Source organism: Haloferula chungangensis, assembly GCF_042664875.1.
Lineage (GTDB): Bacteria > Verrucomicrobiota > Verrucomicrobiia > Verrucomicrobiales > Akkermansiaceae > Haloferula > Haloferula chungangensis.
In genome coordinates, this window is the sequence record NZ_JBHTBS010000005.1 from 288,356 (window position 1) to 346,026 (window position 57,671).

Sequence of the window (57,671 nt, forward strand, 5' to 3'; positions counted from 1 at the left end):
AAAGGAATGCATTATCAATCAGGGAAGGACACAGCAAATGTGCAAGCGGCTCCGCAGAAGAGGGAGTTGTATGTTCTCTCTGAGGCATTTGATCTTGCTGTGGCAAAGACCCGAATCAATCTGCCCGACCTGGCCGCCGCACCCGCCAGTTGGGGCTTCGATGTGCATGGTGACTATGCGAACCGCCGGGAAGGTTTTCACGAAATCGGCAACTGGACCACGTCGTTTTTCACAGGGATGGGTGTTCTGTCCTATCTTCGCACAGGTGAGCGGAATTTTATTTCGGACGTTGAGGCGCTCGATGAAAGTTATTTACGGAAACTTGAGAATCATGCCGTGGAGACGATGCATGACTTGGGTTTTCTCTACACCCTTTACTCGGTCGCTTTGTTCAAGGTGACAGGTGAAGCGAGGCATCGTGAGTCAGGTCTGCGTGCCGCGGAGGCGCTGGCAAATCGTTTCGTTCCCAATGGCGAGTACCTTCGCGCCTGGGGCCGAGTCAATGAACACGATACCGATTACAGCGGCTTGGCGATCATCGATAGTCTGATGAATCTTCCGCTTCTTTATTGGGCTTCCAATGAGACGGGAGACAAGTGCCTCAGGGATCTGGCGATTCGGCACACGGATACGACCTTGGAGTATTTTTTGCGGGATGATGATTCGGTCTACCACGCCTTCCGCTTCGATCCCGCCACGGGAAATCCACTGGGCGGAGATAACTACTGCGGGCGCGATGTTTCATCTCACTGGGCGCGCGGAACTGCCTGGGGGATGTATGGGTTTTCGCTCGGATACCAACACACCGGCGATGAGCGGTATCTCGATGCTGCCAATGCTCTAACAGCAAAGTATGTTTCGTTGCTTGATGAGGAAAAGGTGCCGGTTTGGGATTTCAAGCTTGAGGATCATGAGCGGCTTATCCGTGATTCTTCCTCGTCTGCGGTGGCGATCTGCGCGATCCAGAACATGATCTCGCAAGGTGTGGGAACCTCCGAGTTTTCCGACTGCAAGGATCAGATGCTCGAGGCGCTCTGCTCGGATGCGTACCTTGATCGCTCAGCTCAGTGCCGGGGCCTGCTCAAGCAAGGGCAGGTGGGTGCCGGCCTTGGCAAGGCGATGAATGCCTACACAAGCTGGGGAGATTATTTTTTCATGCAGGCCCTGGCAAGCGAGCTGGGCCTGAAGGTGGATTGGTGGTAAACCGCCTGCCAATCTTACGGCAGGTCGTCCTCATCGCCGGGAACGGGCGGGATGAAATCCTCGCGCATCAGAAGGAGCTGAAGATCAAGATCGGGAAGGAGATCTTCAGGAGTGCGCACCACTGTGGTGGCGTAAGGCGCGATGCGATCGATCTCGGCGACCGTGCAGTGGACCATTGAAGTGACGATGTCGGCGTCATACTTCTCTCTCTCGAAAATGTTCGTGATGCGGAAGACGAGTCGGGAACGGTCGAGATCATACTCAAACCCGCCGAGGTTGAGGAACTTGTTCGCTCGGGCGAGGAGTTCGAGCACGGCGGGCTGGTGGTCGTCGTCGACCGGCAGGGGCATCTCACCGATGATGGCGAGCGCATTCATCGGAGTGTAGGCCTGGGCGAAGAGTTCGATGCGGGTGTGATGACCGGTGAAGACGGCCTGGAGCACGTCCTTGCCGTCGACGGCTTCGCAGTGCCAGTTGTTCTTACCGAAAGCTTCTTCGACGGAGAGGATTTGGAGTGAGGGTGGGCGCATGGTGTTTGAGAGAGTAGGTTACAGGGAAGTTTTGTTGACCCGGCCTGTGAGGGCTTTGGCGAGGAGCGGGCGTTTGGATTTCTCGATGGGAGAGAGGGAGAGATGGATGCCGCTGCTCTGATCTTCGGAGAAGTGGAGGGTGATGAGATGCGAGCCCTCCTCGACTTCGGTGATCTGTGTCCACGGAATCATCTGCATGCCGCTGGCTGGCTTGAAAAAGGGGAAAACCTCGACGCCGAGCGGTGATAGGATCAGGTAGGCGTGCTTGGTGCAGCGGATGGCAATCCGGACGCAGAGCCAGGTGAGAACCAGCGGAATGGCCGCCCAGAGCGGGTGGGGAAGGGCGGGATTGTCCGAGCGGTAGAAGCTGACTGTCAGCAGAATAATGGTCGCGATGCCGAAAATGGCTGCGCCGATCCAGAAGGGAACGGCTTGAGCGGAGCGGGTGAAGCGGAGCTCCTTGTGAGGTTCGGCGACGGCCATCAGGCCGGAGTATTTGCGGAGTGGCGGCGGATGGGAAGAGCGTTCTGATGGCATGTTCCTGAACTCGGTGACATCTGCCGGAGCTGCTAGGCTCGGCCGGGAGTTGGATCTTGGCCCTTGTTTTACGGGCACGATCGGCAAGGATTCCCGAATGCTGAAACAGACTTGGTGGGCTTTCGCTTTGGTCATGCCCTTGGCGGCGGATCCGAAGCTCGATTTCGCGCGAGGGGTGCTGGAGGAAGCTCGGGGCAATGAGGGCTTGGAGTGGTTCGAGAAGGCGCTGGCGGCGGATCCGGAGGCCATGAGTTTGGTGTCGCGTGTTGGCCAAGGTCGGTTTCAGGCAGGGGATCTTGAAGGGGCATCAAAAGTTTACCGGGAGTTGGCGATGGCGCGGCCGGATGCAGTCGCTGCTCAGGTGGCGTATTCGGACTTCCTTCGCATGGCGGCACCGAATGATGACTTCGCTGCCAAGCTGGCGACGGAGGCGCTTGAACGGGCGCTCGAAAGCTCCTCCGGAGATGCGGGGGTAATTCAGCGGCTATTTCGGGTTTATGAGCAGCGCGGCATGCGGGACGAGTCCCTGGCGCTGTTCGATCAGGTCAGGAAGGGTGAGGTGAGCGGAGGGCAATCGGCATTGCTGGCCGCGGACATGGCGCGGACGCTTTTTCCGGACGACGACGCGGCGGTGCAGACGAAGCTCGATGAGATTTTTCATCAGGCGATGGCGCGCGGGCCGACGGATCCAAGGTTGGCTCGGGCGGCGAGCGAGCATTTTCGCAAGACGGGCCGTCTCGACGAAGCGGTGGTGATGTTAGAAAAGCATGTGGAGGTGGCTCCCTCATCACTGGAGTTGCGGGTGCGTTTGGGGGTGTTGTTGCTGGCAGCAGAGCGGATGGATGAAGGAGAGGGGGTGCTGAAGGAGGTGCTGGAGATCGATCCCCGGCAGGCGCTTGCCCACCAGGCTCTGGCGAAGCTTTATCGAAAACAGGAGAGGCTCGATGAGGCACGGCCGCATGCGGCGGAAGTACTCAAGATCCGGGGTGGCGATGCGGACGAATTCGCGACTCTGGCGGAAGAGTTCCTGGAGGCAGGGATGGCGCGGGAAGCGCGGTTGTTGTTAGAGAAAGGGCTCTACGATTTTCCGGAGGTGGCCGAGATCGCCGTGCAGTTGGCGATTGCGACGCGTCGGGATCCGCAGACGCGGAATGAGGCATCGCGACTTTTCCGTGAGGCCGAGGCCTTGTCCGGAGTGGATGGCCCGGCGACGCAACCAGAATTCATGAGGGAGTTTGCCGAGTGTCTTTTGGAGGAGGGAAAAGTCACACCGGCCGAGGACCGCTTGCGAGCGGCGATCAAGGCGTATCCTCCGGAAGCTAAAGGAGAAATGGCCGCGGCGATGAGACGACTGGCGGAGATCTGGCTGGCGGAAGGGCGCAATGAAGCGGCGGCGAAGGCTCTGCAAAAACGAGCGGATTCCTTGGCGAAATAGGGGATTTGGCCCCCGGAGTGCTTCCGGATTCCCGGGGTTGCGCTGGGGAACTTCCTCGGTTATAGACCCCGGCCCCCGGGATTCTCTGATGAAACTGATATTCAATCTATTCGGCGTTTTTGCCTGTGCTGCTGCTGTGCTGCTTTCAAGCTGCGCGAACCAGAATAAGATCACGCTTGGTCCGGACGGAAAGCCGGTGAACAAGGATGGTGAGCACGTCAACCCGTTCGAACCGGGCACCTATGACCACTTCAAGGCGGAGAAGGATTATCCCAAGACAATGAAGGTGTGGAAGGACGAGTCTGTTCTGGCCCGTACCAATCCCGAGAACTCGAAGATTGTCGTTTCCCTTTCGATGCAGCGTGCCTTCCTGATGAATGGTGAAGAAGTGGCCATGGACTATCCGATCTCCAGCGGCACGAAGAGCCGACCGACACCTCCTGGGAATTATACGATTCTGGAGAAGATCGTGGACAAGGCATCCAATGCCTACGGCAAGGTTTATGATGCGGAAGGCAATCGTGTTTACGGCGAAGAAACACCTGCTGCCGTGCCGGAAGGTGGCAAGTTTGTCGGCGCACCGATGCCCTACTGGATGCGCATGACCTGGGACGGTGTGGGTCATCATATCGGGCCGATTCCAAGTGGGCGATATCCGGCTTCGCATGCCTGCATTCGTGGCATTCGCTCGGCGGTTCCCACCGTCTTCAGCAAGGTCAAGGTGGGCACTCCGGTGATCGTGGAGTGAGCCGGGGACAGAATGGGTGATTTACACCGGAGGCGGGTTCGTGTTCTTCTAGGAGAAACGGACCAATGGATCATAAGGAGGTAGAGGCAAGCAGGCGCGTCCTGGGCAACGAGCAGACCCTGAGGGTGGCACTCGCTTTCTCTGGGGTGCTGGGTGTCGTGTGGCTGGTGGTGATGGAGGCATCACCCATCGCGCGGGTGGCAGCAGGCGCCGTTTCCGGTCTGTCGATTGTTGCTTTGGCATGGAATCATCGCCGCAAGGCAGGCGATGCCAACCGCGAGTCGGAAATCCTCGCGGAACGGCTGGTGGAGCAGAACCGCAATATCACTGATGAGCTCTATCAGCTGAAGGATCGTCACAAGTTGCTCGATCACTATTTCGAGACCTTGATGGAGCACATTCCATCAAATATCTATTTCAAGGATCTCGACTCGAAATTCCTTCAGGTGAACCAGAGCATGGCGAAGAGCTTCGGGCTCGCCCATCCGGCCGATGTCGAAGGGAAAAGCGACCACGATTTTTTCGATCGGGAGCACGCGGACCCCGCGCTGGCGGATGAAAAAAAGATCATTAAAACAGGAAAGGGGATCACCGGATTCATCGAACATGAGACCTTCGCCGATGGTAAGGAAGGATGGGTGTTGACCACCAAGATGCCCTTCAGGGATCGCCATGGCACGATTATCGGCACCTTCGGGATGTCGAGCAACGTGACGGAGCTTGTCGAAACCCAGAACACCTTGGAGCGGGAACGGAATGTGTTGAGGTCGCTGATCGACAGCTTTCCGGACCGGATCTTTGTGCGGGATCCAGGTCGCCACTATCTGGTCGTCAACAAGGCGATGGCCGATTGGGTCGGCGCCGAGTCTCCGGAATCGATGATCGGCAAAACGCCCAAGGAATTTTTCCCGCAGGAAGTCGTGGATCGCGGTGCGGAAGAAGACCTGGAAATTCTCGCCAGCGGCAACCCGATTCTGAACCGGGATTGGACCTTCAAAACTCAGGAGGGTGAGATCCGGAACATGGTGACGACCAAGGTCCCGCTGCTCGACCAGGAAGGTCGTTCGTGGGGAATCGTCGGGATGGATCGGGATGTGACGGAGGCAAGACGCGCCCGTCAGGATCTCATTGAGACGGAGAAACGCCTCCAGGAGATGATGGATAACAGTCCGGCGGTTGTTTATCTGAAGGATCTGGATGGACGATACCTGATGGTCAATCGCGGCTACGAAGAGATGTTCGGAATCGGGCGCGAGGATGTGCTCGGTCGCACGGACCATGATTTCATCGGGGACCGGAGTGCTGCCGACAAGTTCCGGGAAAATGACCTGATGGTCATCCAGTCAGGCAGGTCGGTCCAGATGGATGAGGAACTCTACGTGGAGGGAGAGCCTCACTGGTATGTGACGGCGAGATTTCCGCTGCGTGATATCAACGGCAAGGTTCACGCTGTGGGTGGCATCTCGACAGACATTACGGATCGCAAGCGGGCCGAGGAAGAAACCCGGCAACTCAACGAAGACCTGGTCAGCGCCAACAATGATCTGCAGCAGGCCCAGGAGCAGTTGATTCAAGCGGAGAAAATGGAGTCGGTTGGGCGCCTGGCATCGGGCGTGGCACACGAGGTGAAGAATCCGCTGGCCATGATCGGAATGGGGCTCGAGTTGCTGGCCCGACGGATTCCGGAAGATGATGAGAAGGGCCGCGAAACGATCGAACGCATGAAGCGCGGCATCGAGCGGGCGAAGAAAATCGTCAAGGGCCTGGTGGACTTTTCATCCGCCCGTCAACTGGCACTGGAGCCAAAGGAGGTGAACGAGGTCGTTCGCGATTCGCTGGCACTTGTCGAGTATCAGCTGAAAAAGACAAACGTCATGGTGGCCGAGGAGTTGGCCGACGACATTCCTCAAGTGAACCTTGATGCGACCAAGGTGGAGCAGGTGATTGTGAATCTGATGATCAATGCCATGCATGCGATGCCTGAGGGCGGACAGCTGACCCTGCGGACATACATGACGAAGCTCAAGGGCGTGAAGCGTGACGAAGGAGTGCGGACCGCAGGCCACCTGCGGGCTGGAGATCGGGTGGTGCGTATCGAGATCGACGACACGGGCACCGGGATCAGTGAGGAGAATTCGGGAAAAATCTACGATCCGTTTTTTACCACCAAGCCGACCGGAGCTGGAACGGGCTTGGGGCTCTCGGTTTCACGTAAAATCATCGAGCTGCATCAGGGCACGCTGGACCTGGCCAATCGGCCGGAAGGCGGGGTGCGGGCGACGATTACCTTGAAAATCTGAGTTTGGCCCCGTGTGATGACAGCTGTGACGAAGCCTTAGCTTGCATGGAACCGAAGTTAGGGGTTATCTAGTAGCAAATGCGCACGACCCGAATCCTCATAGTTGACGACGAGCCTGACTTCACTGCCCTGCTCAAGGAGAACCTTGAGGAATCCGGAGATTTTCTGGTGCGCCAGGTCAATGATTCTTCATTGGCCTTGAAAGCCGCCCGCGAGTTCCACCCTCACCTGTGCATTGTGGATGTGGTCATGCCCGGAATGGATGGGGGAGACGTGGTGGCGCAGATCCGCGCCGAGCCCGGTCTCAGCAAGGTGCCGGTGATGATGCTGACAGCTCTGGTGGAGGAGAATCCTGATACGATTGATGGCGAAACTCAGACGGGCGGTCTGCCCTTCGTCAGTAAGACGTCCGGATTCGACACGATTCTCGCCTGCATTCAGAAGCACCTCGATGAGGGAGTATGATTGAGGCCGGAAGCCTGAGAGGTTTTTTGGTTCAAGGCGGATCCTGAGTGGCGGCTTCAGCGGTCGAGGTACTTTTTCGACTGTCTGACGTATTTCTCGGCCCAGTGTTTGACGCCCTGCTGTTCGTCGAGGGAGAGCGTCCGGACGACCTTGGCGGGGGTGCCAAGTACTAGGGATCCCGGAGGAATGACGGTGCCGCCGGTGACGACAGCGCCGGCCCCGATGATGGAGCGCTCTCCGATGACGGCTCCATCGAGAACAATGGCCCCCATGCCGACGAGGACTTCGTCTTTCAGGGTGCAGGCGTGGATGATGGCGGAGTGGCCGACGGTGACGAGTTCGCCGACGTAGCAACCGTAGTCATCGGCAAGATGAACGACGGCATTGTCCTGAATGTTGGAGCGGGGGCCAATGACGATCTCATTGATGTCGCCGCGCAGGGTGGTGTTGTACCACACGCTGGATTCTTCGTGAAGGGTGACGCGGCCGATGAGGTCTGCACTGGAAGCGACAAAGGCGCTGGGGTGGATCTCCGGAGAGTAGGATTCGTAAGATTCGATGGCCATCGGGAAAAATCTGGCATAGGAGGCCGGGGAGGGCCAGTGGAGAGTTGGGTTTTGAGCCGATGAATGGCTGGACAGTGGTCAAATCCCGGCCGATGAGTGCCCTTGCCAAAGTATACGGAATCCCACCCCTTGACGGATCGCTGTGATGCTCTTTGCTTGCGGTCTTTCCGACACCTATCTGACCTCCCTCCCTTTCTAAAATTCTTATGCGTGAAACCCTTGTCGTCGTTGGCCTCGCTGTCCTCGCGATGGGACTGCGTTCGTCGCGCCGAGCCATGCCGCGCAAGCTGGGGGCTTTGGGTTTTTTGGTGGCGGGGTTTGCGCTCTTCTATTTTCTGACGGATTGCTGGTGGTGCGGATTTTTCGGCATCATTCCGTGGTTCCTTCTGCCGTGGATCGAGCTGCTGACGCGGATTCGCCGCATGCGTTTGCCGATGGACAACAGTCTTCGGCACCGCACGCCACCCGACCCGGCATTTTTTCCCCATGCATCCGAAGCGGAGTCCGCGATGGAAGAGGCGGGCTTCGATCACGTGGATGACTGCGGGTGGGAGTGGTCCGGCATGCAGCAGTACTTCAAGTTGCACTGGAATCCCGAGGAGCGTGCGGAGTCGGCGATTTGTCTGTGCGAGCAGGAGGAGGTGGCCTTCGCTTTCATCACCGTGACCTCGCGCGATGCTGAGGGACGAATCTGGAGAACCACGAATTATCCCTTCTCGCCGACCTTGAAATGTTCGCCAGAGGTAAAGTGGAACCACGTCCCCTGTGAGCGAAACTGTTTTCACCAGATTCTGAAGGACCATCAGGACTTTCTAACGAAAATGAAGGTGGACCGGGAGAGCTTGCAGATTCCCGATCCTGAGGGAATGGAGGCAATGATCGAAGCGGAGATGAAAAGCCAGATCCGTCACAATCTCGAAGCGGGGGTGATCCGACCAAGCGGAGAACGCCATTTCGAATACTCGGTGCGCGGGCTGTTCTTCCTCTGGGGTCAGTTCATCAAGGACATGATCCGGCTTTGCTGAGGACTAGCCGAGCCGCGGATGGCGCAGTGTGGCGGCTTATTCGAAGCCGCTGTCTTCGAGAAGGTTCCTCGATTTTACGGCGGCCACGGCGAGCGCGTCACAGCGTTCGTTTTCCTTGTGTCCCACGTGGCCCCGGATCCATTTCCAGGTCATCTTGTGCGGGGATGCCGCCGTTTCGAGCTTCATCCACAGGTCCTTGTTTTTGACCGGTTGCTTGTTAGATGTGAGCCATCCGCGTGACTTCCATCCGCGCAGCCAGTTCTTGGTCATGGCATCCACGACGTAGCGTGAGTCGGAGACCAAGGTGACTTCGCATGGCGCTTTGAGAGCCTCGAGCGAAGCCACGCAGGCGAGGAGCTCCATGCGGTTGTTGGTGGTGCGGCGATAGCCCTGAGAGAGCTCGAGACGATGCCTTCCGCTGACCATTACCACCCCGTAGCCGCCTGGGCCCGGATTTCCGCTGCAGGCTCCGTCGGTGTGGATTTCTACTTTCTTCACGCGCGGGCTGCGAATGGAGGGATCTGCCATAATTAGCAAGCAAGTTCCTCCACCGATCCAGTGTTGAAGCGCCGAGTGCTCGTGGACACCCGTCATCCAAATTCACCTGCCCATTTCCTGCGATGGGGCAATTTCGAAGAATCCCGCCGGGTAGGCTTGCAGGAGGAATTCTGGTGAACAAGATGAGCTGGAGAGGACGGTCTCAGCGATAGTCGTGACGAGGAGATGAGAAAACCATTCACAGATCAAGCCGATGGGCCGACCGATTGACGTGTGCGTTGGAGCCATGCCGGCGTGGCTGGATTGGAGGCGCCTGTTGGGGCCTGGTTCCTGGCATGTCGTGGAGTCGGACGATGGCATGCTTGAAGCGCATTCCTCGCTCGACCGGAAGGCGGCGGCCGATTTGTCTGCCAGGCTTCGTGGCGTCGGCATCGGCGGGACCATGCTTTCGCTTTCCGTCAGGCCTCCATTGCAGCGCAAGGAATTGCGCAAGGCCTTGGCCGAAGAAGCTCGTCGTTACCGAAAGGGCAGCAAGGGCTTTACTCAAGCGGCGACCCGAGTCGATGCCGAGGGACGCTACTCTCTAACACCCGAAGCTCTCGCTTACGAAATGGGCAAACGTGCGCAGGGCCGGCGGGTGATTGACGCGTGTGCCGGGGTTGGCGGAAACGCCATCGGCTTCGCTCGGGCAGGCTGCGAAGTGACGGCCATCGAGATCGATTCGGGCCGGCTCGCAATGGCCCGACATAATGCAAAGGTTTATGGTGTCGCGGATCGCATTCGTTTCCATTGTGGAGATGCGTGCGAAGTGGTTTCGGATCTCGAGGCGGACCTTCTATTCGTGGATCCTCCGTGGGGCGAAAAGTATGACAAGCAGCGGGTCACGCTGGATGCTCTGCCGCCATGCGAACAGATTCTCAGTTCCGCCCACCACATTCAGGAGCACTGGATCAAGGTGCCGCCTTCGTTTGACCCCTCGAGCTTGCCCGGCTGCCGGCCCGAGGCTGTTTTTGGACGGGCCTCCGGGGATGAACGCCGGGTGAAGTTCTTGCTATTGAGGAAATCCGGAGATTCGAGCCCTGCGTGAATTCGGTCGTCGCCTGATGGGTCGGGCGCTTGCTAGAAGCCCATGAGCTTCGGCGTCCTCAATGCAGCGCATCATCATCGATCAACCCTATTCCTTCGTTCCGCCACGATTCAGTCCCTGCTTGTATCGGGTGTTGAGCTGGATTCTTCCTCGCCAACTGCGAAAGGATCACGGCATTCGCTCCATCGAGTGTGTCGGCACGGAAAAGCTCCGACGATCGCTGGAGGATGGGAATGGAGTCATCCTCGTGCCCAATCACCTCCGCCCCTGCGACCCATTGGTTCTCGATTCCCTAGCCAAGGAAGTGGGCCGTCCCTTCAGCGTCATGTCGAGTTGGCATGTTTTCATGGACAGCAAGTTTCAGCGCTTCGTCGCACCACGGATCGGCGCGTTCAGCATCTATCGGGAAGGAATGGATCGCGGTTCGTTGAAGTGTGCGATCAAAACAGTGATCAAAGGTCGATTCCCATTGGTCATCTTTGGCGAGGGCTTCATCACGCGAAGCAATGACCGCCTCCTGAACATCCGGGAAGGCCCGGCCTTCATGGCCCGTGCGGCGGCGAGGGCCCGCAAGGATGGCAAAGCCATCATTCACCCGGTATTCCTACGCTACTTCTTCGAAGGAGACCTCCGGAAGACCCTGCTCCCCGTGGTAGAGGAGATCGAGCACCGGCTTTCCTGGCAGCCGCAAATCCATCTGCCGCTCGGAGATCGGATCCTCAAGGCGGGAGCCGCATTGCTGGGTCTGAAGGAAATCGAGTATCTCGGCGAGACCCGTCAGGGTTCATTTCGTGAACGACTTCAGCACCTCATCGATCATCTTCTCATTCCGATGGAGGTGCGGTGGACGAACAGTCGCCATGACGGGGACTCGATGATCCGCGTAAAGCGGCTTCGCACGGCGATCCTGCGCGGGATGATCGGTGGGAATATCAGCAAGGTCGAACGCGAAGAGCGATGGCGCCAGCTCGCCGATCTGTATCTTGTGCAGCAGTTGCACTGCTACCCCGGCGACTACATCGAAGATGCGACGCCGGAGCGTATTCTGGAAACCGTCGAGCGCTATGAGGAGGACCTAACAGACGTGGCAAGACCTCACTATCCGCTCCGGGCGGTCATCACGGTGGGTGATGCGATTGAAGTCACCTGCAAGCTCAAGCGCCCCCGGGAGAACGATCCGATTACAGCAGAGATTCGCGAGTCCATGGAAATGATGCTCGAATCCAGCAAGTCCTGCCGAAAAATTGAGCCCACTGGGACCGATCTCAGATGAATTCAGCCCAAATGCGCGAGGTGTCGATTTCCTGCCTCTGGAGGGCCGAGCTCATTCCACCACTGCCTGTGTTCCCAGGAGATCGTTCACGGCCTTGTTCGCCACCCGGACGATGTATTTGTTAGGCTGATTCTTCAGTGCGGCCTGCAACGCCGGAAGTGCCGGTCGAGCGGTCTCGTCAAGTTCGTCTAACACGATCGCGGCCTCCAGACGCGCCCACTGGTTATCTGATGAAAGTTCGTCGATCAGAACGGGAAGGCCGGTTTCCGGCTTTCCACTTCGGCAGAGCGCGCGTGCCGCAGCGATTTTTACGGCAGGCACCTCATCCTCGACGGCCTTACCGAGAATTTGCTGTTCGGCTTTTCCGGCCTCGGTCGCGAAGTTTCCGATTCCGGTGGACACCCAGTAGCGGACTGTCGGATTGCTGGAGTCAACGAGCTGGATGAGTTCCGGAAATGCCTCCGGCCCTGTCGATGCCAGCACCGCTGCGCGTGTCATTTCCTCGAGCACCTCCGCCTCCCGCGATAAGACCTCATACGTCGACCCCCGTGTTTTCACCAGGCGCTCCAGCTCCGATTCGGGAATGAGCCCCATGTCGCCAATCTTTCTCTGCCACGCGGTCAGCGCTTCTAACATCCGCGCCTTGATCGCCCTGAATTTGGGATCCTCTGCGAGATTGTGAATTTCGTGAGGGTCGGTCTGAAGATCGTAGAGTTCCTCAGCCGGCTTGTGCGCTGCGGTGAAAAGGGCTGCAGCTTCAGGGAGTTGACCAGTTTTCTGTAGACGCCTGATCTCGCGCATCGTGGCTCCTTTTTCCGGAGTGTTCATGTACTGATAGTAAGGCTTTGTGGCCTCAAAATTGCGGATGTAGCGGTAGCGCTTGTCACGCACGGCGCGAATGATGTCGTAGCGCTCGTCCATCCGGTCCCTCGCGCCATAAACATATTCCCGAGCCGCCGGAAGACCCTCACCAAGAATTGCCTGACCATGCATATGCGCCGGTGTCGGCAGACCAGCGAGGTTCATTACCGTCGGGCCGAAGTCGGTTGAATTGATCAAGGCGTCGTTCACTGATCCCGGAGTGCCTTGCTCACCCACCCGGAACTTCTCCGGAATTCGCACGACCAGGGGGATCCGTGTTCCTGAGTCGTAGAGCCAGCGTTTCGCGCGAGGCAGGCCCACGCCGTGATCCGACCAGAACATGATGATGGTGTCTTCATACAAACCAGAGTCCTTGAGTTTCTGAATGTGCTCGCCCACCCAGTGATCAAGCGCCGTGATGAGTTCGTAATTCCTCTTCCAGTCTTCCCGAACGACCGGAGTATCGGGATAGTAGGGGGGCAGGGTGGTGAGCTTATCGGCATCCTGACGCTCGGAATCTTTCAGCACGGCGCTTACGTTTTCATACTTCTCCTTCGATTCGATGCCGGTCTCATGACATCCGTTGAAATTATAGACGGCGAAGAATGGCGAGCCATCCGGTCGGTTCTTCCAGTCGGCTTTCGAGCTGCTCTCGTTCCAGATCGTGGCGGCGGATGGCTTTCGGAACTGGTAATCGGTTTTGCTGTTGTTCGTGCAGTAGTATCCCGCCTCCCGCAGATAGAGCGGAAAAGGCTTCAACCAATCCGGCATGGTTGCATTGCAGCGCATGTGATGTGTCCCGATCGCGTTCTGGTACATCCCGGTGATGATCGAACTCCGGCAGGGAGCACAAACCCCCGCTGAGGTGAAGGCATGGGAAAAACGCATCCCTTCATCGGCCAACGCATCAACCTGTGGGGTGATCGCATGGGGGTCCCCGTAGCATCCGAAGTTCGGTGAAATGTCCTCGGCGGACAGCCAGAGGATGTTGGGCCGCTCTGCTGCCCCACTGGGAGACAGAGCTGTTAGAAAGAGGGCGGCTGCGGACAGTCCCGTCCGCCTCACCAGATTCATGGACTTTTCAAGCATCGGGAGGGAAGTATCGACAATGCATGGCCCGAGTCGAGCCAAGCCTGACGGAAGACCGCGGTCGACCGATCGTTCCAGCCTACTGCCAATGGTCTTGCCGAAGGGAAGGATTCGGGGATGCTTGAGGGCATGAGTCCCTATATCGAATTGGATAGAACCAGTCTACCTGACGGATCCTTGCTCACCCTGCTCAAGCAGGATGGGGAATTCATCCTCGAATACAACGGTCTGGAGCTGATGAGCACCAATCTGACGTGGTCCGAGCAGATGCTTGCGGACCTGGGCTGCGTCGATCTTCTGGAAGATTCTCCGGTCCGTCCGGAGCATCCGCGCGTGCTGATCGGCGGCTTGGGCATGGGCTTCACCCTCAAGCGGGTTCTCGAGTTGATTGGCTCACCGGCGACGGTGGATGTGGCGGAATTGATGAGCCAGGTCATCGAATGGAACCGCACCTACCTTGTGGAGCACAATGGTCCCTTGCTGGACGATCCGAGAACCCATGTGATTCTTGCCGACCTCCACGACTGCCTCGGAGAAGGGGATACCTACGATGCAATCCTGATCGACATCGATGACACGCCTGATGCGGTCATCACGACCGACAATGTGAAGCTCTACACGCCGAGCTTTTTGGCGCTTCTGAAGGAATCGCTCAATCCTGGCGGCTGCCTCGCCTACTGGATGGCCGTCCCTTCGCCGAAGCTTGAAAAGGTTCTGAAGAAAGCGGGTTTCCATCTGGAGGAGCATCCGGTGCCCCCTCACAGGGATTCCGACGAAATGTGGCACCGGATCTACGTGGCACGCTTGAAGACTGAGCAATGAGCACCATTTCCGAAGGGCGGATTAATCTTTTGCATCGGGGAGAATTCCGTCACCGATGAAAGCGCGGAACTTTTCCGGGCTCCCGTCTTCATCTCCCAGCAGAAGATAGAAGACCATGCCACAATCGGATATGTCCGCCACCTTGCCAGAGTGGGCTTCGAGTCTTGAATACATCCAGCGCACGTCAGCATTCGGATGATCCCTCATCCAGAACCAAACGGAAAAGTCCGAGCCGCTGTGCCATAGCTTGTCTGGATGCTCCTTGGCATTCTGATCCTTGATCTTCTTGTAACGAATCCGCTCGCCGGAGAGAGCCTGAACGTCGCTCCAGTCACGGTGGTTGACCCGCCGTTTTTCATTCTCATTGAATCCACTATGGGAAAGCAGGTAGACGTGCGAGAGCTTCTCGATTTGCCCCTTTTCGATCACCCTCTCGACGGCAAGGTAAAGGAACTCGGATAAGCCAGCGTGAATGAAGTAGAGACGGTCATCCTCGCTGGATTTGGCCATTTCGTTGGCGAGCTGTTCGATCGATTCTTCGCGTTGACGGGTCACATCGAAGAACACTTCCTTCGGAAATCCCCAGCGCTCGATGACCCCGTCGGCGCCGATCTTCAATTGATTCTCGGAGTCGGGTCCAGCGGGTGCATCGATGAAGTTGTTGTAGGAGCAATGGACCAGCCTGGCCTGCAGGCCGAGCTTGGCGATGATGGCGCAGGACGCGGGAAGCGCCCCCCAGTCGTCGGGATCGCCGGTGGGCCATTTGTATTGATGATCGGGCGCGCTGTTCCCATCAAAGCTGATGGCCATGCGATGGCTCTTGTAGCCCCAAGCACCATTCTGGCCTGACGCGGTGGTTACGAAGAGGAGAAGTAGCAGGAACGGATGGAGGGTTTTCATGATGGCAAATGCGCAGGATCCTCTACGACGGATGGACGTGGCAATTGTCAACAAAATGCAAAAATCCGGTCGAGCAGGGGAGGAGAGGACCTTTCGGCGCGGGATTTTCCCCGAGTGGCGCGAAATAGGATTCCAGTTGACGTGGTTCGCCAAGGAATCTATTGAGGCCGCCCTCTCGCGGCTGGCGCCCAGCCAAACGGGCGGAATTCACCCTCTTCTTTCAGCTAGGAAACAACATACCGACATGGCTACGACAAATCAGCGGAACAAAAACATGACTCGCCCAACCAAGTCCGGTGGAGCGAAAAGGAAGCGTCAAAACGACCAGAAGAAGCGTCTCATCGCTTTGGGAATGGATGAAGCTGTCGTGGCTTTGATGAACCCTAGAGACGTTCGCACCAAACTGAAGCACCCTGCCAAAGTGGCCAAGGAGTGCGCAGCCAAGGACGCCTAAATCGATTCATTACAGATCTCTTTCAAGACCTCCTTCGGGAGGTCTTTTTTTTGGTGCTTTTTCTGGCGACCAGAGCACTTGCCCACGACTTTGCGCGCCTTTCGGACGGTTCCGCGGAGTCCGAAGATTCTATTTTCGCGCTCTCGCTCTTCGTGGTGTGCGAGATGCTGTGGCATGCCTGAGCCTCTTCCTTCGGACCTTGAAAGGAGGTTGAAACCTTTCCATTCACAGATGATTTCCACTCCAAGATTCAAGCCTCGGCGTTACCATTTCGCGGCCTCGTTGATGATCACCTTGAGATTGAGCGCTGCTCCTGTTGAAATGACGCCGGTGGATTTTCTTTCACTGGCCGATGTCTCGAAAGGAGAGTTGTCACCGGATGGAAAGTCGCTGCTCTACCTGCAGCGCGAGACCGATTGGGCGCTCAACAAGTCGGTGACAAAGTTGTGGAGGAAGTCCCTCGCCCGCGAGGAGGCGCGGGCCATGACCCATGGTCCCGATTCGGTTAGAGAACCTGCCTGGGCTCCGGACGGTGCGTTGATTTCATTTGTCTCGAAGCGCCCGGGAGACGCAGTGGCGCAGATCTATCTGATGCATGCCGACGGAGGAGAGGCGTTTCGCCTTGGGAAACTCGATGATGAGCCGTCGCAGCTGAAGTGGAGTCCGGACGGACGCGTCATCTATTATCTGGCAAAAAAATCGCTGCCCAAGGACGAGCGCAAGGGGCTCGAGAAGAAGACCTTGATTCCGCTATTTGAAGATCAGCGACGCCAGAGCTTACTCTGGAAAATCGATGTGGTCTCGGGTGAAAACATGCGAGTCAGCCCGGAGGATCGGTCGGTGGTCAGGTTCTCGATCGCCCCCGGCGGCAACGAACTGGTAGTCGTGCTGGCCCCCGGCCCACTGCTCGATCAGCTCCCCGAGGCGGAACTCTGGACGATGAATCTGGACGGTGCGGAGTCGCGCCAGTGGACAGAGAATGAGCATCTCGAACTGATGCCCCGTGTTTCTCCCGACGGCGACCGGTTGGCCTATCTGGCTTCCGTTGACCGCCAGGGTGGCAGCTACTGCAACTCGAACCTGTTCATCCTTGATCGCCTCAGCGGTGAAACCACCGAGGTTGCCGAAGATTTCCCTGGGGAGATCCTGGCGTATGCCTGGGGTGGTGAAGAAGGTGGCATCTACTTCATCGGTAACACCGGGCTCACCGCGCAGCTGTATTTTCATGATCCGGAAAGCGGCGGAACCCGTCAGCTCACCGAGGGTGATCAAACCACGACCGAGTGGAGTTACGATCCCGAACTTGGCGTGCATCTGTTGGGAATTCAGAGTGCCGTCGAAAGAGGGGATCTGTGGAGTTTGAAGCGAGGGGATCGGGAACTTAGCCGTCTAACCGATGTCCATGAGGATCTGGGCTCGCGCTTTCTTTTGCCGAAGCAGGAGAAGATCGAGTGGCAGGGTGAGGACGGAGTGACGGTGGAAGGACTACTCGTCTATCCTCTGAACTACACGAAGGGAGAGCGCTTTCCGCTGGTGGTCCAGACTCATGGCGGGCCCCGCAAGTCAGATAAATTCGGCAGCTGGAAATCCGGCCACTACTTGCCGGTGGTGGCGGCCCAGGGCTATGGCGTCTTGATGCCGAACTACCGGGGAAGCACCGGCTATGGGGATCCCTTCCTCCAGGATATGGTTGGTGGCTATTTTCGAAACTCACACCTCGACGTGCTCCGCGGAGTCGATCATCTCATCGAAGCCGGTCTCGCGGATCCCGACAAACTGGTCAAGAAGGGATGGAGTGCCGGAGGACACATGACGAATAAGATCATCACCGTCACCGATCGTTTCAAGGCGGCTTCAAGCGGTGCGGGCGCCGTCGACTGGGTCTCGCAATTTGGTGAAACCGATGTCTCCTATGGGCGAATCCCCTGGTTTGGGGGAACACCCTGGCAGGAAAATGCGCCTACCCGGAGTTATCAGGATACCTCGGTGGTCTCGCAGTTGTGGAAGGTCACCACGCCGACGCTGATCTTTGTCGGCGAGAACGACCGGCGAGTCCCCGCATCCCAGTCGAAGATCCTCTTTCGTGGTCTGCGCGATCAAGGCGTGACGACCGAACTTTACGTGGCACCTGGGGAAGCGCATGGCTGGAGACGACCGAGTCATCAATTGTTCAGGATCAACAAGGAACTCGAGTGGTTCGCCCGGCACGTGCATGGAGTGGACTATGAATATCAGACGGCTCCCGAAAAATGAATTCGCAGGTTTCATTTTCTAGGTCGAGTTGATTGGAGAGTCCGCCCGCGAAAAGCTTCGGGTGAATCAGGTTCCGGAATCCCTGAGGTCGGTCTTTAGGTTGCCGGTCGGGCAAGGATGGGCGGCGATTTGGATTCCGATGTACTGAGGATTCTGGATTTGCCTCCTCTATCAACTCCGGCTATCCCATCGGAACCAATGGCCAAGTCTGCCTCGAGTCCCGTTCCTCCACCCGCACCTGCACCCGCCGATGGCTGGCTGCGCTGGTTCGCTGAAATCTGGAACGATTATCCGTGGATTTCCCGGGTCGCCACCGTGTCGTTGGTGATGACCTCGCTTCTCGACATTTTCCAGAATGCCACTGGTCCGGACGGCTGGCTGGCTTGGCTCCCTGAGAACCTTCTCGCCACCATCACGAGCGGAGGCATGAATACCCTGCTGACTCTTTTGGTCGCTTTGGGGATTGGCCTGCATCTGAAGAAGCGTCAATTGCGCGGGCTGCTCGACGGCACGGAACATTATGACATTGGTCGCGCATTGGCTTTTGGGTATTTCTCCAACTTTTTGGTGGCCGCATTGATTCTTGTGAGGATGGAGAGTCGCAAGCGTGGCCGCCCGCTCGTCTTTCGGGTTGTTTGCCCCAGCAATATCCGCGAGCTCGAGGACTTCAAAACGGTGGTCGAACCGCAAATTCGTCAGTGGGCGGGCAAAAGAGAACTCGAGGGAATTTACAAGAGCGGTGCCAGCGTGATCAAACGGTCGATCCTCATCATTTCACGGGTCACCGGGCCGCAATCTGAAGAGGATCTATATTTCGATTTTCCCACGACCCTCTACACCCTTCACGACTATTATGAATCCTGGAACATGTGGTTGGAGGAAAACGGCAAGGCTCCCTTGGCTGAGATCGTGATCGAGCGGATGCAGGAACAGCAGGTTACGGCATTCGAGCGGCATTTGCACGGGCTCTTCCATTCGACCACGGGCTTGGCTGCGGTTCGCCATCTCGGGATTCACCAACTCGAGGACCTGAGCTCATTGTATGACGAGCACTTCCGCAGAGTGTCTCCTGCGGCGATGCTCGATCTTGTCCGTGAGCGCTGAGCCGACGTCAGTAGCCGGCTTTCTTATCCACGACGTTGAGCAAGGGCTCTCCAGCTGCGAAACGGCGCATATTCTCCCGGAAGAGCGCCGCCCGACGCTGGTCGGTGACCTCAGATCGGGAAGCGACATGGGGCGTGATGATGACATGAGGCATCTTCCACAGCGCGTGATTCTTCGGCAGTGGTTCAGGCTCCGTCACGTCCAGACAGGCTCCGGCGAGCGTCCCGTTTTCCAGTGCGGTTACCAAGGCAGCTGTATCGACCACTTTACCGCGCGAAATGTTGATCAAGTACGAACCCTTTTTCATCGCAGCAAACGCTTCGGCATCGAGGAGACCCGTGGTCTCCGGGGTCAGCGGCACCGCCAGCGCCACCACATCAGCCTCGGGCAGCATCGCGAGCAACTCATCGGGCTTACCGACTTTTTCAATATATTCGGGAGAGGGTGTGTCTGAGCGGCGCGTTCCGATTACCCGCATGCCGAAAGCATGCGCCCGCTGGGCAATTTCGCTTCCAATTCCGCCGATCCCGACGACCAACATCGTTTTCCCCTCGAGGGCTACTCCCTTGGTCGGAGCTTCACCACGTGCCCAATTTCCCTTCGCCTGACTTTCCGCGTAAAAGGGGAGGTTGCGCGTCAATGAAAGCAGCATCGCCATCGAGTGATCGGCAATCGCAGGTCCATGCACCGCGCGATTGTTGGTCAGGACGATGCCGTCGTTTTCGATCAGTGGATCAAGCCCGAGGTAGCGATCGACACCGGCCGATGGAACCTGCACCCAAGCAAGCTTCTCAGCCTTCTTCAAGAAGGCTTCGTTGGCGAAGCTCGCATCAATGCCATGGGCCTCCTGCGCCCTCTCCAGAGCTTCCTTCCGAGACAATCCCGCAATGACTTTCAAGTTCGGAGCCATGCGTCCGAGTTCTGCAATCTCCTCATCGGACATGGCTCCGGCGAAGTAGGTCAGCTCGGTCTTTCCCTCGGGCATGGGAACCGCCACCTTGGAATTGCGCAAAGAACCCAACTCCTCGGCCACCTCGCGCATCGGCGTCGGCGTCGGCGTCGGCGCTTGGGCGAAGGAAATGTTGGCCGTTAGAACGGCGAGAAAACTGGAGGCGAGAGCGATGGTTACAGGTTTCATAACTTAAGCGGACAACCCGCGTTTGAACTACGGATCATCAAAGCCCGATGTTTCCGGAATTAGTCAGCAAAATAACAAGGTGCTACCTCTTCCCCTTTCCCGAAAAACCAGGGCCTCGGCCGCCGATGAAAAGGCGGCCGTTCTCCCGAATCCTTGTGGCGGGGTAGCACCGGTTAGTCGTGATGGTTTTCGGCAAGCGCTGCGCGCATCGATTTCAGGACGTCAGCGTACTCGGGGTTGGTCGCAAGATTCTTCCACTCATTGGGATCTTTCTCATGGTCGTAGAGTTCCATCGACCCATCACCGTACTCGATATAACGATAACGTTGATTGCGAATGGCCTTTCCTCCGTCCTTGCGATAGGTGAGTGCTGGGTAGTCCCAGACGGCATCTCGGTCGAGAATCAGAGGCTTGAGGCTTCGGCCAACCACTTTGCTGTTAGGAGGTAGACCACAGAGATCGACCAAGGTCGGATAGAGGTCGATGAGGCCGACGACGCCATCCGTCCGTCCGCGATACTTCTCGCCATTCATGCTAGCAGGCAGGCTGATGATGAGGGGGGCAGAAGCAGAACGCTCCCAGAGTGTGTGTTTTTGAAAGGTGTTTTTCTCACCCATGTGATAGCCATGATCGGACCAGAGCACGACGATGGTATTGTCTCGATAGGGGCTTGCTTCCAGAGCGTCGAGAACTTCGCCGATCTTGGAGTCCACAAAGGTAATGCTGGCCAGATAGCTCTGGATGATGTGCTGCCACTGGTTTGCCTGCTCGGCCCATTCCGTTCGTGGATAGCCGTCATTGATGGTTTCCCTGCCGGCCACCGGGACATCCTCGAGATCGTCCTTTTTGTAAGGTGGCAAGCTGATCTTTTCCCGATCATATCTGTCGAAATATTTCTTCGGGACATGCCAGGGAGTGTGAGGCCTCAGGAATCCGACCATCAACATGAAGGGCTTGTCATGTTTTTCTCCAAGTCGTTCGACCGCCCACTTCGCGGCCTTGCTGTCGCTCATCTGACTCTCCTTGCCTTCGTAATAGGCCCAGTCCGTGAGCGTCTTGTTGCTCTTCCAATTGGATTCAACCTGTTTTCCCTTTGCATCACGATTGTGATTCCATTTTCCACGACCCCCCGAAAGATCGAGGTTCTCTTCCGGCAGGTGCTTGTGGAGGATTTTCCCCACCGCCATCGTTTTGTAACCGTGTTTCCGGAAGTAGCCGTGAAGCAGCTCAGAGCCCATTGATTGGACCTTGTCTTCGACAAACTGATCATCCGCCTGAAGCTTCGGTGATCCGAGCTGGTGGTAGTAGAGTCCGCTCATCACACTGGCTCTCGACGGCCCGCAAACGGGATACTGGCAATAGGCTTTGGAAAACCAGGTTCCCGACTTTGCCAGACGATCCATGTTGGGTGAAATGACCTGAGAGTTTCCCCGATAGCCGGCCCAATCGTTCAAGTCGTCGACTGAGATGAAGAGGACATTCGGTTTCTTCTCAGCCAGGCATGGACTGTTCGACAAAACGATCAGTGAGGTCAGCAGTCTGAAGAGGGTAGTGGGTTTCATGGTGAGTTTTCTCCGATAGGAACAGGACTTTCTTTTCCGAGGAGGCCCGATAGCCAAGCAGTCCCAATCTTGGACATCAATCGAAATACCCCTCACGAATCTTCGTGAGGGGTTGATTTCTGTCAGCCTATTACTTTTCCGCCGCGAGCGGTGCCAGTTAAGTTGGACTCACGGTTCGTCGTCCTTTTCAGAACCACCGGATGACTCTGCCTCCATCCGGGCGAGCAACCATGTCTCCGTCGTGCCGGATGGCGAATGGGAGAAGAGGGGAGTGCTGGAAAGAGTGAGATTGTAGAGTCCGGTGTCGAGGACGACTGGCGTGTTTCCATCGACTCTCAGTGCGACTCGCTGCGAGTCTGGATCATAGCGTCCATGGATGGGATGCACCCTTCCCTGAGGCCAATTGACATAAGTGCCGGTGATGTCTCCCTGGTCTCCCAGAGCGAGTTGGATTGCCTGAGGGCCTTCTTGCTTTTCCGAATCGGGAGAAAGGATGAAGGTACCGAGAGGGATCCAGCGTTTGCTGATCGGTTGGGTTACGGCGAGAGGTGCATCGGCGAGTTCCCTGGCCGAATACAGGTAATCCTGTTGGGTCGTGATTGTGGAGTCTTCAATCTCAACGGATCCGTCTTCGATCACGATATTGTCACCGGGGAAATAGGCGAAGACAGCAGGTTGATCCTCGAGTTTCAAAAAGCTGGAAATTTCCTGCCATGTGGATTGCTTCCACCACTTGGAAGCCTCCCCTGAAGTCGAGTAATGCCCTCTTTCCCTTGCCTGGAAGGGCGCACCGTTCTCGTTCCACCAGTCCTCGGTGAAAAGGTTTTTTGGACGTCCTTCGCCGGCGGATTGAATCGCCGCACTTGCCCAAGCGCGTGTCTCTGCTGAGGGTTCGGGAGCGGCGTCGGGTGTGGTTCGTGAGCTGGTGGCGTCCGTCAGCTTTTCGTAGGCGACTGCCCAGCGAGATTCGAAAACGCCATCCGGGAGCGCCGTGCCGTTTGAGGCTCCATCTGTCGGGGTTTCGCGGGCATCGATAGCAGTGCCATCTCTGGGGAAGCGTTCGGTATTTTCACCCGTAGGCCGCGCATCCTTTCCCACCGGAATGGTATCCTTCCCGGCTGGGACGGCATCTTGGCCGGCCGGTTGATCACCGGTTCCGGCTGGCACGGCGTCTTTTCCGGCAGGAACTGCCTCTTTCCCCGCTGGAACCGTATCACTCCAGACGGTTTGTGCTGCGGTCAGGCTTACCGCACCGGCTATGAGCAAGCGGGCCGCTGTGTAGGACTTTTTCATAAGTTTAATAGAGTGATAGCGTTTAAACATTCAGGTTTCCCTCGACCCCGATCTCGGAGTCAGTCTTGAAAATTGCGTCTCCGATCATCTTGGCCATTGTGACGATGTTGCCGTTATGGGTTTCCCAGTAGTGCGCCTTATTGGGTTCGATGGAGAGAAGCGTGAGATTAGGATCCTCCTTCCCGCCGGGAAACCAGGCAGAAACTGCGGTCGACCATAGTTCATCGATCTTTGCCTGATCGTCTCGAACGATGGTGGCGGTGCCAAAGACGGTCAGAAACTCGAAGTCCTTGGAGTTGGTGAGAATCAGCTGAACCCTGCCATCCGTGGCAATATGCCGATTGTGCTCGGAATCAGCTCCGCTGAAGAACCAGATGCGCCCTTCCTTATCAATTTGCTGGGCCTGCATCGGACAGACATGGAAGGGGACGACGCCCAACTGCGTGGCCAGCATGCAGGTTGGTGATTCGCCAATCAGTTCGCGGAGTTTGTAGACGGCATCCTGGCCGGTGAGGTTTTTGATCGTGCTCATGGAGATGTTAGGTGGGCTTATAGTTAGGTTGGAGGCTCTCAATCGACCCCTCGTCTTCGGGGACCTTGGTTTCCTCAGGCGATTCATATCAGGTATGAAGGCGTGGATTTTCCGGGCGTTCGGAGGCCTGGCACTCCAGGTCGCGTTCCCTTTTGCTTAGGAAATACAAGGCCAGGCCGGTTCCGATTGAGGCGGCCGCGGTGATCGCGACAAGCGAGGCTGTGGAGAGCTCGATTCGTGATACGCTGTGCCTGATGTCATCGACCATCGAGTGATGAAAGGGGCGACGGGCATGACGGGCGAGCTTGCTGGGATTGAGAATATCTGGATAGTGCATAGCTTTGTTGGTTGGATTCTGCGAGGGACTAAGGGTTTGCTTCGATCACAGCGCTTTCAGCAGGGTATCGAGTTCGGTGGCGGTGGATTTACTTTCCTCCGCCGCTTCGGACAGGAGTGGTCGGTGTTCGGGCATCACATGGGAATCATCCCGCGCACTTGCAATGGTGCGCTCCAATTCCAATTCTCCTCGAAGGCATTCCGAAAGTACTGCGGAAAGTTCGTCGTCGGACATCCCTGTCCGCATTTCGATCCACCAGCGGTGAAGCTTTGCCTCCGTGCTTCCTTCCGAATCGGGCTTCTTCCCCTGAACGAGGATGGCCGTTTCAAGCTGTTCGATCACACGGGTTCGCCGTGCCGCAATGCGTCGGAATTCCCGCGCTAGTCCATCGTGATCGATAAGTTCTGCAGCCTGATGGTAACCATCCCGCGAGTCAGCATATCGGGTGAGGACTTCCTGAAGTTCCGGGGCGTCATTTGGCGGGACGGTGGCGTCGGAGAAGATCGTTGAATTCATACGAGTCTCTCCGCAGATGATGTGCCGGATCAAAATTCATGGTCGGGCCACCGCAAAAATCCGCTGCCTCATGTGACCAAAGTCAACGGGTTACAGATCAGTGGTGCTTGATGAAGCTGAGGACGATCGGCATGCCTCGTTCTCTCAATACGGATGAGTTATTGCAGAATGCATGAACAAATAGCAGGCGGAGACGTAAATTGCAGCGTGCGGGCCGCTGCTCGGGCTGGCCATTCTTTCCTCCGACTAGTCGATGGGCGGCAATTTTGTAAACGAGAGGGCTTTCTCAAGTTCCTCGGCAGCTACCGGTTTCACGAGATGCCGATCGAATCCAGCCTCCTTGCTTTTCTGTCGATCGCTCTCCTGCCCCCAACCCGTCAGGGCCACCAACATCGTTTCCTGTCCCCACGCTTTCTTTCTAATAGCCCGGGCGGCTTCATAGCCATTCATGTGAGGCATCCCAAGATCCATGAAGATGATGTCAGGGCGAAACTCGGCGGCGAGATCCACGGCCTCTCTGCCATCGTGTGCAACTTCCACGCGATGACCGAACATCTCGATTTCCATGCTCAACATCGACGCGGCTTCCACATTGTCATCCACGATGAGCACCTTCTGGCTCGTGCCCCTCTTGCGGGGTCCTTTCTGCGAGGCGATGAGGTCAGTCTGGGTCAGTGCTCCGCGTTGAATGGGGAGACTCACGCGAAAGACGCTGCCCTTTCGGTGGCCATCGCTACTCACGGAGATCGACCCGCCGTGCATTTCGACCAGTGACTTTACCAGACACAAACCAATCCCGAGTCCGGAATATCCCTTTTCCTGAGGGCGGTCGATCTGAGCAAACATTTCGAAAATGCGATCCGACATATTTTCAGGAATGCCAATCCCATTGTCCTCAACGGAGACGGTCACTTGAGAATCTTGCACTTCCGAGGAGAAGCGGATCCGTCCCCCTGGCGGTGTGTATTTCGCGGCGTTGATGAGCAGGTTGGAGAATATCTGGATCATTCGGTTACGATCCGCCTCCAGGAAAATGGTGTGCTCGGGTTGAGAAACGAGCAGGTCATGTCCGGCCTCCTCAATGTGGGACTGGGACGCTTCGATGGAACTCTGAAAGATCTCAATCAAAGCGACCTTGCTCTTTCGAAGTTCCATTTTTCCCCGGGTGATTCGGGAAACATTCATGAGGTCGTCGACCAGTGAAACGAGTTGTTGCGTCTGACGCTCAATCGTATTGCGGACCTTCTCCTGGATCTCCGGGTTGTCGCTCGCCATCTTCATCACCTCCAGTCCGGTCCGGATTGGCGCCAATGGGTTGCGCAGTTCGTGAGCGAGGGTCGCAAGGAATTCGTCTTTGCGGCGATCGGCATCGTGCAGGAGTTGCTGAGTCTCGCGCAGCTCGGTGACATCGGTGTTCGTGCCGAACCATCGCACGATTTTCCCATCGCTATCCCGAATCGGAACGGCTCGGGACAAAAACCAACGGTAGGTTCCGTCTTTTCCCCGGATGGGAAAGGTGTCTTCCCAGGTCGTCCCCGAATCCCTGGCGGTCTCGATCTTCTCCACGACTTGATCGACGTGGTCCGGGTGATGCACTTTTTTCCATCCCCATTCCCGCATCTCAGCGAAGGTGCTTCCGGTGTAATCGAACCATCGCTGGTTGTACCAGGTGACGGCTCCGAGTTCGTCGCAGGTCCAGGCTAGTTGGCTCATGTTTTCCGCCAGCATCCTGAAGCGTTCTTCGCTTTCCTTGAGCGCGACAAGCGCGGTCTGCAGGCGAGTTGAATCGAAGTAATAACACACGACTCCATACTGCCCATCCGCCAGCGTCACGCGGATGACTTCCCATTCATACGATTCGATGGATCCGACGTCCCGGCGCATTTCAGTCAGGCCCGGCGACGTGTAGGGCTCACCGGTCTCAAGCGTGTGGCGAAAGATATTGATCGCTTCATTCGCGAATGATTCAGGCCAGAGACGGTGCATCACTTCGCCGAAGTCGCGTCCGATCACCGGCTGGACATTCCGAAAGGCCGGTTCGGCCCCGGCACTGATCTGCGCAACTCGGAAATCGGAATCGACGACATAGATGCCAAAGGGTGACTTTTCAATGAGGTTGGCGAAGGTCTCCGCGGTGCGCTTCTGCGTCTCGGCGGCCTCTTTCCTCGCGGTGATGTCACTTGCCGCGCCGAACCATTCCACGATCTCTCCCTCATGGTTGAGGAGCGGAATCGACCGCGACAAGGCCCAGCCCACGTTGCCATCCTCCTTCATCACCCGGTGTTCCATTTCAAAGGCGCATTTCCCGGTAACCGCTTTCTCGATCGCTTCGAGAACCCGTTCTCGATCCTCCGGATGCACGTAAGTCTCAATCCAAAGCCGGCTGGGCTCGGCCGGCTCCATGATGAAATTGCTCCCCTGAAGTTGACGCAGTTCCGACCAGTCGGCGCTGATCCGATAGGCGGTATCCGAGGTGGCGTCGATGAAGGCTCGTAGTCGCTGTTCACTCTCCCGCAGGGCTTGCTGGGCCCGCGGACGCTCGATGATCATCCCGGAAAATCGGGCCATTTCGGTCAAAATCCTGATCTGAGAGGGAGTCGGCTTCCTGACTTCCCTGAAATAGATGGCAAAGGTTCCGAGGAGGGTGCCGTCGGTCGCGAGGATCGGATGAGACCAGCAGGATCTCAGTGAATGACTCAGCGCCACATCTCCAAAGTCTCCCCAAAGCGGATCGCTGGCGATGTCTTCCACGACGACCGGCTCCCTGCGGTAGGCCGCCGTTCCACAGGAGCCTGCTGATGGAGCGATCGGGATGCGATCAATGGCATCGGTGTATTCCTTCGGGAGGCTCGGCCCAGCCCAATGACGAAGAAGCTCACCCTTCGGGTCAGAGAGGAGAACCGAGGCAATCGCCTGCGGAATCTGTCTCTCTACAAACCGCACAAGTTCGTCCAAGATTCCATCCAGCGGTTCTTCACTTGCGACCAATTCCAACAGATAGGCCTGACCAGTGCGAAACTCCTCGGCTCTCTTTCGTTGATCGACATCGATAACGGATCCGATAAAGCCGAGGAAGTTGCCCTTATCATCGAACCTTGGTCTGCCGGAGTCGATAGCCCAACGGTATTCGCCATCATAACGGCGAACCCGGTAGTCAATTGAGAAGGGGTTTTGACTGGAATTCGCCTCCCGGAAGATTCTGCCGCTTCGCTCGAAGTCGTCGGGGTGGACCGCCTTGAGCCAGCCGAATCCCAGGCCTTCACTTTCGGACTGCCCAGTGAAATCAAGCCATCCTTGGGAAAGAAAGGTACAGCGTCCGTCCGGATCGGTGAGCCATAGCATGGCGGGCGCGTTATTCGCAATGTGACGAAACTGATCGGCGTGCTCACGGAGGGTCAGTTCCGCTTTTTTTCGTTCGCTGATGTCGGTCAGAACCCAGACGGAGCCGCCTGAGTCTTCATCGGGTCCACCGTGAATCGGAGCAGACTTGCACTCCACCAGTGTCTCCCCACCCTCCTTGGTGCGGAGAATGGCGTGGATGAGTGCGCCGGGAAAATTGGCGAGGTCTTCACGAGGCGGAAGACAGGTGATTTCCTCTCCTGAATGCTCGTCGATGAGTCGCAGAACCGCATCAAGTGGCTGCCCCGAAGCGGCATCGCTGTTCCAGCCCGTGAGCCTTTCGGCCCCGCCGTTCATATGAGTGATGATCCCTGAGGTATCGGTGGTCACCACCGCGTCTCCAATGCAGGCGAGAATGACGCGGAGTAGGTCCCTTTCTCTGCGGACCGCATTCTCTGCAGACCTCCGTGCCGTGATATCTCGAGTTATGGCAAGCTGAACCGTCGATCCATCCGGTCGCTTCAGGGGAGCGGCGTGGGATTCCATGTATCGTCGGGCGCCGCGATCTCCCACGATCTCGAACTCGAGAACTCCCTTGTTTCCGCCGCAAACCATTTCGTGGAAGGCTAGAAATCTGTCATGATATTCGGGTGCAATGAGCTTGAGAACACTGACTCCCCGAATGGTTGATTCGGACGGGGCTTCGACCATCTCCAGTCCGGCGGGATTCATCTGAAGAACGGTTCCCCCCGGTTCCACGACCTTGATGCACTCGGGGGTGTTGTCGATGATCGCGCGAAGATGTTCCTCACGCTCCCGCAGGGTTTCCTCCGCCTTTTTCCGAGCGGTGATGTTGTTGGCGGCTCCCATCAACCGCGGTCCCAGTGGTCCCTTGATATTCCGGGCTCGTAGCTCGATCCAGGCAATCTCTCCATTGTCAGGACGCAAAATGCGGAACTGGATCGTCGTTGATCGTTCCTTGTTCTTTTCCAGCGCAAGGTCCGATCTTACACGCGGGAGATCCTCATGATGAAGTAAGGCCAACATTTCCGCCTTGCTGATTGAGGTGCCTCCGGGTTTCAAACCCAGCACTTCAGAAGCGTTTTCGGAAAGATCGATACGATCCGTTTCATATTCCCATCTCCAGGCGACTGTCTGGCCTTCGTTCAAGGCGAGGCCCATCCAGTCATCGGCCTCTACCTGCCTCTCAGTCTGCTCGGTCAACCAGTCATGAAAACTTAAATTACGGAGTTTCAGTAGATCCTTAATACGAGTCCTCAAATCCGGCGCGAGCTGCGCCAGGAGTTCATCTGAATTGTCCGAGGGCATGGGATTTTCAGACATAAGTCACACTATAACCGAATGCTCCGCAAGCGAACTTTCCTGTCGAGCCGGCTTCGTGAAATGGTTGAAACTCCATGGTGATTCACGCTCGTTTTCTCTAACTGCCGTTTCTCGTTTAGCGGTCCGGCTGAACCTGCTCGGCATGCCTCTTCGTCCAGATTGGCAATGGCTTACCACTCATCCAGTGCGTTGATCTCCACTCCCTCGACAGCCCCGCCCTCGTCCCAAACCGGTGAAAGGAGTACCGAGACCGTCGTTTTTCCTTCGGCTTCGGGAAGACGGATGACCAGGCGGCTCACCCCTTTATTGCTTTTCTGCGGAGGGTCCTGTTCTGCGGATTCGACGGCAAACCGGGCGCCCTCCGGACTTAAGACCCGAGCGATCAAGGTCTTACCTTCCAACGTCAGGCGGGCGGTATCGGCATTCCCAAGCTCGATGGTGGCATCGGTGGTCATTCCCCAGAGAAGCTCACAGGGAGCATGAACATTGATCTCGTCCTGAATCAGGGCGGCCCGACGGTCTGCGACAAGGGCCACGCCGCGACGGGCTTTCGATGCGTGGGAAGAATAGGCCTCACTCAGCTCAATCTCGGCAAACGAGAACGGCTCTCCTGACCGGTAACGCTTCAGTTCGGCGACGGCGTTGGCGTTCTGGTTGTTGCCAGCCAGCAAGGGAACATTGTGACTGAGGGAGCCGAGCCGATAGTAAGTCCAGCGCATGCCTCCCTCTCGGTAACTCCAGTAATCGGGGAGGTTGTAGTCGTCGGCGCCCAGATCCCTGGCCCAGCGGACACCCAATGCATCCAGCTCGAAATTGCCAAGATCAAGGTGTCCGTGATGTGCTTGGTTGTAGCCTGCCTTGACCCCGACAAAGAGGGCGTCGGGGTCATTCCACGCACTGCGGAAGAGTGCCGTTTCCACCTCGCCCTTCAGGAGACGATCCCGCTCGAGTTCGGTGGGTATGTTCCCTGATGGTGGCGTGTACCAGATCACGTGGAGCGGACTCACGTTCCTGTCACTGATCAGGCGGTGTTCGGCATCGGCGAAATCCGGATTGTCGAATGTTCGTGAGAGCCAGAATTGACAGGGCGCCGAGCGGTGTTTCCTGAAGTCTCCGGCATCCGCGTAGCTGAAGTAGAATCCGGTCGGGCCAACCGAGTAGAGAGGAACGTATCCGGTAGTGGAAAGGCCAGGGGACTTCGCGAGACCAAAGTCGGATCCGAGTGCCGTTTCCATGGCTGTTAGAGCATACGCGGTGTACTCGGTCGCATAATTCCAGTAGGCGATGCCTTCAGCCCATACGCCATCGGGCGCGTAGGAAGCGAGCGCCGTGGGGAGGTTCGCCAGAGCGCGGCTGATCAGATCCTCCGAGATGGCAGGATGGGATTCGGCAACCGCCAGGGCTGCGATGAGGAGACCGCCATTGCAGACCTGGTTCCAGTTGTAGGCGTAGGTGAAGTGGTGGTAGCCTTCATCGTAACGTTCGATGCCAGGTTTGAGACCCTTGGTGATGAGGGTGTGGCGCACCAGCGCGCGCGTTTCAGGATCCATGTAGTGGTAGATCCAATCGTAGCCGAGCCCAACAGCATGAGCCATTTCGGCCGTGTCGAGAAAATGGCGGGGATTCCAATCGGGGAAGTCGCACACGGCGAGAAGGTTCTCCTCGAGCTTGCTGGCGTATTTGCGATCGCCCGTCCACCGCCAGGCGACCCCCAGTTCGTAAACGCGCTCCAGGCAGGCCTTGCTGACGTGGAGCAGCCGCGGACCGCGCTTCGAGTAGCTGAGCATCGGCTCGCCAAGGCGACGGTCCGCCTTTTGGATCACTCCCTGAATCAGAGCTTTGAGGACCTCGTCGGTCTCGGCGCGCTTCTTCAGATCCTGAAGGGCCGAATCCTTTAGCATGAGGCGCGGATGCTTCTCCTCCAGGGTGTTCAGAATGGAGGTTGACTCCTCGTCCGAGCTGGCATGGGTGATCCCCGTCGATAAGACAGCGATTGCGAAAGAAAGGACTGCGAGGGCGTTCTTCATGGTGCGGCTTAGGTCTACCCTGAAAAACGCAGACCCGTATCATGAAAAGCTCAGTTTCGCTGCCCAAGCGCGCCTCACTCTGCCGACTCACGCCCCCCGAGGTCTCGAGAGTGCGTGTCGAATCCTAGCCGAATCCTGTCCGCTCGAAGGGTTGGATCGGCTCCAGTTTTCGCGAGATCCTGCCGCGCTGGCGGATCACTCGGATGCGGTTTGTTTCGTGAACTCAACGTTCTCAAGCTTCACCACCACGGTGTTCGGCCAAGCCTTGTTGTTATAGATCCGCTGCGCCCGCACCACCGAGATTTCGAGGCCTTCAGCCTTCTGCTTGAAGCGGGACTCCGGGTCGGCATTCTTCTGATACTCAACGACGCGGCTGTTCTGCCCGAGCACCGCAATCTTCGTTTCCGGCGTCGCCTTCAACTCTTTGAGGAGGATCTCCTTGCGCTCTCCATGCTTCCATCTGTTCTTCTCGGTGAACTCGTTGAGGAAGACGTAGACTGACTTCCCGTCCTTTGAGTGGGTGTAGTAGATGTTATCCTCGCCGATCACCGGGCAGGGACGAACGTTGTGGATGGCCTCGCCGTTGATGAACATCCACAGCGCCAGCTCACGGAAAATACGCTCCTGTTCAAAAGGGATGATGCCCGATGGCTCGGGGCCGACGTTGAGCAGCAGGTTGCCGCCTTTGGCTCGGGTCTCGATCAGCATCTTGATCAAACGGTCGCCGGATTTGTAGACCTCATTGGTCGGCTTGAACTGCCACTGGCTGCCGAGCGTGAAGCAGGATTCCCATGGACCGGGGATCGGCTCCTTCGGCAGCTTCTGTTCCGGCGTTTCCATCTCACCGCGAGTGACCAGGCACTTCGGCTGAAGCTGGTGGATGTACTGGGTCAGCATCTCCTTCTCGCCGCCGTCGAAGAACACCACGTCGATCGGCCCGTAGTTGCCGAACAACTCGTCGAGTTGCTTCTTGTTGTAGGCCGCGATCGGTTCCTTCTCTTCCTCGGTCCGGCCGACTCGACGGATCTCGAAGCCGTTGCGGTGCTGAAAGATGAAATCCTCCGGCGAGAAATAGAAACCCACCTTGATCCCGTGGCGACGGCAGGCATCGACGTAGTCCTTCACGATGTCCTTCCCGTAGGGGGTGTTCATGATGCTGAAGTCGGTCGTCTTGGTATCCCACATGCAGAAGCCGTTGTGGTGCTTGGTGGTGAGAACCATGTATTTCACCCCCGCCAGCTTCGCGATCTCCATCCATTCGTCGGGGTCGTAGCGCTTCGGGTTGAAGGTCTTCGGAAGCTCGTTGATGTAGCGGTCGAGATAGTCGTCAGAGGCTCCGACCATCGAGTGGCTGATCACCGAGCCGATCTGCGAATCGTGCGACCAGTGGACGAACATGCCCAGGCCCCAATCCATGAACTCCTGTTCCCGCTCCGGGTCGTTCAACAAGGGGCCCTTGCTATGAACCGGCAATGCCAGTGATGAAGACTCAAGCCCCAGCCAGAGGAGACTCGTGATGATTCCGGTGATGATTTTCTGTTTCATATCGATTTCGTGTTAGATTGTCTGTGAAGCTATTCCTTCACCGCCTCGTGGTCTTGCAGATGACCGGCGTCATCGCTCCCTGGCACGCCACGATCGGGCCTGGCCTTGTTATCGCGGTAGGCATGCACGTGCGGCACATGCTCACCGCCGACCCAGTGGAAATTGCCGAAGATTACTTGTCTGTCCGTCCAGCTCTGCCGGGAAGGGTTGAGCTCGAGGACGCCCGCTTCGTTGATCGACTCCCCGAGCGGTTTGCCAGACTTCTCGCTCAGGAACTGCGAGCCATCGAGCGTTACCGTCTGCCAGTCCCTACTGCCTTTTAGATCGACCTTGCAGGCGAAGGTTTCGAAGTCGTTCACCCAGTAGTTCTTGTGGAGCTTCACGGTGAATTCCTGGTCCTCTTCGGTCTTGATTTCGAAGGCCAGCGAGGCACCGTGTGGTGCACGGAACTCGGGGTCGCTGGGCGCGTAGGTCATGGGACTCACCCGATTGGCGGTGAATCCGGGCTTACCCCCGGGGCCGAGCACTGCCTCGAGGCGCTTGTCGACCCGACCCGGAATGGGGTCGGTGCCGGTCGAGTTGCGCGTCCAGTCGCCGACTCCTTCCTTACCATCATAGAACACCCGCGAGGGTTGGGAAATCGTCGCCTCCGCCCCAATTGTGTCGGGCACCACGGCCACCAGCGGACTCGAGATCACCACCCCCGACTTGTAGCTCACATTGGCGAAGCCGAAAAGATACTCGTCGGCATGCATCACCGGCGCGGGTGAGGAATAAACTCCGTCCGATTCACTTGGCTCGGAACTCCGCCAGTGACGGTTCACCGCGAAGGGATTCTCCAAGGCATGGAAGACCTCGACCTTGGTCACCTCATCGGGTCGGTCCGGCTTGACGTAGAAGACCGGCACTTTTCCTTCACCAAGGGTGATCTTAGCCTTCGGATTTGCCGGCCACACGCCTTCGCCCTTCAGATGGACGTCCATCCATCCAGGCAGGTCGTGGATGAAATCGACACCGATGTGGTGGCGGATCCGTGGCGTCAGCGCCCAAGCCCGCGGCACACCTTCCGGGATCAGATCCAGCGACTGTTCCGCCCGGTCCATGTAGCCGTGCCGGTCATTCGACGAACTCAGGAACAACATCGGAAATCTAACAAATGGTGCTGAAGCCTCGGGAGCCAGCGAAGCACGCCAGCGCAGATCCTTCTCCGATGCCTTCTTTCCCGGATGACCGATCGCATAGCGCAACTCCTGATGAGCGTAGGAATTCCATCCTGCACCGTAGATTGCGCATCCCGCCTTGATGCGCGGGTCGAAGGCGAGATTCCACATGATCGTGCCGCCCATCGAAATGCCGAATGCGCCGATCTTGTCGGGATCCACCTCGTCCTGTTTCTCCAGATAGGTGATCGCGCGCATGCTGGCCTGGGTCCACAGGTAATAGGCATCACTCCGCGGGCTCGGCTCCGTGACCTGAGTGCCGCTGCGCTTCTTGTGATCGCCGTTCTCGACACCATTCCACAGTGTGTAACGATCACGCTTCGGCCATTCGCCGCCCCAGTTGATCGACAGGATTGCATAGCCGCGTTTCGAGAACTCCTTGAGCCAATCCCGATTCACCGTCTGGCCGCCGCCGTGGATGTGCAGCAGGGCAGGGAGCTTCCTGGCACCGGTGGGCGCCGCAAAGACTCCGTAAAGGCGCACCTGCTTGCCGTCGATCTTCTCGCCGTTGAAATAGACCTCCTTGTAGCTCGCGCCGTCCTCTTCCCAGGTCTTGAGAATTTCCTCATCCAAAGGGATCGCACGCGGATCATAGCCCTCCCAGATTTCCTCAGGACCCATCACTTCCGGAGCGGCGAAAAGGGTTCCAGCGACGAGCAGTGGGCTCATACCTAGGATCAGGCAGGCTTTCAGGTTTTTGATCATCGGGTTGCAGGATTTACTTTTTCAAAGTGATCGTCTCCATCTCCTTCCCGCTGTCCCCGATCAGTCGGAAAACGGCCTGCGGCTCCGCGCCATCCTTGGAGAAGGTCAACTCACCGAATGCCCAGGTGCCACCCGGATAGCCGAAGAGCTGGCTGCTCCTGTCCTTTCCGAAGGCTCCCGGTCCGGGCACGCCGCCCATGCCGGCGACTTCAAGCTCGTGGATCTTGCCGCCATTCGGCCGCGGGATGGCGAAGGCACGCGCGCCGTGACGATCGCCGGCGAGCAGCAGCACCAGCGCGTCCTTCTTCGCATCAATCCACTGGAAAATCTGCTCGCGGCCCTCGGTGTCCCAGGTGCCCCAGCTGTCCTTGCCGGCCGAAATGTAGTCGCTCCACATCGTACCGCCACTGATCAGGATGAAGGGCGCATCGGAGTCCTCGATCTGCTGTTTCAGCCAGGCCATCTGCTCTTTGCCGAGAAAGGAGTTGAGCTTCCCGCGCTCCTCGTTGGTCCGGCAGGAGCGGGTATCGAGCGCGATGTGCTGCACCGGACCGATGCGGCTCGAAAAGTAGATTCCTTCGCGATCGACGTCCCGCTCCGGGTTGTTCCAGTTCTTCCTCCACGCCTTGCGAAGACCGTCCACGTCAATCGGTCGGCCACCCCTCGTCGTCGTGCCCCCGGTGTCGTCACCATAGTAGTCGTGATCATCCCAGGTCGCCGAGATCGGTACGTTGGCAGCCAGGGCCTGCCAGTGGGGGGAAAGGTTGCGCAGCAGGTAGTCCGACTGAATCAGACCGTAGTTCGACTGACGTCCATCGACGGCGGAGTCGCCGAGAATCAGCATCGCGCGGCTGCCCCGTTCGCGGATCGATTTCATTAACTCCGGCCGGTACATGCCGACCTTGTGGTAGCAGGTCCCGAAGGCGATGCGGAAAGGCTCCTCGCTCAACTCCGAAGGAGGCGTCACCAACTTTCCTTCACCCAGCTTACGATCTTTGGAATCCATGACCTCATAGGCATAAGCCGTGTCCGGAGTGAGCCCGTCGCAGCGGACCGAGAGCACCCGGCCCATGTCCGCAGATTTGAAGACCACGGGCGAGCCACCGCCAGCGGGCGTCACCCGGACTTCGACCTGTTCCGGCTCCGGCAGATGCAGCCAGACCGCGAAGCTCGTCGGGCTGAGGTCGCCGAGCATCGGGCCGCCGAGTTTCACCTGTCCGAACTTGCGACAAACCTCGGCCACTTGTTTCTCGGGATCCTTGCCGGTGAAGGCCTCGCGGCAGGCGAGGTAGAAGTCCTGAACCTCCTGCGGCTGATCGCCGTACTGATTCATGATCCGGATATCGATCTCCTCCGTGCCGATGTGCGCATCCTTGAGCGAAACAACTCGAGGGTTATGGTTAGATTGGGCCCGGGCCGTCAGCATTCCGCCAAGGGAGGCTGCGCTCAGGATTAGGAACTCTCGTCTTTCGATAGGGGAGTGGTTTTTCATAAATTTACGTGTCCTTGGTCATCCATTGTTCCCACAGCTTCTTCAGCTGCTGAACTTTCTCCGGCATTTCCGAAGCCAGGTCGGTGATCTCGGTTTCCTCCTGCTTGAGGTTGTAGAGGCTCCAGTTCTTGCCGTCCTCCGTCACCAGCTTCCAGCCGTCGTCGATGACAAAAGCCGGTCCGCCCCGCGTCATGAAAATAGGCGCCTGATTCTTGATTGGCTGATCTTTCATGACATCGGCAAAACTCTCGCCGAGCAGCTTGCGCCCGGAGACCCCGTTGAAGTTTTCCGGGTACTTCGCACCCGTGATTTCGACAAGGGTCGGCATGACGTTGGAGAGGTGGGCGAATTTGTCGGTGAAGCGCCCCGGATTCTTGATGCCCTTCGGCCAATGGAGAATCATCGGTGTCCGAGATCCGCCGTTGTAGGCGCTGAGTTTGTGCATTCGGTGCGGCGTGTTGGCGACATTCCCCCAATCCCGGCCGATCGCCACAAAGGTGTCGAGGGTGCCCACCTTTTCCGGCACCTTCCTCGAGCCGATCTTCTCGGCTCCGTTGTCGGAACAAAACAGAATCAGCGTGTTCTCATAGACTCCCAGCGCCTTGAGCTTCCGGATGACTTCTCCGATCTTTTGATCGATGCGATCGATCATCGCGGCATGGACCTCCATGATTCTCGCCTGACCGGCCTGCTCCTCGGCGCTCAGGGAATCCCAATTGCCATGGATGGCCGGCGAGAGAGGTGATTGCTTCGGGTCTAACAAGCCCATCCTCTGCTGCTTCTCAAAGCGAGCCTGCCGGACCGCCTGATAGCCCTTGTCGTAGACGCCCTTGTATTTGGCGATGTCCTCCGGCCATGCATGCAGCGGATCGTGGGGAGCCGTGTAGGCGAGGTAGAGGAAAAAGGGGCGACCTGAGTTCTCCTTCTCCCATTCGCTCAGGTATTCAAGCGCCTTGTCGGTGAAGGCATCGGTCGAATAGAATTCCTTGGGAAAGTAGTGCTGGTACTTCGGATCCCGGGTATCGAAGGTCAACTCGTCATCACACCAGTAGCGGACCCGCCCCCCCTTGCTGCCGGGAACCGGCTCTCCTTCCCGCTGAAGTCCGGGATTGAAGTGGTTGCTCATGCCGTCGCGAAGCCCGTAGTAACGATCGAAGCCTCTTTCAAAAGGACTGACCGTCGCGTGGTGCTTCCCGGAGGCGTAGGTGTGGTAGCCCGCCTGCTTGAGGACATGCCCCAGGGTCGGGTTGTTGTAGTTTCTCTGGGAGGCCGCGATGTTGGAATCTCCCATCAAGAGGCTGACCCGGCTCGCACCGCATTTCGCGTTATTGTGGAAGCGACGGAATCGCACGCCATTGTCGGCCAAGGCGTCGAGGTTGGGCGTCTTGATTTCACCCCCATAGCAGCCGATGTCCGAGTAGCCCATGTCATCGACCATGATCATGACGATGTTCGGCTTGTCCTGCGTCGCAACGGATGAGGCGGGCGCACCGGAGCCCACGGCGAGTGCTGGTAGCAAAGCCGCGAGGAAATATCGGTGGTATCGGGATTTCACTCGAATTCAGAGCGTGGGTTTTTCAGGGTTTTCGACCGTCCGGCCTCTTTCCCTACCATTTTCTGATAGGCGGGGTTTGTCTCCGGCATCGACGCGATGGCTTTCTCGAACATCGCGCGGATCTCCTTCTGCTCGTCCGTGAGCTTGTCCGGCGGGATTGGATTCTCTTCCTCGCGATCATTCACGATGTCGTAGAACAGGCCGTTCTTGTGGAGCTTGTAATTCCGGTTGTGCACCCAAACGAGTTCCTCTTTGCCCAGCTCGTCCGGGATCCAACTCCAGTCCTTCGGCCAGTAGTACTGGAAGATGCACTCCCGGGGATGGCCCTTCTCCCCCTTGCACTGGGGCCAGAAGCTCCGGCCGTCGAGCTCGACTCCGGGCAGCTCCGCCTCGCCGAGTTCGGCAAGGGTGGGGAGCATGTCGCAGAAGCTGATGAGGTCGGAGCATCGCTTCCCCGCCGGGACGATGCCAGGAAAGCGGACAATCATCGGTGAATGGGTGCCACGGTCATGGGGCACGCCTTTCTTGCCCTTCACCATCTTGCCGAAGGAATCATAGCGAAGGACCCGGTTCGTGCCATTGTCGCTGCAGAAGAAAACGACGGTGCGCTCATCGACGTGGTGCTCGGAGAGTCCGTCGAGAATGCGGCCCACGCACTTGTCCATGTATTTCACCATGTCCTCGAAATTCCTCTGTGAGTCCTTGCTCTCGCGCACCCCGCTGTCTGGCGTCGGTTCGAAGGGACCATGAACCAGCAGCATCGGGTAGTAGACGAAGAAGGGCTCATCCTTGTGCTTCGCGATGAAATCGAGAATCGACTTCACACAAAGATCGGGACCGTACTCGTCTTTTCCGTAGGTGGTGAAGCGCCCGTTGACATCGAACCCAGGCTCCCAGTAGCGGCTTCCCCGGCCGAGTTCGGTGTTCCACAGGAACCATGTGTCAAAGCCCCCCTTGCTGGTGGGCGTTCCGCCCTTGTCGTCGAGCTGCCACTTTCCCGCCACATGGGTCCTGTATCCTGCCTGACGAAGCATCTGGGCGAAGGTGACCTCCGTGGGAGCCAGCTTGCCGAAGCCGATGTAGTTGCGGATTCCGCTGCGTCCGGTCATCAGCTCCACCCGGCTCGGCGTGCACTTCGGGGTCGAGTAGGCATGCTCGAAGGTGATTCCCTGCTCCGCCATGCGGTCGAGCCGTGGCGTCCAGGACTCCCGCGCACTGTAGGCTCCGAAATTGTTATCGTAAGCGATGTCGTCCGCCATGATGAGGACGATGTTAGGCTTCGTCTCGTCTGCCAGGGATACGGGTGGCAGGACAAACGGTATTGCCAGAAGCACCGAAGCGATCAACCGCCGCAGCATTTTCGTTCCGGATCGCTCGACTGTTCTTACATCCATCATCTCCTGCGGCCTGCTTTCAAGAATTTGTTAGATTGCAGCACATAGGCAAATCCCGGGGAATGATCTCCACCTTGAGATCCGCATTCTTCGACCGCGATCACAACGCTTCTCATCCGATTGAATTCACTCTTGATCAATGAATCCCTCTACCTCAACCAGAGCGACCTTCTTTCGTGCGTCGTCGTTCCGGACGCTCAGGTTCACGTTCTTGAACTCAATGTCCTTGGCGTGGCGAATGTAGGCTCCCCACGAAGGCAGGACTCCGAAGAAGAACTGCTCCGGGTAGCGGGCGATGTCTTCGGGAACCTCGTTCTTGGCATCTTCCTCGCTGCCGTGACCGGGAAAGGAGATCCTAACATTCTCGAGCACCACGTCCTCGACTTTGTGCCCCGGAATCCCGGTGATCATGATCGGCCCGGCTTTGGCCTTCTCCTGGTCCTTGATTCCCGGAGTCGTGTCGACCTTGAGCTTCTTGTAATGGGCATTGGCGGCCTTGACGCGGTCTTCGATCACCACCTCGGCGACCACGTCGCTGATGCGGATGTTCTTGATTGTGCCGACGCCGGCGCCCTCGGGCTCAACCTCCGCTCCCAGGTTCGCACCCGTCTTGGTATTCTTGCTGTAGGCCCGACCGCGGTTGCCGAGCCGGATGAAGATCGGGCAGCCGACCTCCTCCATGGTGATCCGGGAGATCGACACGTTTTCCAAGCGACCGCCATCGACCGACTGCAGCTTGATCGCTCCCATCGGGCAGTCGCGAAAAAGGCAGTTGCTGACATCAATGTCGATGAAGCCTCCGAACGACGAGGTGCCGAGTTTCAGGGCTGCGGTATTGCTGGAGACGATGCAGTCGCGCACGACGATGTTGCGGCAGGGGTTGAGCGAGCTTTTCAAGCAGATCGCGTCGTCGCCGGCCTCGATGTCGCAGTTTTCGATCAGCACCTCTTCGCAGCCGTCGAGGTCGAGGCCGTCATTGTTGTAGTGGTTGTTGCGCATCCGGACTTTCACGCCCGTGAAGTGCACCTTGCGGCAGTCGATCAGATGAATCCCCCAGAAGGCCGGCCGCTTGTAGGTCAGTCCGGAGAAGGTCAGGTTCTCGCAATTCTCGAAACGGATCAGTCGTGGACGCGTGTCCTTTCCGCGGGGTCCCGCGCCGCGCGGAAAGACGTCGGGCGTGCCCCGTCCATCGATCACCCCCAGGCCTTCGAGACGGATATTCTTCGCGTCGGCCGCATAGAGCAGGCACTGGGACTGTCCCTCGCGCGCCGGCCGCAACTTGTCGGTCGGATAGTCCTCCTGATTCTGGCTGCCTAACAACTCCGCGCCGTGGTCGAGCGAAAGCGTCACGTTGCTCTTTAGTTCGACCGTGCCGATAACGAACTTCCCGGCAGGCACCCGCAGCACGCCGCCACCCGCATCGCTGCAGGCATCGATCGCCTTCTGCACCGCCGCCGTGTCCAGCGCCTTGCCGTCGCCGACCGCGCCGAAATCACGGAGGTTGAAATCCTTGGCCTGGCATATGCCGACGAGGGCGGCCGCCATGCATGTGCTGATGAGTTTTCTGATGTTCATGATTCCGATGGGTTTACTGATTCTCGACGAGGAACTTAATCGTCCGCTCAATGATCTGCTCGCGGTTGGGCGTGACTTCTCCATCCACTGGTCGCCAGTTGTGGCCGGCGTTCTTGACGATGACGATCTCTACCGGTGCCTTGATGTCCTTGAGTGCTTCCTGCATCTGATAGGCCTGCTTCACTGGAATGGTGGTGTCCTTGTCCCCCTGGAGCATCAGCAGCGGCGGGCTCTCCTTCCTCAGATAAACAATCGGGCTGACCTCGCTGAAGCGCTCATTGTCGTCGTCGGACTTGGATTTTCCTCCCACGATCCTGCCGTGGAAACGGGTGCTGCCATTGAACAAGTCCGGATCTCTGAAATCACAGGGGCCATACCAGGAGACGCCAGCCGCGGTCTTGAAGGGAAACTTCGCCAGCTCGGCATCGCCCTCGAAGCGTTCCGGCGGAGCCAACAGGACCATCTGTGCCAGATGCCCGCCGGCGGAATCGCCAAAGGTAAAGACCCGCTCCGGGTCGATGCCCAATTCCTTCCGGTGGGCCGAAGCAAAGCGGAGTGCATCCATCGAATCGACCACGCAATCGCGCATCGTCACGCCGTCTGTCGCCAAGCGGTAGTCGACCGAAAGCACGCAGAATCCCTTCTTCAGAAGTTCGCGGTGCACCACCTTGAACGAGTTCATCCCGGCTCCTGACTTGCTGCCGGCCGCCCAGCCGCCGCCATGGGTATAGATCACCAGCGGCTTGTCCGATCGGCCGTCGTCGTCCGGGAAATAGAAGTCGAGAAAGACGGGGCCCTGCTCGGTTCGCTTGAAAATGACGTCCCGCAGTTTCTTGCCCGGACTGTCGAGATGAACCACCGGCATGGCCTTCAGTTCATCAAGGTCCAAGGCCTCGTCCTTGTTCTTGTCGTAACGCGCCATCCGTTTCCAGCGCCCCTCGTCCTCGGCCTTCTGAATCTTTCCGTCGCCATCCCGGTCCGATCGCTCGATCGCCCTGCGGGCCTGGAGCTCGGCAAAGGCGTCCGTCGATTCCTTGAGCGGCTCAAGCGCCTGCACGCTAAGAGCGGAAAGAATCCCTAACAGAGTCGCGAGGGTTGTTGGGTTTTGCATCATCACGATTCTATTTTTTCCAGTCGATCTTGGCGTCCCCGGACTCGAGATCGACGAAGACCGAGGCGTGGGCGAACTCGCGGGTGTATTTCCAGCCATCCCGAAGCGCATGGCCCTTCGGTGGTCCGAGCGGCTTCTTGAATTCCGGATACTCAACGAAGGTGCCGGTGTCGTTGCCCTGGTAGCTCCAGGTGTAGCAGAAATACGAATAGGGCTCGGCCACGATCAGGAAGCAGGCGAGCGGGAAAGTGATCGCCTCGCGGGCCATGCGGATCCGCTCTTCGCGCGGCGTTTTCATGACCTCCTTGTCGCGCCAATCGAAGCCGGGCCATGCCTTGATGACCGTCACCTTACCGGACTTCGCCACCCGGTTGAGCGTCGCCATGTTTTCGGCAAGCGCCTCCTTCTCGAAGTGGCCGGCGCTCACGAAATGCTCCTTCATCGCGCCGTCGGTCACCTTCAGCAGTCGCGCGCCGATGTTCTCCGGATCGAGCGACACCCCGTTTTGGATCAGCAGTTTGGACGGACCGACTTTCTTCCTGGTGTCGACGACCATGGAAACCAGGCCATCGTTGAGAGCCTTGATCTTTTCATCGCTCAGCACCTTGCGCCGGCTGTTGTTGCTGAACTTGCCGGCAGCATCGATGAAGATCCCGTCTGCCCCCAGATCACGCACCGCGATCTCTGCGGTGTCCGACCACCAGTCCCTAACAGCCTTCTGTGAGAGGTCGCTGAAGTCGCTGTTGAAGATGGTCAGCGGTTCACCATCCTTGCTCAGCAGACCGCCTCCCTCCGGAAACCTCTCGTTGGCCTGGTAGCCACCGATATGGATCGTGGAGTTCCAGTAGAAGAGCACCTTCGCTTGCGGATTGCGCTTCTTGATCTCCTTCACTGCGATCGCGAATCCCTTCTCGGTGCTGCCATGCTTGCGCTTGGCGTGACCTTTCTCGATCGCGATCAGGTCGAAGTTCTCGGCCAGGAAATCATGCTGCTCCGGTGTGAAGTCCTCCGACATGTTCGCCAGATGAGCGTAGACCGGAACGGTGTCCCAGCTGAAGGGCACGGGATGTTCGGCGGCATTGGCCAGCGGAAGGATCAGTGCGAACGGGATGGCGAGCAGCTGCTTCATCATACTTTTACGGGTTTTGGACGGCTCTTTCTCGCCGAGCGCAGCAGGCGTCGGGTATTGTTCACAGTTTCGCCGGCGATCCGTAATCCTATAAAATGAGGAGATCGCCGACTCTGTTACTGGCCACAGCGAGCCGTGCCTGGCTTGCTCGGCGGACCTATCAATCGCCGCCTTGAAGGCTTGCCTCATCCACAGGTGCCAGCTTGGTCCACCAGGCGACCAGGCCCGCGACCAGCACCACGACTGCCAGCACTTGGCACAGGGGCCCATAGGATCCGGTGGCTGCGTGGCTCTTGGCGAAAAGTAGTGGTCCCAAGGCCGAAGCGAACACCGTCAGCATTTGTGCCGCGCCTTGGATTCGACCGAGCTTGGAGCGGCCGAACGCCAGCCCCCAGACGGCGAAGAAAATCACGGTCACAAATCCTGCCGCAACCCCGAAAACCGCCGCAAAGATCCACAGTTGAGTATGGCTCTGCAGCAGCGGCAGTGTCGCCAATCCGGCGGCGTAGAGAAACATCGCCACCGCCAGCAGGCGAGTGATGGGGCGCCGCAGTGAAAGCCACCCGCACAGCAGCTGGCCGACGAGCGCAAAGAGAGTGGTCACGGCAAGGAAGCTGTGAAAGGTCTTCTGATCAAATCCGCGCTCCGCGAGGACGGCCTCGTTGAATAGGCCGAGGCCTGAGGAAACCAGGCTGAAAAGCGCCGTCGAAATCGCAAAAACCCAGAAGACCCGGGTTTGCAGCGCAGCTCCCAGCGACATGCCCGGCACCTTCGCCGCGCTTTTCTTCGTCCTTTCCGGTTCCTTCACGCATAGGGCGGCAAGGATGGCGATGACGAGCAAAGCAATAGCCAGATGGCCCCATGCCACCCGCCAGCCCTGATCGCGAACGATCCCGCCGACAACCACAAACGCCACGGCAAAGAAGATACTCAACAGCAACGAATAGACACCCATCGCCCAGCCCGCCTTTGCTCCAAAGCTCTTCCCGACGGCTGTGATGCTGGTCACAGAAAGCGCACTTTGTCCGATCGCACGAGTCAACAGCAGGAAAGTGAAGACGATCATCAGGCCGCCTGCCATGGCGCTCATCTGCCACACGACCGCCGCTAACAGAAGCAGCAGCACGACTGCCGAAGCTCTCAGGCCAAGGCGGTCCACAATCCATCCTGCCGGCAGACACGCCGCAGATCCGAGAAGCGTCGCCCAGACATTGATCTTCGCGTAGCTCACGTGATCGAGCGAAAGATCGCGAAGCATCGGCTCGGTGATGAGCCCCAATCCCTGGGTTCTTCCCGGCAGGGTCGCCAGCATCAGCAGGGCGGCGAGTAAGACGTTGCTCCAGGCAGCCAGTGCGCCAAGGGCAGGAGCTGCTGCGAAAGGCAGGGGGGCTTTCTCGGTGGAAGATGATTCAAGCGACATGGATGATCTCTGTTACCCGACTTACGATCATATCGCCACTCCCGAGTCGGCGAAAGATCAGAAGCTGTGAAGCTCTCTTCAGGCATCTGCATGCTTCTCCACGCGGTTCTTTCGCCCCAGGCCGCTGAGGATCTTGGATGCGGAAATCCCGTGGATGATGATCGACAGGAGCACGGTGAACGAAATGGCGGACCACAGCAGCGGGACGCGATCGAACTCGGCATGATGCTGGCCATAGGAGAGATAGTAGAATGAGCCGACACCACGAACTCCGAGGAAAGCCACGGCGACTTTACCTCGAAATGGAAGCATCGAGCCCTTCATCCCAAGCAAGCCTGCCAAGGGGCGGACCAGAATGAGAAAGGCCAGTGCCACGAACACAGCTGGCCAGGTCAGCGAATCCAACACCCCGCAAGCCAGGAGACCCCCGAAGCCGATCAGGATGATCACCATGACGACTCTTTCGATCTGATCGATGAAGCCGTGGGTCTTTTTGTGGAGGTTGCTGGTGATCTCCTGCTGCTTCGCCGTCACGGCGGCGACGAAGACACTCAGAAAGCCGTACCCTTCCACCAACTCGCCCAGACCGTAGGCCATCAGCAGAGCGGAAACTACCAGCAGGCCTTCCGAGCCATCATCGATCCGCTGTTCGTGCTGCTCGTCAGGGTCTCGGGTGGACTTCCGAAAGGCGAGATGAGCGCCTACTTTCCCCACCACCCAGCCGGTGGCCACTCCAGCCGTGATTCTCCACAGCACATCCCAGCCTAGCCAATGCATGAGATTGCCGTCGCCGACGGCTGCCAGCGCGATGGCGAGATAGACAAAAGGGAAGGCCAGGCTGTCATTGAAACCTGCTTCGACACTGAGATTGAAGCGCACGTCGTCACGGTCGGAGTCACCCGGCGGACCCACCTGCACGGCACGGGCCAGAACCGGGTCTGTGGGCGCAAGGCAGGCGCCCAGAAGTACGGCGCTGGCCAGCGAGAGCCCCATCGTCCACCAGCCAAGAAGGGCGATTGCCGCGATGCATAAGGGCATCGTGACAAAAAGCAGAGGCAGGACCTGCTTCCATCCGGACCAGGAAAGCTTTCGATCGATCGAAAGTCCCAGACTCATCAGGGAGACGATCACCAGCAACTCCGAGACATACTCAACCGCCACGGTTTGCTCGGCATCGAAGGCTGGTGAGAGCCAGCCGAGATCTAACGGTAGCGAAAACAACAGCCACCCGAGCGCGACGTAGACGATCGGAATCGAGAGCCACGTGCCTTCCAAACGCTTCTCCAGCCAGATGCTGCCACCAATCGCAGCGCCGAAGATCACAAATAGTAGAATGCGTGGTTCCATCTTCCCGAATCCTCATAGAGTCGGCGGATAAGGCAATCGATCAAATCCCAATCACGCCCGATTTTCCGTGGTTGCTCGCTGGCTTCCGTCCTGGATTTTCAAATGCAAACAAATTGCACTTGCACTTGAGTTGTCTTTTGAGCATCGATCGGGCCGCTGCGATTATTGGACGCAGTGCATCATCAAATTACTTATGAAAACGAACGCCTTATTGACCTCCCGCCCCTCTTTGTTAGCCGCTACGGCATTCAGCTTCCTCAGTGTCGCCATGTCGGCTGATGCGGCCCTATTCCTTGCTTTCGGGGTGGATACCTCCGCCACGGCGACGACTTTCGAGCAGATCCGAGTGCGTGATTTGCACGGTGATCACTACCACAATTTCACTGAGAATAATGGGACAGCTGGAGGGCACACGCCTTTGCCATTCGAGTTGACTCCAGGCTCCGGCGTCCCGGCGACACTTGAGCTCGGCTCGATGGATAATGCTCCATTTGCCAGCTCACGATACACAACCGCGCTCACTCCAGCGGGCGATTTCCATCTGAAGCTGATCGGATGGAGCGGGCCTGGAGCGGAGAATCTAACGGTAGCGTTCTGGCACGGTGACCATACCCATGGGATGGGGATCGACAGCGAAGAGCACCTCGAAATTGATGCAGTCAATCGCATTGATTTCTCTCTACCGAGTGGTGCGCCGCTGGGCAGTTACACGGCGCAGTTCCAACTCATCGACGAGTCGGCAAACTACAGCGATTCGCCGGTTCTAACATTTCATGTGAACGCCGTTCCCGAGCCCTCCTCGGCCTTGTTGGGAGCGGGCGCATTCTGCTTTGCGCTGCTTCGGCGCAAGCGTGCTTAACGGGGGGTTCTCGAGGGTGAAGCCTGCCGGGTCGCAAGATCTGGCGGGCATCGCCCGCAAGTCGGCTCGTCTCCGCAGAGGTGGGTCAAAGGGTGGAGAACCGATTCCGCCGACGTCTTCCCGAGGGTCCGTGCGTCACTCGAATTATGCGGGCATTCGGCGAATTCCATCCGAAGCGCGTTACAAACACTTAACGCTTTAGCGTCTCGACGACCTGGTGCGACGACGATACGGACCAAGGCGGCACCCATGTCAAACGGAGGCGAAACCGTGGCGCTGTATCACATCGATGGGAGCACGCTAATTGATGAAGTCGAGTTCGGCTCCCAGGTTACCGATGTTTCCTTCGGCCGCTCCCTGATGGGAGTGAAACGCTGGCGACGATGGATGTTTCGACTCCGGGGTCCAGCAATGGTGGCGAATCCAAGCCAGCTCTTGACCTCGATTTCACCTATGACGGAAGCCGCTTTTCGGTGACCTTCGAAAGCTCCACCAGGGTGAGCTCTGAGCGACGGTGATTCCGGTGGCGAACCGCTCATTTAACAAACCCTGCATCGTAGCTTCGATCTCGGGATGAAGTCTGATAGGTCGAGCGGGTGAGATCCTCGGTTTTCCATGTCGGCAAAACGTTGTCTGAAAGGAACCATTGCAGGGCCGATTGGAACCTCGGTAGACAAGTCTTGATTCACCGCCTGAGCCTTGTTATGCGCTCGACAAAACGATGAAGCGCGATTCAGAGATTGCCATAATCGGAGCAGGAATTGGCGGCCTCAGCCTGGCTGCCGAGTTGCAGTTGAGGGGAGTCCCATTCCAGATATACGAACAGGCGGAGCAACTCGGCGAGGTGGGAGCCGGCATTGGTCTGTGGTCGAACGCCACTCGTTGTCTTTCCAAGATCGGGATTGACGATGATTTCTGGACCAAGCACGGATGTGAAGTTCACAAGGCGGAGATCGCCAACCCGGCTGGCCGCGTGCTTTCCCACTGCGATGTCCGACCCATCGTCGCAAAGCTCGAAGCCGGATCCTATATCGTCCACCGTGCCGACCTGCACCGTGCTCTCGCCGAGAAAGTATCGTCCGACTCTCTTTCCCTCAGGAAATCGCTGGTGAACTTGGAAGCCCGAGAAGATCGGGCATGGTTGCGCTTCTCCGACGGGAGCGAGGCCTCCGCGACAATCGTGGTGGGGGCCGATGGTCTTCGCTCACGGGTTCGCTCAGCGGTTTTTGGGAATCAAGCGCCTCGCTATGCCGGACAAACATGCTACCGCGGGATCGCAGATCTTCGCGTAAAGGAGCGGCACGTGCTCCGCGAGATCCAAGGAGATGGTCCACGCGCCGCAGTGATTCCCCTTGATGACCGGCGCGTCTATTGGTGGACGACCGAGAATGTCCCCGAGGGAGGCGTTCGTTCGTCTGCCGATGAAAAATCCCATCTGTTGAGGCTCTACGAAAGTTGGTCGTTCGGGGTGGCGGATGCCATTGAAGCGACTCCTGCAGACGCCATTCTGAGGAATGACCTCTACGACCGTCCTCCGCTGACAAGCTGGTCGAAGGGGCCGGTCGTCCTGCTGGGGGACGCGGCTCATCCAACGACACCCAATCTCGGTCAGGGCGCCTGCATGGCCATCGAAGACGCCCATGTCCTCGCCTGCCTCATCGCCGAATGTGGAGATCCTGCCGACGCCTTCTCACGCTATCAATCTGTCCGCAAAGCCCGTTGCGAAGCCATAGTGAAAGAATCGCGGCGATTCGGCTGGATCGGTGGATGGTCGAGTCCCATGGCAGTGCGTCTGCGGGAAGCGATGATGGCTCTGACCCCCGAGTTCGTGGTGCGCCGGACTTTGGAAAAAAACATCCGGCCCTCTACCCCATTCTAACAAGGCCTCGGACATGATCTGCTGGCTGTTTGTCCATGGGGTTCAAGCGGCCTACCCGCTCCTGTGTCAACCCATCCGGTCTTGCTGCCGCCGTCCTCATTATTCACTGGTTCCTCGGAGCGCTTCGGAGTGGACTGAAGGCGACAAGAATTTTCATGCCTCATGCCTTCACGCGGACGTCATCAAAGCACCTCGAAAGAATGTCGAGACCTCATGCGAAAGATTGAGGCGATCGATGGCGTCGTGGGCGTGATCATCGGCCGCTCTTATGGTGGCAAGTCGTTAGGGCGGGGGAGTCGGACCGGAGCATTGAAGATTCAGCGCAAGGTGCCTGGAGGATTGAAAGCGGTCACTCAGTCGGCGAAGGGTTTACAAGAGATCTTCATCAGAACGGAGCCGGACACGGAGGAGCGCATTGCGGCTGCCATTCTGGAACTCTAGCATCGGAGATCTGCACTCTGGAGTCGCTGGCAAGCGATGAACCTTCGTCGTGGTGGTCCTTGAAAGTTCACCCTCGGCTGCTGATGCGCGCCTTGGGCGGACGGTCCTTGAGTCGGTGGGCTGGCGAGACGACCGACTGTGCCCGGTTTTTGATGAAATGACTTCGTTTCTGATGATGAGTCTTCTAGGAAAGGGAATGGCTTTGAAGATCATTGGGGCTGGCAACGGGCGCACGGGGACGAAGTCGTTGAAGCTCGCTCTGGAACACCTCGGCTACGGCCCTACTTATCACATGTATGAACTGTTTGAGCGACCGGAGGACCACAAGTTCTGGCAGGAAGCGATCGAGACGGGCTCGACTGACTGGGATGATGCGCTCGCCGATTACCAATCGATTGTTGACTATCCAGGCTGCGCCTTTTTCAAATCCCTCTATCAGCATTTCCCCGGCTCAAAGGTCATCCTGACTCTTCGTGATGGTGACAGTTGGTACGAGAGTTCCCGTAGAACGATCTACTCGGCGAGTCCGGGATTTCTTCAGCGCCTGATCATTACGGCGAAGTTACCCTTCAACGCCCGTCTGAGAAAGCTACTTCCTGTTTTTCGAGTCATTGATCACGGATGGGACGATGTTTTTGAGGGCAAGTTCGAGGATCGGGACTACGCGATTGCACGCTACAATGAGCTGAATCAGAAAGTGATTGATGCGATTCCTCCGGAAGATCTTCTGGTGCTCAATCTTGGCGATGGCTGGGAGCCACTCTGCGCATTTCTGGGCGTTCCAGTTCCCGATATTCCCTACCCAAGGGCCAATCAGCGGTCGAGCTTCAAGGTGAACATGAAGGACATCCGGCATGGGCGCATTCCCTCATTCGAATAAGCCGGGAGAGGAGCAGGAAAGTGGGCGGCATTCGGGGGGGCTCGGTTGGCGTTTTGGATCACCGCCTCAGCGGGCCTGTCCGATGGATTCCTGAATGAGGCGCACTGCCGAAACCCGGTTCGGTACACCGAGCTTATCGTAGATGTTCTCGAGATGGCGTTTCACGGTGCCCGGCGAGATATTCAGGATCATCGCGATCTCCGCGTTGGTTTTGCCTGCACTCAACCACTGGCCGATCTCATTCTCCCTGCGGGTGAGCATGGAGTGCAGGGGCGGGGCGGCGGGCTCGGATCTTCGTGGAAGAATGGCGACGGCTCCGCCGGTCTTCCGTCCCGCAGGAATAAAAATCGCGGAGCAGGAGGAGTGGTGGTTTTGAAGTGCTATGGAACAAGGCTCCAGGGGGTTGGCGATCTGTTGATGACGCACCCACTCCGCGAGTTGCGCATGAAACGACGAACAGAGGTCCGGAAGGTCCCGAAAGAGACCCTGAAGGGCCCGGCTTGAGCGAGGGAGGGAGTCGTGCGACAGAATGTGAAAACGTTCGGAGCCTGCAGCCAAGTCCGCATGCAGCTTCATCACGTTCAGAAAGTGAGGTTTGACGAGGTGGAGGTCGATGCGCTCTCCGTCGCGGAAATTCCGCCGGTCGCGAATCACACAAGTGCTGAAAGTGGTGTGAGGCTCAAGGCGCATGTCGCTGCCGAGGGAGTCTTCCATCTTCAGATAAGGCCGCGCGAGACGGCACATTTCCCGGCTCTTCCATTGACGGGATGTCAAGACGTCCGAGATCGCGTTCACTTCGTTGTCCGTCTGATAGATAAGCGGATGGCTTTCGGCGGCCGCCATGGTCGCCATGAGAAATTGGGTGCCTTCTGGACCGTTGCTGGTGGCGAAGGTGACTTCACCATTTCCCTTCGTGAGGAAGGCGAGATGGAGTTCGCCGGGAATCAGTTCCTGCAGGGTTCCGACGGCCGCCTCCAGAGGATTGGTGTCCAATGCCGCGCGATACAATGTTGCGATCTGATCATTCAGCTTCACCAGCCGGGCAACTGGCATCGGACACGGCACATCCCTCATTCCATTCATGCTTATCCGGAAAATCCGAAGGTCCAACAAAACCTGTGCCGATCGGCACATTTCGTCTTTTGGAAATCCAGCCATGATGGAGGGACATTTCCTTCGATCGCACCATTTTTCGCCCCATCCTCATGAGAACCCATCGACTGATTCGATCCGTCTTGCTCCTACTTGCCATGTCACTTCCGGCGCATTCCGCTTCCGGACCGTCGACCACTAACATCATCGTTTTCGACGCGAGCGGAAGCATGTGGAACAAGATGCAAAATGCCACGCGCATCGAGATTGCACGCGAGGTGATGGAACAGTTTCTCGATGGCTACGACACGAGCCAGGCGCTTGGTGTGATCGCCTACGGTCATCGGAAGCGTGGGGATTGCGATGATATTGAGGTGCTCGTCGAGCCATCGAACATCGACCCGAAAGCCGTCTCGAAGCAGATCCACTCATTGCTGCCGAAAGGCAAAACGCCCTTGGCGGAATCATTGCGAATGGCGGGTGGGCTGATCCCGAAGACGGCAGAGGAGGCGAACATCCTGCTCATCACGGATGGATTGGAAACCTGCGACGGAGACCCCTGTGCGGTGGCCAAGGAATTGATCGCCAAGGGCATCAAGGTGCGCGCGCACGTCGTGGGCTTCGGTTTGACGAAGGCGGAGGCGGATTCGCTGTCGTGCATCGCCGCACTAACAGGAGGAAAAATCTTCAACCCGAGCAATGGCGAAGAATTGCTCAACGCGCTGAAGCAGTCAGTGAAGATTCAGGCAGCGGCCGCCCCGGCAGAGGAAGAACCCATCGATGAACTGAGCTTCCCGACCACTCTCAATCTCCGTAACATTGGCTTCGGCTTGCCTGCGGGATTCATGAAATGGAGCGCCACCGATGAAAGCGGAAAGGTCCGTGAACTCGGTCTTCATCAAGGCAGTGGATTGATAACGCAGCTGCCGAAAGGGACTTGGACCATCGTCGCTGAGGGTCCCGAAGGCCGGGGCGAAGGAGTCGCGAAGGTCACCGGCCCCGAAGGTCGGCCATACATCGACTTCACCGCCGCACAGGTTGCTGCCGAGATCACGAACAGCGCACCACTGACGGCTGGAGTCAGCGCCTACATCTCGTTCCGCATCGACACGCCTCCCCCGGGCAACCCGCAATCCCAATTCAAAATCGGTATTTTTCCGAAGGATGATCCGCTCACCCGGATCATCTCCAGCGGACAGAACCGATATGTGTTTGCCGGACGAAAAGTCACGCCGGGTAAACATCACGCTGCTGTGCTGATGCCCAAGCAGCCGGGAGTTTACAAATTGGCCTTCCTTCGCTCCGGAGAACCAAGGTGGACGGTGATCGCAGAGAAGGAGATCGAGGTGGTGGCGGTGCCCGATCTGAAACTCGAAGTGCCGCCGCGCGTCGTTGCGGGCTCCGTCCTGGAGCCAACCATCACCAGCGGCGCGGGAGGAAACGACCGCCTCGTCCTCTTCGCACTCAATCCAGATGGCAGCCGTGGCCGGCAAGTCTCAAGCGTCGCCTATTCGGACCACATCCAGAAGAACGAAGGCCTGATCGATGCCCCTGCCGAACCTGGAAAGTACCAGCTTGTGCTGATCGCCCGCACTGCGGATTCAAAGAACGCTCCGGAAGCGACGGCCGAGGTCGTCGTGGTGAGTGGGGAGGATTTTACCTCAGCTCCCAGCGCGAACCGCTCCATGCCTGGAGCGGGCGATCGTCCGGCAGACGGAGAGGTCTCGGTTTCACTGATGCTGGACGGCGATGCCGAAATGGCGCTTCGCCGACAACTGATGTGGACGCTCCGCCCGGTCGTCAGGGATGAATCGGGAAAATGGATCTACGATCCCGCCGTGCCATTCAGCTCGGCGAAATCCAAGATGCTGGATCAGCAGGAAACACTTTGGAATCTGGCTCCCGGTGTTTGGGAAGTGAGTGTGTTGGTCGCCGACAACCAGCTCAATCGCGTGTTGGTGGAGATTGACCCTGCGGCGAAGGAACACGCATTTGCCATCCCTGCGGAAAAACTGCCGAAGCCAGCCTCTGGTCAACCCACGCAATGGCTTGTTTCTGCCGAGGGAGGCGAACCCGTCCTAACAACCACCGCCACGCCGGATCCAAAGACCAAAGCTCTGGTTCACCTTGCCTTGCCTGGCGTCGCCGCGGATGCAGCCGTGACCTGGATGGTCAACCCGTTGGACGCCGATGGCACCACGCTCTCGCGCGACGGGCGCATGGGCGGTGGCGGCAACCTGATCGGTGGCGAACGCACCATGGAGCTTGCTCCGGGGAAGTGGAAGCTCACCGCAAAATCCGGCACGGCGGAATACCTGCTCGTCGCCGATGTGGAATCCGGCAAGGCAGATCAATCATTCACCCTCGACCGCAGGTATGGCAGCGGAGATGTGAGGATGGAAGTGGCTGAGAAACTCGAATTTCTGGCCGGCGGGTACTTTCCGATCTCGCTGAAAGTTCCCGACGATTTCAAAGGCAAGGTCCGCATCCACACCGGGGCGGATCAGGATCAGCCTGCAGTGTTCGAGACGGAGGCGGCAGAACTCGCGGCGGCCACCGATCCCGTGCTGCCGATGCCCGAGAAGCCGGGCAACTATGAACTGCAGATTCGTGACAACACCGGGAATCTGTTGCTCGCCATTCCCTTCACCCTCAGCGCCGGCAAGCAAGATGCTGCGGTGAAAAATGACGGCGAACCCCAGTTGCGCCAATTCCAGGGAAACATTTCAGGCACAGGATCCATTGATGTCGAAATCGCGGGCAGGAAAGAAGAATTTGTCACCACTCGCCAGATCCAGCGGTCATCACCTGCGAAGGCGGACAGCCCAGAGGTTCAGCAGTTTCTTAACGCCGTGGAAGGCAAGGTAATCAATACCGCTGTGCTGCGAGCGATTGCCGGAAACTGTTATGTCTCGCTCACGGCATACGGCAGTATCGGCGAAAAAGGCCCGGCGATGATGGGGGAAAGCCGCACGAGCTTCGAGGTGCAGTTCGCGCTCGATCCTAAGACGCTCACCCTCAAGCCCGGGTCACGGTCACTGCGCTACGATCCGCCCGGCAGCAGTCATTCTAACACATTCCATGCATCGGACTACGAGCTCGAACTCGAATCGGCCACCGCCTTGCCATCGGGTGAACTCGCACTGAAAGGCCACTTTTCAGGCACCCTCGATGAAGATATCAAGGGCGGGAAGCTGGATAAATTCATGCCGGTGAAAGGCACCTTCGACATTCTTGCTGCCAGTGGGGACGACGCGGTCGGCAATCTCCTGAAGAAGAAATGAACCGGCCGACTCTATCATTGATGATATCATCATGTTCCGTCGATCGCTTCAATACTCGCTGGCGTCGGCAACTGCACGCTCTCGACATTCACCCTGAAACACCACGACCGCTCTGGGAGCTTCGAGTCTTCCGAAGAGGAAAGCGTATTCAAGACCGGGGGAATGAAACGGACGTGATCGCCTCGTCGACTCCGTAGGAGATTGCGTACGGGCGCGATGCCAGGCATTCCCGAACCCTCGGCCAGCACGCTTGTCGCGGAGTGTTGTTCGGGACTCACACTGCTTCGCCGTCGGAGTAGGGGAACTCATCTAACAGAAAAGCGGTCCGGTGAGAGCTGAACCGAGTTGGAAGAGCACCAGCTCCTCGGGACAAGGGGACAAAAAAATGCGGATGGAGTCGCTTGTCGCCCTCCATCCGCACTGGTGAAAAAATGACTGATTAAGCCCTGACGGATCAGGATCTGCGCCTGCGGGCCAGACAAAGTGCCAGCGAACCCGCAAGCAAGGTAAAGGAACTAGGTTCAGGGATCGCGGCAAGCGTCATGCCTGCCAAGCCGATGTTATCCGCGTTTCCAGCGCCATCACTCGTTTGTTGATAAAGGACATTCAGTGTTTGACCCGCCGTCGCGGTGAAGTCGATCGTAAACGCCGATGTGTGAGAGTTGTTGCCTCCTTGAGTGATGGTCTGACTCTCTCCTCCACCATCCAGTGCCGCCGTGAATGACCAGGGGGTGCGATACGCCGTGCCGTAGACGACAAGCCGGTAGGCTCCTTCAAGGCCTGAGACGTCAAAGGTGATCGAAGTCGGCAGCGTTTCATCAGCGGCTGGGCCCTTGGTTTCCAGCGAGCCTGTTACCGCTGCACCTGTTTCATTGGGCGATTCCCCGTCGGTCCAGCTCATCGATATGGTGATTCCAGACCAGTCGGATTCGACAAAATCGACCGGTCCTCCAGCGACCGCTCCGATAAAGTCAGCACCAACTTTCTCAGATCGAGAGCCTGGCACAGTGCCACCACCCAGCTTCACCCAGTCGGTGGTTCCCGCCGTGGTCAGGTTGACGGTGGTGTCCGACGCGTCACTCTGAACGATCGATACCGCAGCTACCGCTTGAGAAGTGACAGCAAAGCCTGCCGATGCAATCAGTGCCAGATGGCGTAAGGTTCCACTTGTTGTGGGTGTTTTTTGTTCAACTGATGAGGACATTGTTTTTTAGGTTTTTCTTATCGGTCCTTCTCCGAGATCTCAAAATCCCGAAGAACCGGAGTTCGGAGAAAGGGGGGAAATGGCGCGCTTACGCCATTTCAATGCTATCGAAGCAATTAGAGGGAACCCTAGCAAGGGTTTTGTCAGGTCGGAGGCACCAGGGCGATTGGGTCGAGGGGAGGTGATGAACCGAGATGATCGGATAGCTAGGCTCAAGGCACGGCGGAAACCGTTGAGAACCCCGGAAAGGGGTGGAAACAAAGGACTAGAAGTTGAAAGTCCGAATCGAACGACCCGAGTCGGAGTGCACGCATTAAGCCAAAAAACCTCTTGAAATCATCTGATGCTATTAGCCCCGTTCGCTCGCTTTCCGGGATCTCTTTCAAGGAGGGGGACAATTGGAAAGGCCACAATCGTGTGCGAAGCCGGGACACTGAAATGGCATTCATCTCAAAGACATGCCGGACAGTTCTGTGCTTGGTCCTAATTCGTGCCATTTCTACGGACGCTCGACTTTGAAGAAATACTTCGGCGGGTTCGTGGTGATGGTGGCCGAGAGAGTAAAGCCAGACGCCGGTGTAATGAAGCCATGGGATTCGGCGCTGGCCGAGGGGTCAGGACCCGCATGAAGGAAGTAGTTCATTCCGGGGAAGGTGGTGAAGGTGACGGTGGTCTGGTTGCCGACTTTGCTGAGACCGAGGATTTTCAGCGAGGAGGCGATGTCGCGGGGACCGGTCCGGCTGGCCAGTTCCTCGGCATTGCTGTTGCCGTCGCCATCGTTGTCGAAGTGACCGTCCATGTCGCCGACGACGAAGCCGAAGCGTGGCTCGAGGCGGTCGTCCATGCCGTCGCTGTCGGTATCGGTGAATCCGACAAGCGAGGCCTGCACTTCGACCGCACCGATGTCGGGCGTGCCGTTCATCGGCAAACCTCGTTGGTCGGCGGTGGCGGTTGAGCCAGTGGCTGCGTCGAGGGCGGGGGAGCTGAGCGGGTTGGGCAGCATGGTGAAGGTCGCGCCCCCATAGTCGGAGTGCGGGCCGAGTTGGGGATCGACATCGATCAGGTTGTTGGTGCCGGTTAGGGGATTGCCGCTGACGTTGTCCGGTCGATTTCCCGCAATGATGCTGTGATTGGCGACCACCGTGCCATTGCTGAAGATGGCTCCTCCAGTGAGGAATGTGTTGCGGGCTTCGTTTCCGGAGAGCGTGCAGTGCTCGAGCTCAAGCGAGGCGTTGCGGTTGGTCTCGATGGCCCCGCCGGCACTCCCCGCCGTGTTTCCAGAAATGGTGGTCCGGAAAATGCGGGATGACGTGCCGCCACTGAAACGAAGGCCGCCGCCGGACTGGGCGATGTTGCCCGTGATCGTGCAGCCTTCGACAGTGAGTGAGTCGGAGCCGACATAGATCGCGCCGCCACTAGCTTTGGAATGGTTGGAAAGAAGCGCGCTGTTGGAGAGCTTTGTCGGTCCGTATGCGTAGATCGCGCCGCCGCCGCGGTTGCCGTCGCCGTCGCAGGAGTTGGAAGTGAAGTGGCTGGAGAGGACGGAAAGCGGACCATTGCACCAAATGGCACCTCCATTGCCGCCACCGCCGTCGTGTCCGTCATCCTCGGGTTCAGCATCAGGTCCCCCACGAGCGCCTGAGCCAGCCTTGCCGGTTTCGTTGCCTGATGCCTGGCAGGCGATCAGACAAAGTCGGCCGAGGCTATAGATTCCCCCGCCATGGCCGCCATCTCCGCCGAACCCTCCAAATCCGCTTCCCGTGCCTTCGGCCCCGTTCCCACCATCTCCCGTACGGTTGTTGCGCAGGTGGCACTGGATCAGGCTGAGTCCGCCCGCGCTGTAGATGCCTCCGCCGGATGCGGCGTCATTTCCTGTGCGCCCCGGGATACCGGCATTCGCGCCATCCTCGGTGCGCCCCCCGGTGAGGGTAAGGTGGTGCATGGCGACTTCTGCTCCCTCATCGATCCGAAACACGCGGCTGGCATCGTTTCCGGAAATGACGATGGGATCGAGAAAGTTCGACGCGTCAATGAAGAGGCTCCGCGCGATGAGGATTTGCCCCATCGTGAGCACGACCGAGTTTTGTTCAAAGCTGACGTCTCGCTCAAAGGTGATGACCGCCCCTTCGGGGGCGTATTTCACGGCTTCGCGCAGCGAGGTCCCGGTGCCGCTGCCTTCCGAGAAGGCGGCAGAGCCGTCGTCCTCATCGACCAAGGTATTGACCCGGAGGTAGGGACCTCCAGCGGAATAGCCACCTGGGCCGGCTTCGACGGCGCCGATATCGAGCTGGGCGCTGCCGTT

44 protein-coding genes (1 of these 44 cut by a window edge) are annotated in these 57,671 nt (G+C 58.0%); 17 read left to right on the plus strand and 27 right to left on the minus strand.

Features of this window, described 5'->3' with window-relative positions:
* Nucleotides 1-99: 99 nt before the first annotated feature.
* Entirely contained in the window at nt 100-1,203 is a 1,104-nt protein-coding gene (locus ACFQY0_RS11865; protein WP_379712591.1) for a glycoside hydrolase family 88 protein, read from the plus strand.
* A 14-nt stretch (nt 1,204-1,217) separates the two neighbouring features.
* On the opposite strand, the gene ACFQY0_RS11870 is transcribed toward ACFQY0_RS11865, so the two are convergent.
* On the minus strand, nt 1,218-1,733 hold the full coding sequence (locus ACFQY0_RS11870; RefSeq protein ID WP_379712593.1) for a YbjN domain-containing protein: 516 nt from the start codon (nt 1,731-1,733) through the stop codon (nt 1,218-1,220).
* 18 nt (nt 1,734-1,751) lie between these two features.
* Nucleotides 1,752-2,270, minus strand: coding sequence for a hypothetical protein (locus ACFQY0_RS11875; protein ID WP_379712595.1), 519 nt, complete (start codon nt 2,268-2,270; stop codon nt 1,752-1,754).
* Between the two features lie 97 nt (nt 2,271-2,367).
* Here ACFQY0_RS11875 and ACFQY0_RS11880 point away from each other — a divergent pair, with 97 nt between their 5' ends.
* The 4 genes from ACFQY0_RS11880 to ACFQY0_RS11895 all read left to right on the plus strand — a co-directional run bounded on the left by ACFQY0_RS11880 (nt 2,368) and on the right by ACFQY0_RS11895 (nt 7,217).
* Complete coding sequence (locus ACFQY0_RS11880; RefSeq protein ID WP_379712597.1) at nt 2,368-3,705, plus strand: tetratricopeptide repeat protein; 1,338 nt, start codon at nt 2,368-2,370, stop codon at nt 3,703-3,705.
* 88 nt (nt 3,706-3,793) lie between these two features.
* Nucleotides 3,794-4,453, plus strand: coding sequence for a L,D-transpeptidase (locus ACFQY0_RS11885; protein ID WP_379712599.1), 660 nt, complete (start codon nt 3,794-3,796; stop codon nt 4,451-4,453).
* Nucleotides 4,454-4,518: 65 nt separating this feature from the next.
* The gene (locus ACFQY0_RS11890; protein WP_379712601.1) at nt 4,519-6,753 is read left to right on the plus strand and encodes a PAS domain-containing protein; all 2,235 of its coding nucleotides are present in this window, start codon (nt 4,519-4,521) and stop codon (nt 6,751-6,753) included.
* Between the two features lie 77 nt (nt 6,754-6,830).
* Entirely contained in the window at nt 6,831-7,217 is a 387-nt protein-coding gene (locus ACFQY0_RS11895) for a response regulator (protein WP_379712603.1), read from the plus strand.
* Nucleotides 7,218-7,273: 56 nt separating this feature from the next.
* On the opposite strand, the gene ACFQY0_RS11900 is transcribed toward ACFQY0_RS11895, so the two are convergent.
* Nucleotides 7,274-7,783 carry a gamma carbonic anhydrase family protein gene (locus tag ACFQY0_RS11900; RefSeq protein ID WP_379712605.1) on the minus strand — a complete coding sequence of 170 codons (510 nt, stop codon included), beginning with the start codon at nt 7,781-7,783 and terminating at the stop codon, nt 7,274-7,276.
* A gap of 206 nt (nt 7,784-7,989) precedes the next feature.
* Between ACFQY0_RS11900 and ACFQY0_RS11905 the strand changes: the two genes are divergently transcribed.
* Nucleotides 7,990-8,808, plus strand: coding sequence for a PrsW family intramembrane metalloprotease (locus ACFQY0_RS11905; protein ID WP_379712607.1), 819 nt, complete (start codon nt 7,990-7,992; stop codon nt 8,806-8,808).
* Between the two features lie 36 nt (nt 8,809-8,844).
* Here the strand turns inward: ACFQY0_RS11905 and rnhA are convergent, their stop codons facing one another.
* Nucleotides 8,845-9,306 (minus strand): ribonuclease HI, encoded by a 462-nt coding sequence (gene rnhA / locus ACFQY0_RS11910; protein ID WP_379712609.1) that lies wholly within the window; start codon nt 9,304-9,306, stop codon nt 8,845-8,847.
* Between the two features lie 253 nt (nt 9,307-9,559).
* Between rnhA and ACFQY0_RS11915 the strand changes: the two genes are divergently transcribed.
* Nucleotides 9,560-10,393 carry a methyltransferase domain-containing protein gene (locus tag ACFQY0_RS11915; protein WP_379712611.1) on the plus strand — a complete coding sequence of 278 codons (834 nt, stop codon included), beginning with the start codon at nt 9,560-9,562 and terminating at the stop codon, nt 10,391-10,393.
* Between the two features lie 61 nt (nt 10,394-10,454).
* Nucleotides 10,455-11,666 (plus strand): 1-acyl-sn-glycerol-3-phosphate acyltransferase, encoded by a 1,212-nt coding sequence (locus ACFQY0_RS11920; protein ID WP_379712613.1) that lies wholly within the window; start codon nt 10,455-10,457, stop codon nt 11,664-11,666.
* 51 nt (nt 11,667-11,717) lie between these two features.
* On the opposite strand, the gene ACFQY0_RS11925 is transcribed toward ACFQY0_RS11920, so the two are convergent.
* Nucleotides 11,718-13,616, minus strand: a complete 1,899-nt coding sequence (locus ACFQY0_RS11925) for a sulfatase-like hydrolase/transferase (RefSeq protein WP_379712615.1) — start codon at nt 13,614-13,616, stop codon at nt 11,718-11,720.
* Between the two features lie 129 nt (nt 13,617-13,745).
* Between ACFQY0_RS11925 and ACFQY0_RS11930 the strand changes: the two genes are divergently transcribed.
* Nucleotides 13,746-14,438: a spermine/spermidine synthase domain-containing protein gene (locus ACFQY0_RS11930; protein ID WP_379712617.1), complete on the plus strand. Its 693-nt coding sequence runs from the start codon at nt 13,746-13,748 to the stop codon at nt 14,436-14,438.
* Nucleotides 14,439-14,459: 21 nt separating this feature from the next.
* Here ACFQY0_RS11930 and ACFQY0_RS11935 read toward each other — a convergent pair whose 3' ends face one another.
* Nucleotides 14,460-15,338: a hypothetical protein gene (locus tag ACFQY0_RS11935; RefSeq protein ID WP_379712619.1), complete on the minus strand. Its 879-nt coding sequence runs from the start codon at nt 15,336-15,338 to the stop codon at nt 14,460-14,462.
* Here ACFQY0_RS11935 and ACFQY0_RS11940 point away from each other — a divergent pair.
* The 3 genes from ACFQY0_RS11940 to ACFQY0_RS11950 all read left to right on the plus strand — a co-directional run bounded on the left by ACFQY0_RS11940 (nt 15,337) and on the right by ACFQY0_RS11950 (nt 19,149).
* Nucleotides 15,337-15,792 carry a hypothetical protein gene (locus ACFQY0_RS11940; RefSeq protein ID WP_379712621.1) on the plus strand — a complete coding sequence of 152 codons (456 nt, stop codon included), beginning with the start codon at nt 15,337-15,339 and terminating at the stop codon, nt 15,790-15,792. The genes ACFQY0_RS11935 and ACFQY0_RS11940 overlap by 2 nt on opposite strands.
* A 231-nt stretch (nt 15,793-16,023) precedes the next feature.
* Nucleotides 16,024-18,045, plus strand: coding sequence for a S9 family peptidase (locus tag ACFQY0_RS11945; RefSeq protein ID WP_379712623.1), 2,022 nt, complete (start codon nt 16,024-16,026; stop codon nt 18,043-18,045).
* A gap of 198 nt (nt 18,046-18,243) precedes the next feature.
* The gene (locus ACFQY0_RS11950; RefSeq protein WP_379712625.1) at nt 18,244-19,149 is read left to right on the plus strand and encodes an STING domain-containing protein; all 906 of its coding nucleotides are present in this window, start codon (nt 18,244-18,246) and stop codon (nt 19,147-19,149) included.
* Nucleotides 19,150-19,156: 7 nt separating this feature from the next.
* On the opposite strand, the gene ACFQY0_RS11955 is transcribed toward ACFQY0_RS11950, so the two are convergent.
* The 18 genes from ACFQY0_RS11955 to ACFQY0_RS12040 all read right to left on the minus strand — a co-directional run bounded on the left by ACFQY0_RS11955 (nt 19,157) and on the right by ACFQY0_RS12040 (nt 45,730).
* The gene (locus tag ACFQY0_RS11955; protein WP_379712627.1) at nt 19,157-20,287 is read right to left on the minus strand and encodes a D-2-hydroxyacid dehydrogenase; all 1,131 of its coding nucleotides are present in this window, start codon (nt 20,285-20,287) and stop codon (nt 19,157-19,159) included.
* 173 nt (nt 20,288-20,460) lie between these two features.
* Nucleotides 20,461-21,849, minus strand: a complete 1,389-nt coding sequence (locus ACFQY0_RS11960) for a sulfatase (protein WP_379712629.1) — start codon at nt 21,847-21,849, stop codon at nt 20,461-20,463.
* Between the two features lie 168 nt (nt 21,850-22,017).
* Nucleotides 22,018-23,142, minus strand: a complete 1,125-nt coding sequence (locus ACFQY0_RS11965) for a hypothetical protein (protein ID WP_379712631.1) — start codon at nt 23,140-23,142, stop codon at nt 22,018-22,020.
* A 22-nt stretch (nt 23,143-23,164) separates the two neighbouring features.
* Nucleotides 23,165-23,674 (minus strand): pyridoxamine 5'-phosphate oxidase family protein, encoded by a 510-nt coding sequence (locus ACFQY0_RS11970; protein WP_379712633.1) that lies wholly within the window; start codon nt 23,672-23,674, stop codon nt 23,165-23,167.
* Nucleotides 23,675-23,762: 88 nt separating this feature from the next.
* On the minus strand, nt 23,763-24,011 hold the full coding sequence (locus tag ACFQY0_RS11975; protein ID WP_379712635.1) for a hypothetical protein: 249 nt from the start codon (nt 24,009-24,011) through the stop codon (nt 23,763-23,765).
* 45 nt (nt 24,012-24,056) lie between these two features.
* Nucleotides 24,057-24,527 (minus strand): PA2169 family four-helix-bundle protein, encoded by a 471-nt coding sequence (locus ACFQY0_RS11980; RefSeq protein ID WP_379712637.1) that lies wholly within the window; start codon nt 24,525-24,527, stop codon nt 24,057-24,059.
* Nucleotides 24,528-24,773: 246 nt separating this feature from the next.
* On the minus strand, nt 24,774-29,210 hold the full coding sequence (locus tag ACFQY0_RS11985; protein ID WP_379712639.1) for a PAS domain S-box protein: 4,437 nt from the start codon (nt 29,208-29,210) through the stop codon (nt 24,774-24,776).
* Between the two features lie 170 nt (nt 29,211-29,380).
* Nucleotides 29,381-31,237, minus strand: a complete 1,857-nt coding sequence (locus ACFQY0_RS11990; protein ID WP_379712641.1) for a heparinase II/III domain-containing protein — start codon at nt 31,235-31,237, stop codon at nt 29,381-29,383.
* Nucleotides 31,238-31,432: 195 nt separating this feature from the next.
* Nucleotides 31,433-32,782 carry an alpha-L-fucosidase gene (locus ACFQY0_RS11995; RefSeq protein WP_379712643.1) on the minus strand — a complete coding sequence of 450 codons (1,350 nt, stop codon included), beginning with the start codon at nt 32,780-32,782 and terminating at the stop codon, nt 31,433-31,435.
* Nucleotides 32,783-32,811: 29 nt separating this feature from the next.
* Entirely contained in the window at nt 32,812-34,707 is a 1,896-nt protein-coding gene (locus ACFQY0_RS12000; RefSeq protein ID WP_379712645.1) for an alpha/beta hydrolase family protein, read from the minus strand.
* Between the two features lie 13 nt (nt 34,708-34,720).
* On the minus strand, nt 34,721-36,133 hold the full coding sequence (locus ACFQY0_RS12005; protein ID WP_379712647.1) for an alkaline phosphatase D family protein: 1,413 nt from the start codon (nt 36,131-36,133) through the stop codon (nt 34,721-34,723).
* A gap of 70 nt (nt 36,134-36,203) precedes the next feature.
* Nucleotides 36,204-37,754, minus strand: coding sequence for an arylsulfatase (locus ACFQY0_RS12010; RefSeq protein ID WP_379712649.1), 1,551 nt, complete (start codon nt 37,752-37,754; stop codon nt 36,204-36,206).
* On the minus strand, nt 37,751-39,148 hold the full coding sequence (locus tag ACFQY0_RS12015; protein ID WP_379712651.1) for a sulfatase-like hydrolase/transferase: 1,398 nt from the start codon (nt 39,146-39,148) through the stop codon (nt 37,751-37,753). The genes ACFQY0_RS12010 and ACFQY0_RS12015 overlap by 4 nt, the downstream gene beginning before the upstream one ends.
* Before the next feature lie 126 nt (nt 39,149-39,274).
* On the minus strand, nt 39,275-40,723 hold the full coding sequence (locus tag ACFQY0_RS12020; RefSeq protein ID WP_379712653.1) for a glycoside hydrolase family 28 protein: 1,449 nt from the start codon (nt 40,721-40,723) through the stop codon (nt 39,275-39,277).
* A gap of 13 nt (nt 40,724-40,736) precedes the next feature.
* Nucleotides 40,737-41,837 (minus strand): alpha/beta hydrolase fold domain-containing protein, encoded by a 1,101-nt coding sequence (locus ACFQY0_RS12025; protein WP_379712689.1) that lies wholly within the window; start codon nt 41,835-41,837, stop codon nt 40,737-40,739.
* Between the two features lie 7 nt (nt 41,838-41,844).
* Nucleotides 41,845-42,966: a putative glycoside hydrolase gene (locus ACFQY0_RS12030; protein WP_379712655.1), complete on the minus strand. Its 1,122-nt coding sequence runs from the start codon at nt 42,964-42,966 to the stop codon at nt 41,845-41,847.
* 157 nt (nt 42,967-43,123) lie between these two features.
* Nucleotides 43,124-44,383 carry an MFS transporter gene (locus ACFQY0_RS12035; protein WP_379712657.1) on the minus strand — a complete coding sequence of 420 codons (1,260 nt, stop codon included), beginning with the start codon at nt 44,381-44,383 and terminating at the stop codon, nt 43,124-43,126.
* 78 nt (nt 44,384-44,461) lie between these two features.
* The gene (locus ACFQY0_RS12040) at nt 44,462-45,730 is read right to left on the minus strand and encodes a cation:proton antiporter (RefSeq protein WP_379712659.1); all 1,269 of its coding nucleotides are present in this window, start codon (nt 45,728-45,730) and stop codon (nt 44,462-44,464) included.
* 193 nt (nt 45,731-45,923) lie between these two features.
* Between ACFQY0_RS12040 and ACFQY0_RS12045 the strand changes: the two genes are divergently transcribed.
* From ACFQY0_RS12045 to ACFQY0_RS12060, 4 genes are all read left to right on the plus strand, one after another.
* Entirely contained in the window at nt 45,924-46,589 is a 666-nt protein-coding gene (locus ACFQY0_RS12045) for a PEP-CTERM sorting domain-containing protein (RefSeq protein WP_379712661.1), read from the plus strand.
* Between the two features lie 721 nt (nt 46,590-47,310).
* Nucleotides 47,311-48,468, plus strand: coding sequence for an FAD-dependent monooxygenase (locus tag ACFQY0_RS12050; protein ID WP_379712663.1), 1,158 nt, complete (start codon nt 47,311-47,313; stop codon nt 48,466-48,468).
* 213 nt (nt 48,469-48,681) lie between these two features.
* Nucleotides 48,682-48,909: a hypothetical protein gene (locus ACFQY0_RS12055; RefSeq protein WP_379712665.1), complete on the plus strand. Its 228-nt coding sequence runs from the start codon at nt 48,682-48,684 to the stop codon at nt 48,907-48,909.
* Nucleotides 48,910-49,105: 196 nt separating this feature from the next.
* Complete coding sequence (locus ACFQY0_RS12060; protein ID WP_379712667.1) at nt 49,106-49,789, plus strand: sulfotransferase family protein; 684 nt, start codon at nt 49,106-49,108, stop codon at nt 49,787-49,789.
* Between the two features lie 66 nt (nt 49,790-49,855).
* On the opposite strand, the gene ACFQY0_RS12065 is transcribed toward ACFQY0_RS12060, so the two are convergent.
* The gene (locus ACFQY0_RS12065; protein WP_379712669.1) at nt 49,856-50,842 is read right to left on the minus strand and encodes a helix-turn-helix transcriptional regulator; all 987 of its coding nucleotides are present in this window, start codon (nt 50,840-50,842) and stop codon (nt 49,856-49,858) included.
* Nucleotides 50,843-50,994: 152 nt separating this feature from the next.
* Between ACFQY0_RS12065 and ACFQY0_RS12070 the strand changes: the two genes are divergently transcribed.
* A complete protein-coding gene (locus ACFQY0_RS12070; RefSeq protein WP_379712671.1) occupies nt 50,995-54,165 on the plus strand; it encodes a vWA domain-containing protein in 3,171 nt (1,056 codons plus the stop codon).
* A 454-nt stretch (nt 54,166-54,619) separates the two neighbouring features.
* Here ACFQY0_RS12070 and ACFQY0_RS12075 read toward each other — a convergent pair whose 3' ends face one another.
* Nucleotides 54,620-55,369, minus strand: coding sequence for a PEP-CTERM sorting domain-containing protein (locus ACFQY0_RS12075; RefSeq protein WP_379712673.1), 750 nt, complete (start codon nt 55,367-55,369; stop codon nt 54,620-54,622).
* A 499-nt stretch (nt 55,370-55,868) separates the two neighbouring features.
* A protein-coding gene (locus ACFQY0_RS12080) for a choice-of-anchor Q domain-containing protein (protein WP_379712675.1) crosses the window boundary here: on the minus strand, nt 55,869-57,671 show its 3' portion. The gene runs 1,650 nt beyond the window's last position; only the last 1,803 of its 3,453 coding nucleotides appear in the window; its start codon lies beyond the right edge, outside the window; its stop codon occupies nt 55,869-55,871.

Excerpts from the sequence above, each read along its gene's own strand:
- ACFQY0_RS11920 (WP_379712613.1), top strand. The coding sequence starts at position 10,455 with ATGCAGCGCATCATCATCGATCAACCCTATTCCTTCGTTCCGCCACGA.
- ACFQY0_RS11975 (WP_379712635.1), bottom strand. The coding sequence starts at position 24,011 with ATGCACTATCCAGATATTCTCAATCCCAGCAAGCTCGCCCGTCATGCC.
- ACFQY0_RS12045 (WP_379712661.1), top strand. The coding sequence starts at position 45,924 with ATGAAAACGAACGCCTTATTGACCTCCCGCCCCTCTTTGTTAGCCGCT.
- ACFQY0_RS11895 (WP_379712603.1), top strand. The coding sequence starts at position 6,831 with ATGCGCACGACCCGAATCCTCATAGTTGACGACGAGCCTGACTTCACT.
- ACFQY0_RS11970 (WP_379712633.1), bottom strand. The coding sequence starts at position 23,674 with ATGAGCACGATCAAAAACCTCACCGGCCAGGATGCCGTCTACAAACTC.
- ACFQY0_RS11980 (WP_379712637.1), bottom strand. The coding sequence starts at position 24,527 with ATGAATTCAACGATCTTCTCCGACGCCACCGTCCCGCCAAATGACGCC.
- ACFQY0_RS11960 (WP_379712629.1), bottom strand. The coding sequence starts at position 21,849 with ATGAAACCCACTACCCTCTTCAGACTGCTGACCTCACTGATCGTTTTG.
- ACFQY0_RS11915 (WP_379712611.1), top strand. The coding sequence starts at position 9,560 with ATGGGCCGACCGATTGACGTGTGCGTTGGAGCCATGCCGGCGTGGCTG.
- ACFQY0_RS12015 (WP_379712651.1), bottom strand. The coding sequence starts at position 39,148 with ATGGATGTAAGAACAGTCGAGCGATCCGGAACGAAAATGCTGCGGCGG.
- ACFQY0_RS12050 (WP_379712663.1), top strand. The coding sequence starts at position 47,311 with ATGAAGCGCGATTCAGAGATTGCCATAATCGGAGCAGGAATTGGCGGC.
- ACFQY0_RS12035 (WP_379712657.1), bottom strand. The coding sequence starts at position 44,383 with ATGTCGCTTGAATCATCTTCCACCGAGAAAGCCCCCCTGCCTTTCGCA.
- ACFQY0_RS11870 (WP_379712593.1), bottom strand. The coding sequence starts at position 1,733 with ATGCGCCCACCCTCACTCCAAATCCTCTCCGTCGAAGAAGCTTTCGGT.
- ACFQY0_RS11925 (WP_379712615.1), bottom strand. The coding sequence starts at position 13,616 with ATGCTTGAAAAGTCCATGAATCTGGTGAGGCGGACGGGACTGTCCGCA.
- ACFQY0_RS11995 (WP_379712643.1), bottom strand. The coding sequence starts at position 32,782 with ATGAAACAGAAAATCATCACCGGAATCATCACGAGTCTCCTCTGGCTG.
- ACFQY0_RS11930 (WP_379712617.1), top strand. The coding sequence starts at position 13,746 with ATGAGTCCCTATATCGAATTGGATAGAACCAGTCTACCTGACGGATCC.
- ACFQY0_RS12020 (WP_379712653.1), bottom strand. The coding sequence starts at position 40,723 with ATGAACATCAGAAAACTCATCAGCACATGCATGGCGGCCGCCCTCGTC.
- ACFQY0_RS11885 (WP_379712599.1), top strand. The coding sequence starts at position 3,794 with ATGAAACTGATATTCAATCTATTCGGCGTTTTTGCCTGTGCTGCTGCT.
- ACFQY0_RS12065 (WP_379712669.1), bottom strand. The coding sequence starts at position 50,842 with ATGCCAGTTGCCCGGCTGGTGAAGCTGAATGATCAGATCGCAACATTG.
- ACFQY0_RS12025 (WP_379712689.1), bottom strand. The coding sequence starts at position 41,837 with ATGATGCAAAACCCAACAACCCTCGCGACTCTGTTAGGGATTCTTTCC.
- ACFQY0_RS12075 (WP_379712673.1), bottom strand. The coding sequence starts at position 55,369 with ATGTCCTCATCAGTTGAACAAAAAACACCCACAACAAGTGGAACCTTA.
- ACFQY0_RS11935 (WP_379712619.1), bottom strand. The coding sequence starts at position 15,338 with ATGAAAACCCTCCATCCGTTCCTGCTACTTCTCCTCTTCGTAACCACC.
- ACFQY0_RS12005 (WP_379712647.1), bottom strand. The coding sequence starts at position 36,133 with ATGCTGACGGCCCGGGCCCAATCTAACCATAACCCTCGAGTTGTTTCG.
- ACFQY0_RS11950 (WP_379712625.1), top strand. The coding sequence starts at position 18,244 with ATGGCCAAGTCTGCCTCGAGTCCCGTTCCTCCACCCGCACCTGCACCC.
- ACFQY0_RS12060 (WP_379712667.1), top strand. The coding sequence starts at position 49,106 with ATGGCTTTGAAGATCATTGGGGCTGGCAACGGGCGCACGGGGACGAAG.
- ACFQY0_RS12070 (WP_379712671.1), top strand. The coding sequence starts at position 50,995 with ATGAGAACCCATCGACTGATTCGATCCGTCTTGCTCCTACTTGCCATG.
- ACFQY0_RS11990 (WP_379712641.1), bottom strand. The coding sequence starts at position 31,237 with ATGAAGAACGCCCTCGCAGTCCTTTCTTTCGCAATCGCTGTCTTATCG.
- ACFQY0_RS11880 (WP_379712597.1), top strand. The coding sequence starts at position 2,368 with ATGCTGAAACAGACTTGGTGGGCTTTCGCTTTGGTCATGCCCTTGGCG.
- ACFQY0_RS11900 (WP_379712605.1), bottom strand. The coding sequence starts at position 7,783 with ATGGCCATCGAATCTTACGAATCCTACTCTCCGGAGATCCACCCCAGC.
- ACFQY0_RS11940 (WP_379712621.1), top strand. The coding sequence starts at position 15,337 with ATGATGGCAAATGCGCAGGATCCTCTACGACGGATGGACGTGGCAATT.
- ACFQY0_RS12040 (WP_379712659.1), bottom strand. The coding sequence starts at position 45,730 with ATGGAACCACGCATTCTACTATTTGTGATCTTCGGCGCTGCGATTGGT.
- ACFQY0_RS11875 (WP_379712595.1), bottom strand. The coding sequence starts at position 2,270 with ATGCCATCAGAACGCTCTTCCCATCCGCCGCCACTCCGCAAATACTCC.
- ACFQY0_RS12030 (WP_379712655.1), bottom strand. The coding sequence starts at position 42,966 with ATGATGAAGCAGCTGCTCGCCATCCCGTTCGCACTGATCCTTCCGCTG.
- ACFQY0_RS11985 (WP_379712639.1), bottom strand. The coding sequence starts at position 29,210 with ATGTCTGAAAATCCCATGCCCTCGGACAATTCAGATGAACTCCTGGCG.
- ACFQY0_RS11965 (WP_379712631.1), bottom strand. The coding sequence starts at position 23,142 with ATGAAAAAGTCCTACACAGCGGCCCGCTTGCTCATAGCCGGTGCGGTA.
- ACFQY0_RS12055 (WP_379712665.1), top strand. The coding sequence starts at position 48,682 with ATGCGAAAGATTGAGGCGATCGATGGCGTCGTGGGCGTGATCATCGGC.
- ACFQY0_RS11905 (WP_379712607.1), top strand. The coding sequence starts at position 7,990 with ATGCGTGAAACCCTTGTCGTCGTTGGCCTCGCTGTCCTCGCGATGGGA.
- ACFQY0_RS12000 (WP_379712645.1), bottom strand. The coding sequence starts at position 34,707 with ATGATCAAAAACCTGAAAGCCTGCCTGATCCTAGGTATGAGCCCACTG.
- ACFQY0_RS11945 (WP_379712623.1), top strand. The coding sequence starts at position 16,024 with ATGATTTCCACTCCAAGATTCAAGCCTCGGCGTTACCATTTCGCGGCC.
- ACFQY0_RS11890 (WP_379712601.1), top strand. The coding sequence starts at position 4,519 with ATGGATCATAAGGAGGTAGAGGCAAGCAGGCGCGTCCTGGGCAACGAG.
- ACFQY0_RS11955 (WP_379712627.1), bottom strand. The coding sequence starts at position 20,287 with ATGAAACCTGTAACCATCGCTCTCGCCTCCAGTTTTCTCGCCGTTCTA.